61 protein-coding genes (1 of these 61 cut by a window edge) are annotated in these 54379 nt (G+C 71.6%); 34 read left to right on the plus strand and 27 right to left on the minus strand.

Going from position 1 to position 54379, the window contains the following annotated elements; translation table 11 throughout:
• The first annotated feature begins 687 nt into the window (after positions 1–687).
• The 5 genes from bioD to AB0M83_RS26230 all read left to right on the plus strand — a co-directional run bounded on the left by bioD (position 688) and on the right by AB0M83_RS26230 (position 4464).
• The gene (gene bioD, locus AB0M83_RS26210; protein ID WP_364521018.1) at positions 688–1413 is read left to right on the plus strand and encodes a dethiobiotin synthase; all 726 of its coding nucleotides are present in this window, start codon (positions 688–690) and stop codon (positions 1411–1413) included.
• Between the two features lie 72 nt (positions 1414–1485).
• Positions 1486–2499 (plus strand): biotin synthase BioB, encoded by a 1014-nt coding sequence (gene bioB, locus AB0M83_RS26215; RefSeq protein ID WP_364521019.1) that lies wholly within the window; start codon positions 1486–1488, stop codon positions 2497–2499.
• Positions 2486–2689: a hypothetical protein gene (locus AB0M83_RS26220; protein ID WP_364521020.1), complete on the plus strand. Its 204-nt coding sequence runs from the start codon at positions 2486–2488 to the stop codon at positions 2687–2689. The genes bioB and AB0M83_RS26220 overlap by 14 nt, the downstream gene beginning before the upstream one ends.
• Positions 2690–2776: 87 nt before the next feature.
• Positions 2777–3373, plus strand: a complete 597-nt coding sequence (locus tag AB0M83_RS26225) for a DUF2567 domain-containing protein (protein ID WP_364521021.1) — start codon at positions 2777–2779, stop codon at positions 3371–3373.
• 44 nt (positions 3374–3417) lie between these two features.
• Positions 3418–4464, plus strand: a complete 1047-nt coding sequence (locus AB0M83_RS26230) for a M48 family metallopeptidase (RefSeq protein WP_364521022.1) — start codon at positions 3418–3420, stop codon at positions 4462–4464.
• A 126-nt stretch (positions 4465–4590) separates the two neighbouring features.
• On the opposite strand, the gene AB0M83_RS26235 is transcribed toward AB0M83_RS26230, so the two are convergent.
• Both AB0M83_RS26235 and AB0M83_RS26240 read right to left on the minus strand, forming a co-directional pair.
• Positions 4591–5307 (minus strand): LON peptidase substrate-binding domain-containing protein, encoded by a 717-nt coding sequence (locus AB0M83_RS26235; RefSeq protein ID WP_364521023.1) that lies wholly within the window; start codon positions 5305–5307, stop codon positions 4591–4593.
• Positions 5308–5347: 40 nt separating this feature from the next.
• A complete protein-coding gene (locus AB0M83_RS26240; RefSeq protein WP_364521024.1) occupies positions 5348–5980 on the minus strand; it encodes an NUDIX domain-containing protein in 633 nt (210 codons plus the stop codon).
• A 111-nt stretch (positions 5981–6091) separates the two neighbouring features.
• Between AB0M83_RS26240 and nadA the strand changes: the two genes are divergently transcribed.
• The 4 genes from nadA to AB0M83_RS26260 all read left to right on the plus strand — a co-directional run bounded on the left by nadA (position 6092) and on the right by AB0M83_RS26260 (position 10883).
• Positions 6092–7105 carry a quinolinate synthase NadA gene (gene nadA, locus AB0M83_RS26245; protein ID WP_364521025.1) on the plus strand — a complete coding sequence of 338 codons (1014 nt, stop codon included), beginning with the start codon at positions 6092–6094 and terminating at the stop codon, positions 7103–7105.
• On the plus strand, positions 7102–8745 hold the full coding sequence (locus tag AB0M83_RS26250; RefSeq protein ID WP_364521026.1) for an L-aspartate oxidase: 1644 nt from the start codon (positions 7102–7104) through the stop codon (positions 8743–8745). The genes nadA and AB0M83_RS26250 overlap by 4 nt, the downstream gene beginning before the upstream one ends.
• Positions 8742–9635, plus strand: coding sequence for a carboxylating nicotinate-nucleotide diphosphorylase (nadC, locus tag AB0M83_RS26255; RefSeq protein WP_364521027.1), 894 nt, complete (start codon positions 8742–8744; stop codon positions 9633–9635). The genes AB0M83_RS26250 and nadC overlap by 4 nt, the downstream gene beginning before the upstream one ends.
• Before the next feature lie 117 nt (positions 9636–9752).
• The gene (locus AB0M83_RS26260) at positions 9753–10883 is read left to right on the plus strand and encodes a S8 family serine peptidase (RefSeq protein WP_364521028.1); all 1131 of its coding nucleotides are present in this window, start codon (positions 9753–9755) and stop codon (positions 10881–10883) included.
• A gap of 358 nt (positions 10884–11241) precedes the next feature.
• Here AB0M83_RS26260 and AB0M83_RS26265 read toward each other — a convergent pair whose 3' ends face one another.
• From AB0M83_RS26265 to AB0M83_RS26290, 6 genes are all read right to left on the minus strand, one after another.
• On the minus strand, positions 11242–11607 hold the full coding sequence (locus tag AB0M83_RS26265; RefSeq protein ID WP_364521029.1) for a hypothetical protein: 366 nt from the start codon (positions 11605–11607) through the stop codon (positions 11242–11244).
• Positions 11604–12944: an alpha/beta hydrolase gene (locus AB0M83_RS26270; RefSeq protein ID WP_364521030.1), complete on the minus strand. Its 1341-nt coding sequence runs from the start codon at positions 12942–12944 to the stop codon at positions 11604–11606. Before AB0M83_RS26270 ends, AB0M83_RS26265 begins: the two co-directional genes overlap by 4 nt.
• 43 nt (positions 12945–12987) lie before the next feature.
• The gene (locus tag AB0M83_RS26275; RefSeq protein ID WP_364521031.1) at positions 12988–14298 is read right to left on the minus strand and encodes a WXG100 family type VII secretion target; all 1311 of its coding nucleotides are present in this window, start codon (positions 14296–14298) and stop codon (positions 12988–12990) included.
• Positions 14295–14681, minus strand: coding sequence for a hypothetical protein (locus AB0M83_RS26280; protein ID WP_155541945.1), 387 nt, complete (start codon positions 14679–14681; stop codon positions 14295–14297). Before AB0M83_RS26280 ends, AB0M83_RS26275 begins: the two co-directional genes overlap by 4 nt.
• A 201-nt stretch (positions 14682–14882) precedes the next feature.
• Positions 14883–15185, minus strand: a complete 303-nt coding sequence (locus tag AB0M83_RS26285; protein ID WP_020644701.1) for a hypothetical protein — start codon at positions 15183–15185, stop codon at positions 14883–14885.
• A gap of 17 nt (positions 15186–15202) precedes the next feature.
• The gene (locus AB0M83_RS26290; RefSeq protein ID WP_086856673.1) at positions 15203–15547 is read right to left on the minus strand and encodes a WXG100 family type VII secretion target; all 345 of its coding nucleotides are present in this window, start codon (positions 15545–15547) and stop codon (positions 15203–15205) included.
• Between the two features lie 254 nt (positions 15548–15801).
• On the opposite strand from AB0M83_RS26290, the gene AB0M83_RS26295 reads away from it, so the two are divergent.
• Positions 15802–17265, plus strand: coding sequence for an AMP-binding protein (locus AB0M83_RS26295; RefSeq protein ID WP_364521032.1), 1464 nt, complete (start codon positions 15802–15804; stop codon positions 17263–17265).
• Here the strand turns inward: AB0M83_RS26295 and AB0M83_RS26300 are convergent.
• The 3 genes from AB0M83_RS26300 to AB0M83_RS26310 form a co-directional block, all read right to left on the minus strand.
• A complete protein-coding gene (locus AB0M83_RS26300; RefSeq protein ID WP_364521033.1) occupies positions 17262–17744 on the minus strand; it encodes an aminoglycoside adenylyltransferase in 483 nt (160 codons plus the stop codon). The two genes, AB0M83_RS26295 and AB0M83_RS26300, sit on opposite strands and share 4 nt — an antisense overlap.
• A complete protein-coding gene (locus AB0M83_RS26305) occupies positions 17744–18187 on the minus strand; it encodes a YdeI/OmpD-associated family protein (protein WP_364521034.1) in 444 nt (147 codons plus the stop codon). Before AB0M83_RS26305 ends, AB0M83_RS26300 begins: the two co-directional genes overlap by 1 nt.
• Before the next feature lie 66 nt (positions 18188–18253).
• The gene (locus AB0M83_RS26310; RefSeq protein WP_364521035.1) at positions 18254–18952 is read right to left on the minus strand and encodes a trypsin-like serine protease; all 699 of its coding nucleotides are present in this window, start codon (positions 18950–18952) and stop codon (positions 18254–18256) included.
• A 178-nt stretch (positions 18953–19130) separates the two neighbouring features.
• On the opposite strand from AB0M83_RS26310, the gene AB0M83_RS26315 reads away from it, so the two are divergent.
• On the plus strand, positions 19131–19622 hold the full coding sequence (locus AB0M83_RS26315) for a hypothetical protein (protein WP_364521036.1): 492 nt from the start codon (positions 19131–19133) through the stop codon (positions 19620–19622).
• On the opposite strand, the gene eccCa is transcribed toward AB0M83_RS26315, so the two are convergent.
• Positions 19623–23552, minus strand: coding sequence for a type VII secretion protein EccCa (eccCa, locus tag AB0M83_RS26320; RefSeq protein WP_364521037.1), 3930 nt, complete (start codon positions 23550–23552; stop codon positions 19623–19625).
• A gap of 143 nt (positions 23553–23695) precedes the next feature.
• On the opposite strand from eccCa, the gene AB0M83_RS26325 reads away from it, so the two are divergent.
• From AB0M83_RS26325 to eccD, 6 genes are read left to right on the plus strand one after another with little or no spacing between them, the layout of a single operon-like run.
• Entirely contained in the window at positions 23696–24469 is a 774-nt protein-coding gene (locus tag AB0M83_RS26325) for a WXG100 family type VII secretion target (protein ID WP_364521038.1), read from the plus strand.
• 37 nt (positions 24470–24506) lie between these two features.
• Positions 24507–25571 carry a hypothetical protein gene (locus AB0M83_RS26330; RefSeq protein WP_364521039.1) on the plus strand — a complete coding sequence of 355 codons (1065 nt, stop codon included), beginning with the start codon at positions 24507–24509 and terminating at the stop codon, positions 25569–25571.
• A 3-nt stretch (positions 25572–25574) separates the two neighbouring features.
• Entirely contained in the window at positions 25575–26936 is a 1362-nt protein-coding gene (locus AB0M83_RS26335; RefSeq protein ID WP_364521040.1) for a WXG100 family type VII secretion target, read from the plus strand.
• Entirely contained in the window at positions 26936–27406 is a 471-nt protein-coding gene (locus AB0M83_RS26340) for a hypothetical protein (RefSeq protein ID WP_364521041.1), read from the plus strand. The genes AB0M83_RS26335 and AB0M83_RS26340 overlap by 1 nt, the downstream gene beginning before the upstream one ends.
• Positions 27403–27723: a YbaB/EbfC family nucleoid-associated protein gene (locus tag AB0M83_RS26345; protein ID WP_257924777.1), complete on the plus strand. Its 321-nt coding sequence runs from the start codon at positions 27403–27405 to the stop codon at positions 27721–27723. Before AB0M83_RS26340 ends, AB0M83_RS26345 begins: the two co-directional genes overlap by 4 nt.
• Complete coding sequence (eccD, locus tag AB0M83_RS26350) at positions 27723–29093, plus strand: type VII secretion integral membrane protein EccD (protein ID WP_364521042.1); 1371 nt, start codon at positions 27723–27725, stop codon at positions 29091–29093. The genes AB0M83_RS26345 and eccD overlap by 1 nt, the downstream gene beginning before the upstream one ends.
• 13 nt (positions 29094–29106) lie before the next feature.
• Here the strand turns inward: eccD and AB0M83_RS26355 are convergent, their stop codons facing one another.
• Positions 29107–29826 (minus strand): hypothetical protein, encoded by a 720-nt coding sequence (locus tag AB0M83_RS26355; protein WP_364521043.1) that lies wholly within the window; start codon positions 29824–29826, stop codon positions 29107–29109.
• Between the two features lie 110 nt (positions 29827–29936).
• On the minus strand, positions 29937–30983 hold the full coding sequence (locus tag AB0M83_RS26360; RefSeq protein ID WP_364521044.1) for a type VII secretion protein EccE: 1047 nt from the start codon (positions 30981–30983) through the stop codon (positions 29937–29939).
• Positions 30984–31125: 142 nt separating this feature from the next.
• Between AB0M83_RS26360 and eccB the strand changes: the two genes are divergently transcribed.
• The 3 genes from eccB to AB0M83_RS26375 are packed head-to-tail and all read left to right on the plus strand — an operon-like array spanning position 31126 to position 33910.
• Positions 31126–32547 (plus strand): type VII secretion protein EccB, encoded by a 1422-nt coding sequence (gene eccB / locus AB0M83_RS26365; RefSeq protein WP_364521045.1) that lies wholly within the window; start codon positions 31126–31128, stop codon positions 32545–32547.
• Between the two features lie 11 nt (positions 32548–32558).
• Positions 32559–33254 carry a response regulator transcription factor gene (locus AB0M83_RS26370; RefSeq protein ID WP_364521046.1) on the plus strand — a complete coding sequence of 232 codons (696 nt, stop codon included), beginning with the start codon at positions 32559–32561 and terminating at the stop codon, positions 33252–33254.
• The gene (locus AB0M83_RS26375; protein ID WP_364521047.1) at positions 33251–33910 is read left to right on the plus strand and encodes a response regulator transcription factor; all 660 of its coding nucleotides are present in this window, start codon (positions 33251–33253) and stop codon (positions 33908–33910) included. Before AB0M83_RS26370 ends, AB0M83_RS26375 begins: the two co-directional genes overlap by 4 nt.
• Positions 33911–34018: 108 nt before the next feature.
• Here AB0M83_RS26375 and AB0M83_RS26380 read toward each other — a convergent pair whose 3' ends face one another.
• Positions 34019–34813 (minus strand): carbon-nitrogen hydrolase family protein, encoded by a 795-nt coding sequence (locus AB0M83_RS26380; protein WP_364521048.1) that lies wholly within the window; start codon positions 34811–34813, stop codon positions 34019–34021.
• 84 nt (positions 34814–34897) lie between these two features.
• On the opposite strand from AB0M83_RS26380, the gene hisD reads away from it, so the two are divergent.
• The 5 genes from hisD to AB0M83_RS26405 are packed head-to-tail and all read left to right on the plus strand — an operon-like array spanning position 34898 to position 38561.
• Positions 34898–36223 (plus strand): histidinol dehydrogenase, encoded by a 1326-nt coding sequence (gene hisD / locus AB0M83_RS26385; RefSeq protein WP_364521049.1) that lies wholly within the window; start codon positions 34898–34900, stop codon positions 36221–36223.
• A complete protein-coding gene (locus AB0M83_RS26390) occupies positions 36220–37320 on the plus strand; it encodes a histidinol-phosphate transaminase (RefSeq protein WP_364521050.1) in 1101 nt (366 codons plus the stop codon). The genes hisD and AB0M83_RS26390 overlap by 4 nt, the downstream gene beginning before the upstream one ends.
• Positions 37317–37916 carry an imidazoleglycerol-phosphate dehydratase HisB gene (gene hisB / locus AB0M83_RS26395; protein ID WP_364521051.1) on the plus strand — a complete coding sequence of 200 codons (600 nt, stop codon included), beginning with the start codon at positions 37317–37319 and terminating at the stop codon, positions 37914–37916. Before AB0M83_RS26390 ends, hisB begins: the two co-directional genes overlap by 4 nt.
• Entirely contained in the window at positions 37913–38071 is a 159-nt protein-coding gene (locus AB0M83_RS26400; protein ID WP_360481359.1) for a hypothetical protein, read from the plus strand. Before hisB ends, AB0M83_RS26400 begins: the two co-directional genes overlap by 4 nt.
• A gap of 58 nt (positions 38072–38129) precedes the next feature.
• On the plus strand, positions 38130–38561 hold the full coding sequence (locus AB0M83_RS26405; protein WP_364521052.1) for a nitroreductase/quinone reductase family protein: 432 nt from the start codon (positions 38130–38132) through the stop codon (positions 38559–38561).
• 127 nt (positions 38562–38688) lie between these two features.
• Here the strand turns inward: AB0M83_RS26405 and AB0M83_RS26410 are convergent, their stop codons facing one another.
• Entirely contained in the window at positions 38689–40884 is a 2196-nt protein-coding gene (locus AB0M83_RS26410; RefSeq protein WP_364521053.1) for an MMPL family transporter, read from the minus strand.
• 205 nt (positions 40885–41089) lie between these two features.
• Here AB0M83_RS26410 and AB0M83_RS26415 point away from each other — a divergent pair, with 205 nt between their 5' ends.
• Positions 41090–41683 (plus strand): TetR family transcriptional regulator, encoded by a 594-nt coding sequence (locus AB0M83_RS26415; RefSeq protein ID WP_364521054.1) that lies wholly within the window; start codon positions 41090–41092, stop codon positions 41681–41683.
• Positions 41684–41965: 282 nt separating this feature from the next.
• On the opposite strand, the gene AB0M83_RS26420 is transcribed toward AB0M83_RS26415, so the two are convergent.
• Positions 41966–42499, minus strand: a complete 534-nt coding sequence (locus AB0M83_RS26420; protein ID WP_364521055.1) for an RNA 2'-phosphotransferase — start codon at positions 42497–42499, stop codon at positions 41966–41968.
• 32 nt (positions 42500–42531) lie between these two features.
• Positions 42532–42993, minus strand: coding sequence for a redox-sensitive transcriptional activator SoxR (soxR, locus tag AB0M83_RS26425; protein WP_364521056.1), 462 nt, complete (start codon positions 42991–42993; stop codon positions 42532–42534).
• A gap of 52 nt (positions 42994–43045) precedes the next feature.
• Between soxR and AB0M83_RS26430 the strand changes: the two genes are divergently transcribed.
• Both AB0M83_RS26430 and AB0M83_RS26435 read left to right on the plus strand, forming a co-directional pair.
• Complete coding sequence (locus tag AB0M83_RS26430; protein WP_364521057.1) at positions 43046–43735, plus strand: thiamine pyrophosphate-dependent enzyme; 690 nt, start codon at positions 43046–43048, stop codon at positions 43733–43735.
• Positions 43732–44625, plus strand: a complete 894-nt coding sequence (locus tag AB0M83_RS26435) for a transketolase (RefSeq protein WP_364521058.1) — start codon at positions 43732–43734, stop codon at positions 44623–44625. Before AB0M83_RS26430 ends, AB0M83_RS26435 begins: the two co-directional genes overlap by 4 nt.
• Here the strand turns inward: AB0M83_RS26435 and AB0M83_RS26440 are convergent.
• Positions 44603–45733, minus strand: coding sequence for a hypothetical protein (locus AB0M83_RS26440; protein ID WP_364521059.1), 1131 nt, complete (start codon positions 45731–45733; stop codon positions 44603–44605). The two genes, AB0M83_RS26435 and AB0M83_RS26440, sit on opposite strands and share 23 nt — an antisense overlap.
• Positions 45730–45930 (minus strand): hypothetical protein, encoded by a 201-nt coding sequence (locus tag AB0M83_RS26445; protein ID WP_364521060.1) that lies wholly within the window; start codon positions 45928–45930, stop codon positions 45730–45732. The genes AB0M83_RS26440 and AB0M83_RS26445 overlap by 4 nt, the downstream gene beginning before the upstream one ends.
• A 109-nt stretch (positions 45931–46039) precedes the next feature.
• On the opposite strand from AB0M83_RS26445, the gene AB0M83_RS26450 reads away from it, so the two are divergent.
• Positions 46040–46609: an NUDIX hydrolase gene (locus AB0M83_RS26450; RefSeq protein WP_364521061.1), complete on the plus strand. Its 570-nt coding sequence runs from the start codon at positions 46040–46042 to the stop codon at positions 46607–46609.
• Here AB0M83_RS26450 and AB0M83_RS26455 read toward each other — a convergent pair.
• From AB0M83_RS26455 to AB0M83_RS26465, 3 genes are read right to left on the minus strand one after another with little or no spacing between them, the layout of a single operon-like run.
• A complete protein-coding gene (locus AB0M83_RS26455; protein WP_364521062.1) occupies positions 46595–47125 on the minus strand; it encodes an NIPSNAP family protein in 531 nt (176 codons plus the stop codon). The two genes, AB0M83_RS26450 and AB0M83_RS26455, sit on opposite strands and share 15 nt — an antisense overlap.
• A 37-nt stretch (positions 47126–47162) precedes the next feature.
• A complete protein-coding gene (locus AB0M83_RS26460; RefSeq protein ID WP_364521063.1) occupies positions 47163–48338 on the minus strand; it encodes an acyl-CoA dehydrogenase family protein in 1176 nt (391 codons plus the stop codon).
• 48 nt (positions 48339–48386) lie between these two features.
• The gene (locus AB0M83_RS26465; protein ID WP_364521064.1) at positions 48387–48563 is read right to left on the minus strand and encodes a hypothetical protein; all 177 of its coding nucleotides are present in this window, start codon (positions 48561–48563) and stop codon (positions 48387–48389) included.
• Positions 48564–48770: 207 nt separating this feature from the next.
• On the opposite strand from AB0M83_RS26465, the gene hisH reads away from it, so the two are divergent.
• From hisH to AB0M83_RS26485, 4 genes are all read left to right on the plus strand, one after another.
• On the plus strand, positions 48771–49391 hold the full coding sequence (gene hisH, locus AB0M83_RS26470; RefSeq protein WP_364521098.1) for an imidazole glycerol phosphate synthase subunit HisH: 621 nt from the start codon (positions 48771–48773) through the stop codon (positions 49389–49391).
• A gap of 36 nt (positions 49392–49427) precedes the next feature.
• Positions 49428–50165, plus strand: a complete 738-nt coding sequence (gene priA / locus AB0M83_RS26475) for a bifunctional 1-(5-phosphoribosyl)-5-((5-phosphoribosylamino)methylideneamino)imidazole-4-carboxamide isomerase/phosphoribosylanthranilate isomerase PriA (protein WP_364521065.1) — start codon at positions 49428–49430, stop codon at positions 50163–50165.
• Between the two features lie 132 nt (positions 50166–50297).
• The gene (locus tag AB0M83_RS26480; RefSeq protein WP_364521066.1) at positions 50298–50657 is read left to right on the plus strand and encodes a DUF1330 domain-containing protein; all 360 of its coding nucleotides are present in this window, start codon (positions 50298–50300) and stop codon (positions 50655–50657) included.
• Between the two features lie 31 nt (positions 50658–50688).
• Positions 50689–51165: a GNAT family N-acetyltransferase gene (locus AB0M83_RS26485; protein ID WP_364521067.1), complete on the plus strand. Its 477-nt coding sequence runs from the start codon at positions 50689–50691 to the stop codon at positions 51163–51165.
• On the opposite strand, the gene AB0M83_RS26490 is transcribed toward AB0M83_RS26485, so the two are convergent.
• The 3 genes from AB0M83_RS26490 to AB0M83_RS26500 are packed head-to-tail and all read right to left on the minus strand — an operon-like array spanning position 51149 to position 52993.
• The gene (locus AB0M83_RS26490; protein ID WP_364521068.1) at positions 51149–51535 is read right to left on the minus strand and encodes a PPOX class F420-dependent oxidoreductase; all 387 of its coding nucleotides are present in this window, start codon (positions 51533–51535) and stop codon (positions 51149–51151) included. The genes AB0M83_RS26485 and AB0M83_RS26490 overlap by 17 nt on opposite strands.
• 13 nt (positions 51536–51548) lie before the next feature.
• Positions 51549–52283, minus strand: a complete 735-nt coding sequence (locus AB0M83_RS26495; RefSeq protein ID WP_364521069.1) for an ABC transporter permease — start codon at positions 52281–52283, stop codon at positions 51549–51551.
• Positions 52280–52993 (minus strand): ABC transporter ATP-binding protein, encoded by a 714-nt coding sequence (locus AB0M83_RS26500; RefSeq protein WP_364521070.1) that lies wholly within the window; start codon positions 52991–52993, stop codon positions 52280–52282. Before AB0M83_RS26500 ends, AB0M83_RS26495 begins: the two co-directional genes overlap by 4 nt.
• A gap of 158 nt (positions 52994–53151) precedes the next feature.
• Between AB0M83_RS26500 and AB0M83_RS26505 the strand changes: the two genes are divergently transcribed.
• On the plus strand, positions 53152–54099 hold the full coding sequence (locus AB0M83_RS26505) for a hypothetical protein (RefSeq protein ID WP_364521071.1): 948 nt from the start codon (positions 53152–53154) through the stop codon (positions 54097–54099).
• On the opposite strand, the gene AB0M83_RS26510 is transcribed toward AB0M83_RS26505, so the two are convergent.
• Positions 54089–54379 carry the 3' portion of a hypothetical protein gene (locus AB0M83_RS26510; protein WP_364521072.1) on the minus strand. Its footprint extends 690 nt past the window's final position, so 291 of the gene's 981 nt are visible here — the last part of the coding sequence; its start codon lies beyond the right edge, outside the window — the gene reads right to left on this strand; its stop codon occupies positions 54089–54091. The genes AB0M83_RS26505 and AB0M83_RS26510 overlap by 11 nt on opposite strands.

The following is a 54379-nucleotide window of genomic DNA, read 5'->3' on the forward strand; positions in this document are numbered from 1 at the left end:
GCCGGGTCCACCGGGGCCCGGCCCGCGCGGCCCGCTGTAGGCCCGGCTCCGCCGCCCGCCGCCGAGCCGGCTGCCTGGGTGCGCGAGCCGACTCTCCAGGTACGCGAGCCGACCGCCTGGGTACGCGAACCGACCTTCCAGGTGCGCGAGCCGACTGCTTGGGTACGCGAGCCGTCCCGCTGGGTACGCGAACCGACCCTTCAGGCGCGCGAGCCGACCGCTTGGGTACGCGAGCCGACCCCCTGGGTGCACGAACCGACCCCCTGGGTGCACGAACCGACCATCCAGGTACGCGAGCCGACCGTCTGAGTGCGCGAGCCGACCCTCCACGGCCCGGCCTGACTCGAATTGGTCCGGTGCGGGGCAAGTGCCCCGGCGTCGCGGGCGGATTGCGTTGCGTGAGTCCGGTTCCGTCGGCGAGTTGCGACCGGCGCCGTCGGGCCGGTGCGGCCGCGTTGCGGTGCGCCTCCGGTCGAGCCGGGTCCCGTGGCCGACTCACCCGTGGCCGGGCCCACCGGCCCCGGGCCCGCCCCCGGTCGGAGATTCGTCGCCCGGGGCCACACCTGGGCCGGGCCCCACCGCCCACGACCCGGAACCGTCGCCGACCAGGGCATCCTCCTCCGTCGCCCCGGCTCATCCGGTGCCCGCGGTGCGCACTCCCTCCCGCAGTCACTAAGTTGATGGTCCGTGACCATGCTGGTGATGACGGGGACCGGGACCGGGGTCGGCAAGACGATCACCACGGCGGCCATCGCCGCCTTGGCGGTGGCCGGTGGGCAGCGGGTGGCCGTCCTGAAGCCCGCGCAGACCGGTGTCGGCCCCGATGAGGCCGGTGACCTGCAGGACGTCGTGCGGCTCGCCGGGGACCGCGTCACCACCCGGGAGCTGCGGCGCTACCCCGACCCCCTGTCGCCGGAGGCCGCCGCGCGGCGCAGTGGCCTTCCCCCGCTCGATCCCGGGGAGATCGCGCGGGCCGCGTCCGACCTCGACACCGACCACGACCTCACCCTGATCGAAGGCGCCGGCGGCCTGCTCGTGCGCTTCGACAAAGCCGGCTCCAGCCTCGCCGACGTCGCCTGGTCGCTCGGCTCGCTCGTGATCATCGTCGCCGAGGCCGGCCTCGGCACGCTCAACGCCACCGCGCTCACCGCCGAGGTCGCCACCAAGCGCGGCCTGACCGTCGCCGGCGTCATCATCGGCTCGTGGCCGGCCGAACCGGACCTCGCGGCGCTGTCCAACCTCGAAGACCTGCCGGTCGCGGCCGGGGCGCCGCTGCTCGGCGTGCTGCCGGCCGGGCTCGGCGAGGCTTCGCCCGAGGAGTTCCTGTCCGCCGCGCGGGCCGGGCTCTCGCCGTGGTTCGGCGGCGAATTCGACCCCGAGCTCTTCGCCGGCTGCGCTTCCGCCGGGAAGTGACCTGCGTCGCTGTCGTCCCGCCGTGCCTTCGTGCACGATGAGGGACGCTTCCACCACGACCAAGGAGACGCCGTGACCGCAGTCCCGGACACCGATGTCCTCGCCTACGCGCGCGAGCACGTCCTCGAAAACGGCGTCGGCCTGGGCGAAGCCGAAGTCCTGGAGGTGCTGCGGCTGCCGGACGACCGGCTGCCCGACCTGCTCGCGCTGGCGCACGACGTGCGGATGCGCTGGTGCGGCCCCGAGGTCGAGGTCGAGGGCATCATCAGCCTCAAGACCGGCGGCTGCCCCGAAGACTGCCACTTCTGCTCGCAGTCCGGCCGCTTCCCGACGCCGGTGCGCTCGGCGTGGCTGGACATCCCGAACCTGGTCAAGGCCGCCCGGCAGACCGCCGAGACCGGCGCGACGGAGTTCTGCATCGTCGCCGCCGTCCGAGGCCCGGACAAGCGGCTGCTCTCGCAGGTCCGCGAGGGCGTGAAGGCCATCCGCGCGGACGGCAACGACATCCAGATCGCCTGCTCGCTCGGCATGCTCACGCAGGAGCAGGTCGACGAGCTCGTCGAGATGGGCGTGCACCGCTACAACCACAACCTCGAGACGGCGCGCTCGCACTTCCCTTCGGTGGTCACGACGCACACCTGGGAAGAGCGCTGGGACACGCTGCGGATGGTCGCCGACGCGGGCATGGAGGTCTGCTGCGGCGGCATCATCGGCATGGGGGAGACGGTCGAGCAGCGCGCGGAGTTCGCGGTGCAGCTGGCCGAGCTGAGCCCGCACGAGGTGCCGATGAACTTCCTCATCCCGCAGCCGGGCACGCCGTACGAGCACTACGAAATCGTCGAGGGCAAGGACGCCCTGCGGACGGTCGCGGCGTTCCGGCTCGCGATGCCGCGCACGATGCTGCGCTTCGCCGGCGGCCGTGAGCTGACGCTGGGCGACCTCGGCGCGGAGCAGGGCATGCTCGGCGGCGTCAACGCGATCATCGTCGGCAACTACCTGACCAACCTGGGCCGCCCGGCTTCGGCGGACCTGGAGATGCTCGACGAGCTCAAGATGCCCATCAAGGCGCTCAGTGACAGCCTCTGACGCTGCTTTTTGCGTCCACTGTGGACAAGAGTCGGACGGCGGTGCCGACCACCCGGCGTGCCACAACCCCCGGACGGCACTGGAGCCGCCGCGCTACTGCACGTTCTGCGCGCGGCGGCTGGTGGTCCAGGTGAGCCCGCTGGGCTGGACGGCCCGTTGCAGCCGCCACGGCGAGACGGCGAGCGGCTGACGTCGGCCGGCCGACACGGCCGGCGGCTCACCGCGCTCACGCACCGACCGGTTACGCTCGGTCGCACAGTCGCAGGAGGGAGTCCGGGTGAGTGAGTCGTCGGGGCCCGCGCACCGGCCGTCGGCCGTCGCCGGCCCGTGGTCGGTGCCCGTGCTGTTCCGGGAGCGGCGGCCGCGGGTCGTCGTCAAGGCCGACCTGCTGCCCGCCGTGAGCGTGCTCGGCACCCTCAGCCTGCTGAGCTTCCCGCTCGCCTTCGCGTGGTCGCGCCTCGCGCCGCCGGAGCGCGTGCGCATCATCGGCTCCGACGGCACCCAGGGCGCCCTCGAGCTGGAGAGCTGGCACCGCTTCGACGACCTCGCCGTCTTCGGGCTGATGACGCTCGGGCTGGGGATCGTCGTCGGCATTGTCGTCTGGTTGCTGCGTGAGCGCCGCGGACCGGTCGTGTTCCTCGCCGCCGTGCTCGGCGTCGCCCTCGCGAGCGCCCTGGCCATGCTGCTGGGCGTCGGCTGGGCGAACAGCCACTACGCCATCTCCAGCCCGCCCGCGCTCGGCTCGGTGATCGAACTGGCGCCCCGCCTGGAGTCGTGGTGGGTGCTGCTCACCGGCCCGCTCGGCGTGACGCTGGTGTACAGCCTGCTCGCCACCTGGAACGGCCGCGACGACCTCGGCCGCCGTCTGGGCTGAAGCGGTCTCCCCCTAAGCTGGTCGCTTCGATCACAGGGGGTTCAGTGACTGAAGACATCGAGGTCTCGCGGCACCACGCCGTCCGTTTCCCGGGCATCAGCCCGCGCGCCTACGAGCACCCGGTCGACCGCGGCGCGCTCGCCACGCTGCGAGCCGTGCCCGGGTTCGCCCAGGTCGTCAAGACCGTTTCGGGGTTCTACAACGAGCGCGGCGAGCGGCTGATGGCGCTGGCGTCGTCGATCCGCGTCGGGCCCAAGCAGTACCCGGAGCTCGACCGGCTGCGCCACGAGTGCGCCGAGACGCTCGACCTGCCGGCGGTGCCGAACCTGTTCGTCTACCAGGACCCGCGCATCCAGGCGGAGGCGGTCGGCATGGACGAGCCGTTCATCCGCGTCACCACCGGGCTCGTCGAGCTGATGAGCCACGAGTCCCTGCGGTTCGTGCTCGGGCACGAAATGGGGCACGTGCTGTCCGGGCACGTGGTCTACCGCACGATCATGGTGCGCCTCATCGGCCTGCAGCTGGCGATGTCGTGGACGCCGGTCAGCGCGCTCGGCCTCCGGGCGATCATCGCGGCGCTGCGCGAGTGGTTCCGCAAGGCCGAGCTGTCGTGCGACCGCGCCGGGCTGCTGTGCGGCCAGGACCCGACGGCCGCGCTGCGCGCCCAGATCCAGATCGCGGGCGGCATCGACCCGGCCCGGATCGACATCCCGTCGTTCCTGCAGCAGGCGGCCGAGTACGAGTCGGTCGAGGACATCCGCGACAGCTTCCTCAAGCTCAAGTTCGTCGAGACGGAGTCGCACCCGTTCGCGGTGGTCCGCGCGGCGCAGCTGCAGAGGTGGGCGGCGTCGGAGCAGTACCGGGCGATCCTGGCGGGCGACTACCCGCGCCGCGACGACGACACGCCGACGTCCGACTGGAAGGACGACCTCAAGTCGGCGGCGAAGTCGTACAAGGACTCGTGGAGCTCGTCGGCCGACCCGCTGACGAAGGTGTTCAGCGACGTCGGCGAAGCGGTTTCCAGCACGGCGGGCAAGGTGTGGAACAAGTTCGGCAACGGCAACGGCGCTGGGAACGGCGCCGGGGAGTGACTGTCCCCAGGGGCCCCGGTTGTGGACAACTGCGGCGGATTTCCGCTTCGCGGCCGGTTTCGTCGGGGTGGATCGATAGACTGGACCGGGGTCAGCCCCCAGGGAAGGGCGGGGCCCTGCGTGCCGTCAGTTCAGGCTGGCCGGCTTGCCGAGGTCGGTCAGTTCGCCCGGAGGCAGCGGTACCGCGCCCAGCGTGTCCAGGAAGCCCGCCTCCCGCGTCAGCAGGCGGCACGCGATGCGGAGCCGGCGCAGGGGGTGGCGTTCCTCCAGCAGCCGCTGGCGGTCTTCCAGGGGCAGCAGGCAGTCCGCGGCGAGCTGGTAGGCCAGCTCGGCCAGTTCGGTGTCCGCGTCCGGGGTGTTCCAGTCGTCGCTGCGCCACGCCGTTTCGCAGTACCGGCGGTGGGCCGTGCGGGCGACCACCGCCAGGCGCTCGGCCATGTCGCCGGCCGGGGTCACCGGGTCGTCGTCGACCCACTCCACCGACGCGATCAGGTACGGCGCCGACACGCAGTCGAGGTCGGTGAGCCGGAAGCGGCGCTGGGCCTGCGTCACGACGTCGAACCGGCCGTCCGGCAGGCGCTTCGCCTCGCGCAGCACCGTGCTGCAGCCGATCTCGTACAGCTGGTCCAGACCACGTACCTCACGGGTCAGGGACGACCGCAGGGCCACCACGCCGAACTCGCGCCCCGGCACGGTGCCGCTGACGAGGTCCGCGGTCAGCTGGCGGTACCGCGGTTCGAAGATGTGCAGCGGCAGCTTGGTTCCGGGGAGCAGAACCGTCTGCAGCGGGAACAACGGCAGCAAGGTCGTCGTCGCGTCGCTTTCCGATTCCGGCTCGGTCACGGGTCAACCGTAAGGGCAGCGCCCCCGGCCCGCAGGATGGTCACCGGTTCGGCGGCTTGAACACCGCGAACGGATCGGTGATCTGCATGCCCTTGCCAGCGAAGGAGAACAACGCCGCCGGCCGCCCGCCCGCGCGGCCCGGCGCGGCCGTGTGGCCGGTGGGAACCAGCAGGCCGCGGCGGGAGAGCACTCGCTGCAGGTTCGTCGCCGAGACGCGGTAGCCCAGCGCCGCCGAGTACAGCCCGCGCAGCGCGGAGATGGTGAACTCCTCGGGCGCGAGCGCGAACCCGAGGTTGGTGTAGGAGAGCTTCGAGCGCAGCCGGTCGCGGGCGCGCAGCACGATCGCCTCGTGGTCGAACGCCGTGCGCGGCAGCTTCGCGACGTCGTGCCACTCGGTGTCCTCGGGCACCTCGGGGTCGGCGTCGGACGGGACCAGCGCCAGGAACGCCGTCGCCACCACGCGCGGCCCGGGCACCCGGTGCGGGTCGCTGAACACCGCGAGCTGCTCGACGTGCTCGATCCGGCGGACGTCGACCTTCTCCTTGAGCTGGCGCCGGACCGACGTCTCGACGTCCTCGTCGGGCCGCAGGCGCCCGCCCGGAAGCGACCAGCGGCCGAGGTGCGGGTCGAGCGCCCGGCGCCAGAGGAGGACCCGCAGTGTGTCCGAGCGCACTTGAAGGACCGCGCCCAAAACCTCGTGGGCCAGGGGGGCCTGGGTGTTAAGATGACTTCGCACGGTTTTCGATTATAAGGCGAAAACCGGAGACAGGTCCAGGAGGGCCAGATGACCAGCACGTTGGTTCCGGAAGGCCTCACCCCGTTCGGCGGGGTCGAGGCGAACGCGGCCTGGGCGGAGGAGGTGCGGCGCCTGGCGAAGCAGCGCGACGCCGTTCTGCTCGCGCACAACTACCAGGTCCCGGAGATCCAGGACATCGCCGACCACACCGGCGACTCCCTCGCGCTCAGCCGCATCGCGGCGAGCAGCGACGCCTCCACCATCGTCTTCTGCGGCGTGCACTTCATGGCCGAGACCGCGAAGATCCTCGCGCCGGAGAAGACCGTCCTGATCCCGGACGCGCGGGCCGGCTGCTCGCTGGCCGACTCCATCACCGGCGCCGAGCTGCGCGCCTGGAAGGCCGAGCACCCGGGCGCGGTGGTCGTTTCCTACGTAAACACCACGGCCGAGGTGAAGGCCGAAACGGACATCTGCTGCACGTCCTCGAACGCGGTCGACGTCGTCGCGTCCATCCCGGCTGACCAGGAGGTTCTCTTCCTGCCGGACCAGTTCCTCGGCGCGCACGTCAAGCGCGTGACCGGCCGGGACAACATCCACGTCTGGGCCGGGGAGTGCCACGTCCACGCCGGGATCAACGGCGCCGAGCTGGCCGAGCGCGCGGCCGAAGACCCGGACGCCGACCTCTTCATCCACCCCGAGTGCGGGTGCGCGACGTCGGCGCTCTACCTGGCCGGCGAGGGCGCCGTGGCGCCGGAGCGGGTCAAGATCCTCTCGACCGGCGACATGGTCCACGAGGCTCGCGACACCAAGGCCAAGAGCGTCCTGGTGGCCACCGAGATCGGCATGATCCACCAGCTCCGCAAGGCCGCGCCGGACATCGACTTCCGCGCGGTGAACGACCGGGCGTCCTGCCGGTACATGAAGATGATCACGCCCGCCGCCCTGCTGCGGTGCCTGCGTGACGGTCTCGACGAGGTCCACGTCGACCTCGAAACGGCGTCGAAAGCGCGTGCCTCGGTGCAGCGGATGATCGAGATCGGGCAGCCTGGCGGCGGGGAATGACCACGCCGGTTAATGACCCACGGGCGAAAACCCCGGTTTGGGAAGCTCGCGCGGACCTGGTCGTGATCGGCAGCGGCGTCGCGGGGCTGACCGCGGCGCTCCGTGCCCAGAGTCTCGGGCTGCACGTCCTGGTGATCACCAAGGCGGCGGTCGAAGACGGCAACACGCGCTGGGCCCAGGGTGGCGTCGCCGTGGTCCTGGACGACGAGCACGACCTCGACGACTCGGTCGCCAAGCACGCGGAGGACACCTTCACCGCGGGCGCCGGGCTGGTCGACGAGGCCGCCGCCCGCTCGATCCTCGACGGCGGCCCGGCCGCGATCGCCCGGCTGCGGGCGGACGGCGCCACGTTCGACTCTTCGGGTGACGGCCTGCTGGCCCGGACCCGCGAGGGCGGGCACAGCGCGTTCCGCGTCATCCACGCGGGCGGTGACGCCACCGGCGCCGAGGTCGAACGCGCCCTGGTCGCGCAGGCCGGGCAGGCGCGGGTGCCGGTGCTGGAGCACCACATCGCCGTCGACGCGCTGCGCACGCCGGGCGGGCGGGTCGCGGGTGTCACCGTGCTCGACCGGAACGGCGTTCCCGGCGTCGTCCGGGCACCGGCCGTGCTGCTGGCCAGCGGCGGGATCGGGCAGCTCTACCAGGCGACGTCGAACCCGGAGATCGCCACCGGCGACGGGCTCGCGCTCGCGCTGCGGGCCGGGGCGACCGTGGCGGACATCGAGTTCGTCCAGTTCCACCCGACCGTGCTGTACACCCCGGGCGCGCGGGGACGCTGCCCGCTGGTCACCGAGGCCGTTCGCGGCGAAGGCGCGACGCTGGTCGACGGCGCCGGGCGGGCGGTCATGGCGGGCGTGCACCCGCTCGGCGACCTGGCGCCCCGTGACGTCGTCGCGGCGGCGATCACGCGCCGGATGGCTTCCGCGCCCGGCGGGGTCGACGACCACGTCTTCCTGGACGCGACGTCGATCGCGGGGTTCGCCCAGCGGTTCCCGACGGTCTTCGCGGCGTGCGCGGCGCTGGGTCTCGACCCGGCTTCGGACCCGATCCCGGTGACGCCCGCGGCGCACTTCTCGTGCGGCGGAGTGGCGACCACTGTGGACGGACGTTCGTCGGTGCCGGGGCTGTACGCCGCCGGCGAGGTGGCGCGGACCGGGCTGCACGGGGCGAACCGGTTGGCGTCCAACAGCTTGCTCGAAGGGCTGGTCGTCGGGCAGCGCGTCGCGGAGGCCGTTTCGGCGGACCTCGCGGCCGGGCTGCTGGCCGATCCTTCGCGCGGCCGGCTGCCGTCGTGGACCGCCGCGCCGGCTGCCGGTCGGGACGCGCTGCAGCGCGTGATGAGCCGGTACGCGGCGATCGGCCGGGACGCCGACGGCCTGGCAGCGGCGGTTTCCGTGCTCGACCTGTCGACTCAGGACAGTCCGTTGTGGACGCACGCGGCGGTGGAGGACGCGGCGTTGACCGTGGTGGCGCAGGCATTGCTCGCCGCGGCCGTCCGGCGCACCGAGTCGCGTGGCTGTCACGTGCGGACCGACTTCCCCGCGCCGTCCGAAACCTGGCGGCGCAGCCAGCTCATCCGGCTCAGCCCGTCCGGCCAGCCGGTGCTGGCCGACCCGATTCCCCTGGAGGGCGTGGCATGACTTTCCCGATCTCCGAACCAGTCCGGCGGCTCATCGCGGCTTCGGGTCTCGACGTCGAGGACGTGACGCGGGTGGTTTCCACCGCGCTGGGCGAGGACCTGCGCTACGGGCCGGACGCGACGACCGCCTCGACGGTTCCGGCCGACGCGACCGCGGTCGCCGAGCTGACCCCGCGCGTGGACGGCGTCGTCGCCGGGCTGCCGGTCGCGCTGGCCGTGTTCGACATGGTCCTGGGCGACGGCTACGAGGTGCTGGCCGGGCGTGAGGACGGCGAGCGGCTGGTCGCGGGGGAGCCCGCGCTGGTGCTGCGCGGTCCCGTGCGCGGGCTGCTCACGGCCGAGCGCACGGCGCTGAACCTGCTGTGCCACCTCTCCGGCGTCGCCACCGCGACCGCCGCGTGGGTGTCCGAAGTGGACGGTACCGGCTGCGCGATCCGGGACTCCCGCAAGACGTTGCCGGGGCTGCGGCTGCTGCAGAAGTACGCCGTCCGGTGCGGCGGCGGCGTGAACCACCGGCTCGGGCTGGGCGACGCTGTGCTGATCAAGGACAACCACGTCGTCGCCGCGGGTTCGGTGACCGCGGCGCTGGCCGCGGCGCGGGCGCACGCGCCGGAACTGGCCTGCGAGGTGGAGGTCGACACCCTGGCCCAGCTGGAGGAAGCGCTGGCGGCCGCGGCGGACGAGGTGCTGCTGGACAACTTCACGCCGGACGAGTGCCGGCAAGCGGTGGCGCGCCGCGACGAAGTCTCCCCGAAGACGCGGCTGGAATCCTCTGGTGGGCTCACCCTCGACCGTGGTAGGGCCTACGCCGAGTCCGGTGTGGACTATCTTTCGGTGGGCGGGCTGACCCACTCTTCACCCGCGTTGGATCTGGGCATGGACCTTCGCTGAAGGGGCTTTCCCGGGTAAACTGGCGGTGGCGGAAGTTGTTTTCCGCCACCGTCTTTTCGTTCGGGGGTTCGGGTGCGGTTACCGGCGTTGCTCGCGGTCGCGGGTCTCGTGGCAGGCGTGGCCGTGTCCGGCGCGCCGGCGGCGTTCGCCCAAGGTCAGTGCGCGAACCCGTCCGGCACCTACACCGGCGAGGTCCCGTGGGGCCAGCGCCTGGTCGACCCGGCGCGGCTCTGGCCGCTGACCCGGGGCGAGGGCCAGCTGGTGGCCGTGCTCGGCACCGGCGTCGACGAGCAGAACACGCAGTTCGCGCCCGGGCAGCTCGAAGGCGGGGCCGGCACCGAACGGTCGGACTGCGACGGCCGCGGCACGATCGCGGCCGGGATCGTCGGCGCGCAACCGGACGCGTCGACGACGTTCGCCGGCGTCGCGCCCGGCGCTCACCTGCTGCCGATCCGGTACACCGAAGGCTCGGGCTCGTCGGCGTCCGACGGCGGTGGCGACCCGGGCGCGCTGGCCGAGGCGATCGACACGGCGGTCGACCGGCACGCGAGCGTGGTCCTGATCGCGGTGCCCGCGGCGTTCGACAGCCCGGCGTTGTCCGGCACGGTCGCGCGAGCGCGTTCCCAAGGCGTGGTGGTGGTTTCGGCGGCGTCGGCGACCCAGCAGGGCGCGCGGTCGTACCCGACGGCGACGCCCGGAGTGCTGTCCGTCGGGTCGGTGAACCCCGCGGGCGAGCCGGTGCAGACCGAGGCGGGGGACTACGTCGGCGTCGCCGCGCCGGGAGCGGAGCTGGTCAGCACGTCGGCGGGGGCGGGCGGCGCGGTGGCGCACCGCTGGCCGGTGACCGACCCGGGACTGGCGGCGGCGTACGTCGCCGGCGTCGCGGCGCTGGTCCGGGCGTACCACCCGGACCTGACCGGCGACCAGGTCGTCACGCGGCTCGAGCTCACGGCGCACCGCGCGGGTTCGGGCGGCCACGACCCGCGGCTGGGCTGGGGAGTGCTGGACGCGTACGCGGCGGTGTCCTCGACGTTGCCGGCCGACGTCCCGCCGCCGGGCGCGGTTCCCGTCTCGGGTTCGGCTCCGGCGGTGATCCCGGCGGCGGCTCCGACGCCGGCGCCGTCCGACATCGCGGCGGGCACGATCGCCCTGGCCGGCGTGGCTCTCGCGGCGGCCGCCGGAGTGGCGGTGGCGGCGGTCCGCCGGGCCCGGCGCCGCGGCTGGCGCCCCTCCCGCTTCACCCCCTGACCCGTGTCGACTCCCCGATCACGCGAGTCGACCCTGCAATCACGAGTGATGCCCGCCCAATCACGCGAGATGCCCCTCTGATCACGCGAGTTACGCGCTCAATCACGCGAGTTACGCGCTCAATCACGCGAGAACCGGTTCTGAGCACGCGAGTTCGGTGTACCGGAACGGCGAACTCGCGTACCTGGACGGTCGGCTCGCGTACCTGGAGGGTCGGTTCGGCGGGACTCGCGTGCTGGAAACCGGGACTCGCGTGATTGGAGGCGGAACTCGCGTGATCAGGGAGCGATCTCGCGTGACTGGAGGGGCATCTCGTGTGATTGGAGGGGCATCACTCGTGATTGGGGGTCGACTCGGGTCAGGCGGGGACTGGGCGGGTCGAGCCGATTATTGCCACCGCGTGGCTGGCCCGGGCCACGTGGACTGTGAAGTCCGCGCCGTCGCGGCTGAAGCGGGCGATCAGCTCGCGCGGGGTGCTGCGGTCGTGGGCCTGCCAGCCCTGGCCGGCCAAAGTCGGCAGGACCACCTCGGTCAGGCTGCGCTCCGGGTCGCCCGGGTGCTCCAGGCGGACGCCGTACTGCCAGCACAGGAGGTGGCCGGGCCGGGTGGGGTCGCAGTCCAGCTCGCCGTTCACCGTCTGGTCCGCCGAGTCGCCGAACGCCGCCGCGACGTCGTCGATCACCTCGGTCAGCTCACCCGCCAGGCGGTCCAATTCGAGGCTCATCGCAGCACACCCCCGTCGTTCAGGAACTCGACGCCGTTCTCGAGGATGCCATGCGGGTCGAAGGTGCCGTTGGCCGTGGTCGGCCCGGAAGTGAGCACGCGGTACATGTTCGTCCACGACTCCGAACCCGGCTTCAGCACGTCACTGTGCGAGGAGAGACCCCACAACTGCGAGCCGTCCGCGTCGCGCCCGGTCTCCAGCTCCGTGACGCCCGGGAACGTGTCCGGGTCCGCGCCGTGCCCGATGCCGGTCCACTCCAGGCCCCACGCGTTGCCCTGGGCGATCTCGATCGGGTCGAGCGGCGCCGTCATCGAGAACCGCTGCACCCCCGCCTGGCTCGCCGGCAGGTCCGCCGGCGACCAGACGCCGTGGCCCATGCCCGCCGACTCGACGTGCAGGACGCGGTCGACGTCGAGGCCCTGCGTCTCGGCCAGCCCGACCGTCGCGCCGCCGTAGCTGTGCCCGATCGCCGTCAGCGTGACGTCGGAGCCCGCGTGGCTCGCGATCTCGCCGCGCAGGTCGTCGGTGAAGTTCTTGAGATCGGGCGCCATCGTCCGCGCGTAGCTCGCGTCCGGGCCCTGGACCACCGGGTTCTGCGGGAACACGCCGTCGGCCCAGACGACCATCGCCGTGCGCCCGGTCGGGTCCGCGGCCACCAGGCTGCGCCCGAGGCCGGCGTAGGCGTCGAAGTTGGACATCTGCGTGTTGACGCCGGGCACGAACAGCCCGACGTTGCGCGTCCCCGGCTCGATGTGCCCGACCAGCTCGGCGATCCGGCCGTTGCCTGACGGGTCGAACTTCAGGATCTGCCGGTCGTTCGCGAGGATGTCTTCGTACAGCTTGATCCGCGACCGCGACCGCGCGATCTCGTCGGCGTCGGTCAGGGCGGCGAGCCGGGTGCGCTCGGCCGTCAAAGCGTCGGCGACCTTCACGCGGTTCTCCTCGATCGCCCGCGCCCACGCGCCGGTGTCGGCCGAACCGCCGATCCCGGCGGGGTTCCCGGCCGACGGCAGGGGATCCTCCGGCAGGAGCGCCCGGTACATCGCGGCGACCTGCGCGTCGGCCCGCCGGTACCCCGCGGCCGAGGACGTCAGTCCACTTTGGAGCTTACGGAGAAGCGTCACGTCGGAGCCGAGCTTCCCGCCCAGCTCCGTCATCGTCTTTTCGAACGTCTTGGCCGCCGCGGCGGACGCGCTGACGTGGCCGAACGCGGCGGCCGGGACCTTCTCGCCCGCCACCGCCGACTGCGCCGAGGAAAGAGTGTCCGCCCGCGTGCCGAACTCGCTCGCCACGGTGTCGAGGCGGGCCGGGGCGACGCGATAGCCGGCAGCCGTCACGGCCCGCCTCCGTTCTCAGTGAGTCAAAGTGTTTCTGAGTGATTCAGTACGCTTCCGGCTCTTCGCCGATCACCGGGGGCGCGACCGGAGCCGACTGGCCCCAGACGTTCTCCGTCTCCACCAGCCACGCCGGGATCCGGCGCCCGGACCCCATGTCGCCGCCCCCGCCCATGCCCATCGGCATCATGGGCATCATCGGCATCGCGCCCTTGGCCGCCGCCGCGCCCGCGGCTCCGGCCGCGCCGCCGGCGAGCCCGGACAGGGCGTTGCCCGCGCCGCCGTCGCCGGCCAGGCCGGAGTGCGCCGCCGGGGCGTCGCCACCGCCGCCGATCCCGGCCCCGCCGGGGATGCCGCCGGCGCCACCCAGCGAAGGCGCGTCACCCCCGCCGATCGGGATGCCGCCACCGGCACCGCCCTCGACACCGGCTCCGCCGCCGCCGAGCTTCGTGCCGGGCGCTTCTTCCTTGTTTTCCTTGGGGTCCTTGCCGGTCGCCCACGACGGCACCTTCGGCATGATCGAGCCGAACCGGCCGAACGCGGCGGCCGAAGCCGCGGCGAGCCCGGCGGTGAACATGTCGCCGAACAGCGGGTTCGACGTCGGCACGGTGCCCGGCTGCTGCTGCGGCGTGCCCGTCGAGGGCAGCGGGTGCCCGTCGGTCGGCGTGACGACGACGCCGGGATCGGTGACGCCGTTGCCGACGAGCCCGGGCGAACCCGCGCTCCCGGCGCCGCCACCACCGGCGGGTGGGGCGGTGGGCGTCTGCACGGCGTTCGGCGAGGCCGGGATCGACTCTTCCGCGACGGAGTACTCGCCGGCCAGTTCGGTCATCACGACGATCGCCTTGCCGTGCGCGGAGCCGGCCGCGTTGGCGGCGGACTGCTGGGCTTCGACGTTCGCGATGGCCTGCTGGCGCTGCTGCGCCGCGGCCTGGACGACGGCGGGGGAGGAGTCCGGCGGCAGCAGCGGCGGGTTCACCGCGAGCGCGACGTCGGCGGGGGAGACGTCCGGGACCGAAACCGGCGGCGGCATCTCCTTCTTCGCCTTCACCAGCGCGTCGGCGGCGTCGTCGAGCATCACGTTCATCGCTTCGGCGGTCTTCGCCACCTTGGAGATGCCGTTCGCGAGGTCGACGATCATGTGCTGGTACTGGTCGGCGGCGCCGCCGGTCCACTGGTCCTTGAACTCGGTGAGCTCCGAATTCAGGTTGTGGGCCTGCTCGTGCAGGTGCAGCGCGGCGGACTTCCACTTGTCGGCGGCGTGCCGCGCGCTGTTCGGGTCGCCCGCCTGAAGCATCGCGTACAGCTGCTGGTGGCTGTACGCGGCGAAGTTCGTGTGCGCGGTGTTCTTCGTCATCCCTTGCGGCTCCCGTCCGAGTCACCGAGGCCCAGCAGGCCCAGTACGGGGTCGAGCAGGTTCGTGACCGCGCCCGAGTGGTGGAGGTCCCCGGCGACCGCCTCGTCGGCGTTCTGGTAGCCGTCGGCGACCGTGGTGGTGACGTCCTGCGCGAACCCGATCGCGCTGCGGACCTGGTCGAGCAGGCCCTGCATCTCCGAGACGGCGGCTCGGTGGGCGTCGGCCAGCGACCCGGCCTCGCCGAACTCGCCGAACAACAGCGGCTCTTCGCCGAGGGTCAGCAGGAAGTCGTTCGGTTTGGCCATCGCGTGGATCTGGGTTTCCAGCTCCCGCACGAAGTCCTTCAGCGATTCCAGGTGGACGTAGTACGACTGGTCGTGCATCGGGTCCCGGCTCTCTCGTCGCACGTTGGCAATCCGGCCAAAAGCAGGCCGACCCCCGAGCAGTACGCAACCGTTGCTACGGGCCGATTCGGCCGTGACTGTGGTCGGATTGGCAACAAACGGCACAGTAGGAAGGGAAAGCCGGTCGGCCGGTGCGAGCGGGGGGTTTCCCGCACCGGCCGACCGACGTCTCGGCGCGGTTCAGCCCGCGAACAGGCCCTGGTTGCGGTTCTCCAGCGACTGCTGGAGGTCGTGGGCCTCGCCGACCTTGCCGCCGAACTGCGCGATGATGGCGACGATGTCGGCGGTGGCCTGGCGCAGCCGGGTCTCCGACTGGCGAGCGGCGTCACCGGCGGAGCTGCCGGAGGCGTACCAGGTCGCGGTGATGGGCTGGAGGTTCTGGTGCAGCTGCTCCAGCTGCGAGGTGAGCGCCTTGGCCTTGGCGGCCAGGGACGCCGAGCTGTGCTGCAGCGCGGCGAAGTTGATTTCGACGACGTCGGCCATCGGTACGTCCTCTCGGATCAGGGGTTGAGGCGGGGGATCACGCCCGAGCCCTCGAGGGAGTTGCCGACCCCCTGGAAGCTCTGGTGGACGTCGGCGTCGCCGCGGCCGTAGTTCTGGTGGCTGGTGTGGACGAGCTGCGACATGGTGTCGAGCTCCTTCACGGCCACGGTCATCTTCTCCTGGAGCCGGCGCTGCAGGTCCCAGAACGCGACGGCCTGGTCACCCTTGTAGTTGCGGAGCGCCTCGGTCAGCTCGGACTCCAAGCTGGCCATCGTGGACTTGGCGTTCGTCGCGGTTTCCTCGAAACCCTGGACGGCGCGCGTCATGGCAGCGGAATCTGCCTGGAATCCCGGACTGGACATGGACGGGCCACCTCCTTCCTGAAGCGAATACCCCTGGCGCGGTGGTCCGCGCGGTGTGAAAGTCACGCTAGAAAAGAGCCTGGTCCGGTCAAACGGCACAACTGCCGGTCGTACTGACGGCACTTATACCCACAGGGGTCGCCGTGGCCGCCCGTCTGCGGTGGCAGACGGGGAAAAGCGCTGGTCAGTACCATTCTGCCGAAATTCTGAGATCCGCCCGGTAGACCCGGACACCCGGGCGAAAGGCGGTCGAGATGGTCCACCCGCAGGCACTGCTGGACGAGCTGGGGCGCGCCCCGGAAGTTCCCGCGTTCGAACACGGCTCGCGCGTCACGTCGCGCCGCGAGCTGCGGGAGCTGACCGGCCGGTTCACCGCGGGCCTGCGGGCGGCCGGGCTGGGGCCGGGTGACGGCGTCGGCATCGCCACCGCCGTCACGCCGGAGGGGTTCGCCGCGATCGTCGCCGCGCAGGTGCTCGGCTGCCGGGTCGTCGGGGTGCGGCCGGGCCTGCCGGTGCCGCAGCTGCGGCACGTTGTGAGCGACATCGACGCCCTGGTCGTCGACGCCGCGTCCGAGACGCCGGAGCTGCTCGGCACGGTCGCCGGCCTGCCGATCCTGCGGGTCGGGCCCGAGTTGCTCGCGGCGTACGAAGAGCCGGTGCCGCAAGGACGTCCGGACGACATCGCGACGGTCGTGTACACCAGCGGCAGCACCGGCGTGCCGAAGGGCGTCGCCTACGACTACCGTGCCTTGACCGAAGGCCGGGTGTGGCGGGCGCCGGTGCCCGGCTCGGCCCACGAGCGGTTCGGCGCCGGGTTCGAGCGGTTCCTGCTGTTCGGCACGCTCACCAGCGCGGTGATGCTCGAGCAGCTGGGCGTGTGCCTGCTCGCCGGCGGGACCGCGGTCGTCCCGGAGGAGCTGCCGGACTTCCCCTGGGTGCTGCCGCGGCTGCGGATCACCGCGGCGCTGATGACCGTGCCGCGGCTGCACCAGGTCCTGGACGTGCTGCGCACCGAGGACGTCGACCTGAGCGGCCTGCGGACGCTGGTCGTGGCCGGCTCGCCCGTGCCACCGCACAAGCTGGCCGAGGCGGCCGAGCTGATCGGGCCCGCGATGCACCACGCATACGGGCAGACCGAGACCGGGATGCTGACGATCTGCGGCGCCGGCGAGGGCGCCGGGTCCGTCGGGAAGGCCTGCGACACCGTCGAAATCGAGGTCCGCGACGCCGCGGGCAAGCCGCTGCCGGCCGGCTCGGAGGGCGAGGTCTGGGTGCGGACGCCGTCGGCGCTGGCCGGGTACTGGCGCGACGAGGCCACCACCGCGGACGTGCTGCGCGACGGCTGGGTGCGCACGCAGGACCTCGGTTCGCTGGACGCCGCGGGGTACCTGCACCTGTCCGGCCGGGCACGGGACGTCGTGATCGTCAACGCGGTCATCCACTACACCGGCCCGATCGAGCGGGCGATCGCGGCGCACCCGGACGTGGACCAGGCGTACGTGGTTCCGGTGCCCGACGAACAGACCGGCGAGGCGGCGCACGCGTTCGTGGTCCCGGTCCCGGGGCGCGAGCCGAACCTCGACGCGGTGCGCAAGGCCGTGGCGGCCGAGCTGGGGGAGGCGGCGGTGCCCGCGCGGTTCAGCTTCGTGGGTGCGGTTCCGATCGCTCCGTCGGGGAAGCCGGACAAGGCGGCGTTGCGGGCGTCCGTCGTGGACTAGAAGTGGGTGCGGACCCCGAAGGCCTCGCGGAGGGCGCGCATGTCCGCGAGGTCGTGGTCCGCGGGCGCGTACCCCTGGTGGAAGAAGACCTGCTGGGCCACGGAAACACAGGGCACTTCGACGCCGTCGACGCGGCCGGTGACGAAACAGCTTGCCGGGTAGGGGAAAGTCGCGCCCTCGTCGTCGGCCTGCTGGGTGGCCGAGCCGTCGCCGGCGAAGACGAGCGGGTGCAGGTCGAGTTCGCCCGCGCCGTCGGAAAGCACGAACCGGACCGGGCGGAGGTCGAGGGTTTCGCGGTAGCCGAGGCGGCTCAGCGCCGCGAGCACGGCGGGTTCCTCCTCGAGGCGGTGCAGCAGGTCCAGGTCGCGGTGGTCGCGAGTCTGGCGGCCCAGCAGGGCGTCGATGCCCCAGCCTCCGGCGAGCCACACCTGGGCCGGGCGGACCGCGTCGAGCACGCGCAGGACCGTGCCCGCGTCCATCACTTCCCGGCGCGCAGGTCGGTGATCACCTTGGCGACGCGCCGCTGCCGGGTCTCCTCGGTCTTCGCCTGGCCGATCGGGAGCACGAACCGCTGCTTCCCGCTGTAGGACAGGGCTTCGAACCGCTCCCGGGCGACCTCGTCGGCCGCGAGCGCCTCCGCCAGGTCCGGCGGGATCTCCAGTTCGCGCGGTGCCGTGTCGAGGGCGACCTCGACGTCGACCTCGTCGCCCGCGGCGACGCCGGCCTTCTCCCGGTTCTCCGCGCTCAGCGGCAGCAGGTACTGCCCGCCGCGGCTCGCGATCGTCGAGCGGTAGGTGTGCCCGCCGAGCGTCACGGTGACCGCGGGCTTCTTGCCGGCGCCGAGTGCTTCGACGACGGCGTCCGGGACCGGCAGCCCGGTCGCGGTCTTGCCGCCGAGCAGGACGGTGGTGCGGAACTCCATGGCGCGAGTATGCCCGGGAACCGCCGTGCGGGCCTCCCGGGCGGAGAGGCCCGCACGGCGGTCGCCTCAGACGCCGGCGGTCTGCTGGATCCAGGCGCGGCTCGACGCGACGCTCGCGTAGTTCTGCGTGCCCTGCGGGTTCGAACCGGAGTTGCTCCCCGTGGAGCACACCCCGACCTGGACGCCGTTGGAGAGCTGCGGCCCGCCCGAATCGCCGTGCCACGCCGCGCCGTTGACCCCCACGCTGGCGATCGCCCGGCCGCCGAACGCGTCCGTGCTGGTGCCGGTGACGCGGACGTTGGCGGTCTTGAGGGTGCTCGACGGCGGGCTGGTGCCCTGCGTGCGGCCCCAGCCGTAGATCTGGTTGGTCGACCCGGTCGGCGGGTTCCCGGTACCGAGCTTCATGTACGTCGTGTTCACCGCCGTCGTCAGGTGCAGCAGCGCGATGTCGCCGTTGGGCGAGGCCTTCTGCTGGTCGACGGTGGCGTTCGTGCCCTGCTGGAGCGTCACGTTGCCGACCTTGACGTGCATGCCGGGCGAGTTCAGGCAGTGCTGCGCGGTGAGCACCCACTGCGGGGCGATGATCGTCCCCGAGCACTCGAACCCGCCGTAGGTGGTGACGTTGTTCCAGTAGATCTGGGCGCCCCACGGCGCGGAGGAGACGGTGCTCCCGCCGATGATGTCCTGCTGGGCGTCCGCAACCCCCGCTGAGACCAGGCTCAGCGCCGCGGCGGCCGCTCCGACCGCGGCCACAGCCCTCGACATTCGCATGAAAATGCCCTTCGGCCAGGTGATCCGGATGATCAGTCCCGAACGGGATGACTCGCCCAACGTAAGTTGCGTGGGAGGTTTTTCGGAACCTACCGAAGTCGGTAACTTGCCGACGGTGACTGGTGTCCCCGCCCGTGCGCGCGGCTAATAGAGTTCCGCGCGAGGGGGACACATGACTGCGCCGGAACACGATCCCGAGCTTTTCGACGAGCTGATGCGCGAAGAACGCCGCCGCGCCCGGCCAACGGCCGGGCGCCGCTTGGCGGCGGGGCTCGTCGCCTTGGCCGTGCTCATACTGGTCGGCGTGCTCGTCCACCGGGCTACCACCAAGACGGCGGAGCAGCTGCCCGAGGGCACGGCGCACGGCCTCGACGTCACCGCGGGTCAGTGCTTCTGGTCCCCTACGGGCACGGGCGAGGTCGACGTGCTGCTGCGGTCCTGCGCCGACCCGCACACCGCGGAGGCGTTCGCCGTGCTGTCGCTCACCGAGGAGTCCGGCGTCGACCAGCCCTACCAGCGGACGCTGGACCGCTGCACCGCCGCCGCCCACCCGATCCCGGGTGCGCGCGTCCAGGTCATGACGCCGAACAGCGGGACCGGCGGCAAGCAGCGGGCGGTCTGCTACTACCGCTTCGCCACCGAAATGACCGCGCCCGCAAGGTGATCAGCTCTCCGCCGGCTTGGTCCACGCCACCTGGACCAACCCCGTCCCGTGCCTGCGCGAGACCAGCGTTCCCCGGCCCGGCGGCTGCGGGGACGGCTTGACGTCCGCCAGCAGCGCGCCTTCGTCCTTCGTGCCCGACATGATCAGACCCGGCGAGCCCAGCTCGCGCAGCCGCTGCAGCACCGGCTCGAACAACGCCCGCCCCGCGCCGCCGGATCCCCGCACGATGATCACGTGCAAGCCGATGTCCCGGGCCTGCGGCAAGAACTCCAGCAGCGGCTGCAACGGGTTCCGCCCGACCGTTGCCACCAGCTCGTAGTCGTCCACCAGCACGAACAGCTCCGGGCCGCGCCACCACGAGCGGTTGCGCAGCTGCTCCGGGGTCACCGACGGGCCCGGCAGCCGGTTGCGCATCGCCGTCGCGCACTCGGTGATCAGCTCCGTCAGCTTGCCCTCCGCGCCCGCGTACCCCAGCAGGTGCGGCTCGGACACCGCGCCGAGCAGGCCGCGGCGGTAGTCCGCGACGATGATCGCCGCCTCGTCCGGCGTGTACGCCGACGTGATGCCCTGGGCCAAAGCACGCAGCAGCGAAGACTTGCCCGACTCGACGTCGCCGAAGGCCACGAAGTGCGGGTCCGCCGCGAAGTCCAGGTACACCGGCCGCAACGTCGACTCCGCGATGCCCAGCGTGACCTGCTTGCCGGGAGCCGCGGGCAACCCGTCCAGGGGCACCTCGGGCGGCAGCAGCCGGACCTGCGGCGCGCGCGGTCCCTTCCAGGCCTCCGAAATCCGGCGCACGAGGTCGACGCCGCCCGCGCCGACCGTCTCCGGGCGCTGGTCGCCGTCGATGCGGGGAAGCGCCGCGAGGAAGTGCAGCTTCTCCGCCGTGATGCCGCGCCCCGGCCGGTCGGCGGGGACGTTCACCGCGACCTTGCGGTCGATCGAAGAGTCCATCGGGTCGCCCAGGCGCAGCTCGAAGCGCGTGCCGATCGCGTCGCGCAGCTGGGCGCGGACGCCGATCCACTGGTTGAGCGAGACGATCACGTGGATGCCGAACCCGAGCCCGCGCGCGGCCAGCCCGGTGATCTGCTCCTCCAGCTGCTCGTACTCCTGCCGGATCGTGGTCCAGTTGTCCACGAACAGGAACACGTCGCCGAATTCGCGCCCGTCGGTGCTCTCGGTGAACTCCGCGCGGCGCTGGCGGAACGTCGTGATCGACTCGATCCCGTTGGCGGAGAAGAACTCCTCGCGCTGTTCGAGCAGCGTCGTCAGCTCCGCGACGACCCGGCGGCAGCGTTGCGCGTCGCGGCGGGTGGCGTAGCCGGACGTGTGCGGCAGCCCGGCGATCGGGGCCAGCGCGCCCCCGCCCATGTCGAGCACGAACAGCTGCACCTCGGCCGGGGTGTGCGTCAGCGCGAGCATGCCCGCGATGTCCTTCATCAGCGTCGACTTGCCGCTCTGCGGGGCGCCGACGATCAGCGCGTGCCCGCCCGCGCCGGAGAAGTCGGCCCACAGCATGTCGCGACGCTGTTCGAACGGCTTGTCCACCAGCGCCACCGGGATGGTCAGCTTGCCGTTGCCGCCCCAGCCGAGCGGGCACAGGCCGCGCGCGGCGTCCTCGCCCAGCGGCGGCAGCAGCTGCTCCAGCGTCGGCGGCTCGTTCAGCGGCGGCAGCCAGATCTGGTGCGCGGCCGGCCCGCGGCCCTCCAGGCGCGAGAGCATCGCGTGGATGATCGTCTCGCCGGTGCCGTCCGGCGCGGCCGGGGCTTCCGAGATCTCGGTCGTCACCGGAATCTCGACCGGGGCCAGGGAAAACGGCAGGACGCCGAGCTCCTGCCCGTCCTCGCGCACCACCGTGCTGCGCGGCGGCAGCTCCCCGGAGACGTAGGCGGCCTTGAGCCGGATCAGCGTTTCGGTGTCGGACTTCAGGTACGCCGACCCCGGCACCGGCGGCAGGTGGTAGGCGTCGGCGACCCCGAGCACGGTCCGGCTTTCCGACGCCGAGAACGTCCGCAGGCCGATCCGGTACGACAGGTGCGAGTCGAGCCCGCGCAGCCGGCCTTCCTCGAGCCGCTGCGAGGCCAGCAGCAGGTGGATGCCCAGCGAGCGCCCGAGCCGGCCGATCGCGACGAACAGGTCGATGAACTCCGGCCGCGCGGACAGCAGCTCGCTGAACTCGTCGATGATCACCAGCAGCGACGGCAACGGGTCGAGCGCGACGCCGTCCGCACGCGCCTTCTCGTAGTCGCGCACCGACGCGTAGTTCCCGGCCGCGTGCAGCAGTTCCTGGCGCCGCAGCAGCTCGCCGTTGAGCGCGTCGGCCATGCGGTCGACCAGCGCGAGGTCGTCGGAGAGGTTCGTGATGACGGCGCAGGTGTGCGGCAGACCGGTCATCCCGGCGAAGGTCGCGCCGCCCTTGAAGTCGATCAGCGCGAGGTTCAGCGTCTCCGACGAGTGCATCACCGCCAGCGCCGTCACCAGCGTCCGCAGCAGCTCGCTCTTGCCGGACCCGGTCGCGCCGATGACCAGGCCGTGCGGGCCCATCCCGCCCTCGGCCGACTCCTTGAGGTCCAGCTCGACCGGCCGGCCCTCCGGGTTGACGCCCAGCGGGATCCGCAGCCGGTCGCGCGCCGCGCGCGGCGCCCACGTCACGGTGGTGTCGGTGTCGCGGGGGTCGCCGATGCCGAGCAGGCCGGCCAGGCCGAACGTCGACGACATCGGCTTGTCGCCGACGACGGCGGCCGGGGTGTGCAACGGCGTCAGCATGCGGGCCAGCGCCTCCGCGGCGCCGCGGTCCAGGATGTCCGGGCGGCCGAGGAACCCGAGCCGCTGCTCGGTGGCGTCGCCGACGACCATGCCCAGCGAGTCGGGCGTGGTGTGCAGGCTCAGCAGCCGCTCGGTCGAGTACGTCCGCGGGTGTTCCTGCCCGATTTCGATCACGGTGACGCCGAGCCGGCCGTCTTCGCCGATCAGCCGGGGCTCGCCGTGGGCGTTGCCGCCGTCGACGAGGACCACCAGGTGCGGCAGGTCGAGCTCGGCCGCCGCGCGCCGGCTGAACGCCGGGCGTTCGCCGAGGTCCGCGCCGAGCAGCTCGGCCAGGCCGGCCGCCGAGTCGGCGGCCAGGCGCCGGGAGCCGACGGCGTCGGTCGCGCCGGCCGCGGTCGCGTGCGGCAGCCACTTCGCCCATTCCCAGTCGTGCTGCCGGTCCGGCGGCACGCACAGCGCGACCCGCAGGTCCGCCGGGGAGTGGAAGGTGACGAGCTGGCACAGCAGCGACCGCACCAGGCCGAGCACGTCCGGGCGCCGCCCGGCCACGGTGACCGCGGCGAACGACCGCAGCGACAACGCCACCGGCAGGCCGTCGACCGTCGAGTAGGTGCGGATGAAGTACTTGAGGCTGGTGGAGGACACCGGGTCCAGGTCCTCCAGGGGCACGGTCTGCGGCGCCTTCAGCGGCGTCGCCAGCCGCTGCGGCCCGGTGCCCGCGCGCACCTGCGCGAACTGGCCGTCGGTGCGCCGCCGGTCCCACAGCTTCCCGGTCTCGACGTAGGCCCAGAGGTCGGCGGGGTCGGGCTGGACGGCGATCATCGCGGCGCGCTGGCCGTCGGCGATGTCCCGGACCTGGGCGCGCAGGCCGGAGAGGTAGCGCTGGTAATCACGGCGCTCGTCGTTGATCTGCGCCTTCTTCGCCATGCCCCCGCGACCCAGGGACATCACGACCATGCCGCCCATGGCGCAGATGAAGAGCGCACCGAAGATGTAGGTCATCACGCCGCCGTCGCGTCCGATGTAGACGAACGACATCGCGCCCATGCCGAGCATCATCGGCAGGAACATCATCAGCTGCACCATCCCGCCGGACGAGCTCTTCGGGAGCATCGGCGGCGACTGCAGCACGATCTCGGTCGGGCGCTCGGGCGAGAGGCTCATGTAGTAAGGCTCCAGCAGATCGGGGTGGCTCTCACCGGTATTTTGGCCACTTGCCGACACGGCGCGGTGGGTACTTTTGCCGTCCGCCCGCTTCCGGGGCCGAACTTACGCTCTGCCGAGCAGCCACCCGCGGAAGGAGAGCCATGGCCGGCGAGTACCGGGCTGAGCCCGAGGCGATGCGCTCGTCCGTCGGCAACGTCGGAGGAATCATCGCCCACGGCATCAACGCCGTGGCCGACCTCGAGCGGCTCGTCGTGCAGCCGATGTCGTTCGCGGGCTTCGGCAGCGCGGTCGCTGCCGCGAACGCCGCCCTGCACTCCAGCCAGGTCACCGCCGTCCGCACGCTCCTGCAGCTGCTGCAGCAGGTCAACGGGCTGGTCAAGGCCAGTGCCGACGCCTACCAGGCGGCGGACCGGGCCGCGGCCGCCGGCTACGGCGGCGGGCACGACGGGTCCACCGCGCCCACGTCGTCCATCTGGGGGAGCTCGCACGCCTCGGAGCTCGCCACCCTGGCGATCAACGACAGCGCGGGCGCCCACGGCGAGCCGTCGTCGGTCGGGAACGTGCTGCGCTACCTGGGGGACGCGCGGCTCGGCCGGCTCGGGGAGCACCCGATCACGGACACGCGCTTCCACGGCGTCGCCGACTTCAACGACTGGCTGGCCGGCGACGCCGACAACCAGGCGCGCATCGGGCTCATCGAGGTCTACGCGGGCACCGCGCGCACCTTCTCCGACGTGCCCGGCGGCGTGCACAGCGGGGACGTCGTGGTCGTCGAGCCGCTGCTGTTCTCCGACCGCCAGCCGGTCATCGGCGTCGCCGGCGACGGCGGCCGCCTCTACAACCACGGGCTCCTCGACGCCCGCATCGGCGGTCTGGCGAAGGTCAGCGTCTACCGGCCCGCCTCCGTCGTCTGATCGTCCTGTCTGGCACTACAGAACCTTGTGAGGTCCGATGCTGACTTTCCCGAACTCCAGCGCGATGGACGCGACCTCGTCCTCGGGCGGGCCGATCACCATCCTGCCGCAGATCGTCACCGGCCAGCCCGAGCAGATCGCGCAGCACGTGGCCGACCTGATCAAGAAGGCCGAGCAGTTCCTGAGCATGTACACCGAGCTCAGCAAGGCCGCCGACCAGCTCGGCAAGATCTGGTCGGGCGCGGCGAGCGAGTCGGCGCTGAAGAAGATCGGCGACTCCCTCAAGCAGCTCGAGACGATCATCGACGTCGTGCAGAAGGGCGCTCAGCTGCTCGGCGTGTCCGGCACGCTGATCAAGACGGCGCAGCAGGCCTACCGCTCGGTGGTGGCCGCGGTGAACCCGACGGTCGCCTCGCTGATGTCGAACCCGTGGACCTACGGCGCGGCGGTCGCTTTGTCGACCGCGACGAGCGCGTCGCTGCGGGCGTTCATCACCTCGATCGGCGCGCTGCTGAAGGCGCTCGGCGCGGGTGACCTCGCCCAGCAGGTCACCCAGCTCGCGCAGGTGATCGGCGCGATCGAGAAGCTCTTCCACCACGACTCCGGCAGCTCGGGCGCGACGACGCCGTCGATCGGGACCACCCCGGTGACGGCGCCCCAGGCCCCGCCGCCGGTGGCAAGCCCGGCCGGGCAGCAGGCGGTGGCGGGCGGGAGCGGCGGGGGGATCCCGCAGCAGCCTTCGTTCACCGACTACACCCCGCCCGCGCTCGCCACCGGCGGCGGTTCCAGTGCCACCGGCGGGGTCCCGGTGACCGGCAACGGCACGCCGCTGAACCCGTCGAACAGCTGGATCGCCGTGGACCCGGCGCAGCACGGCGCCACCGTGCCGACGCAGCCGGCCCCGGTCGCCCAGCCCGCCCCGGTCGCCGGCGGTTCAGGTGCGACCGGCGGCGCGAACGAGGTCACCATCCACACCGACCTCACCACGGGTGAGTCCACTGTGGAGGCTCCGGGCGGCCGGGACTTCGACCTCGACATCGACCTGGACTTCGACGGCAAGCACTTCAGCCAGCACGTCGGTTACGACGCGGCGGGGAACTAGCCGATGTGGGGCTCGGGGGTCGTCGACGCGTCGGGGGTGGTCAGCTCCGTGCTGTCCGGCTACCGGCAGGTTCTGGTCGAGTGTCAGAGACGGGTCACCGGTGACCCCGGTGCGCTCAGCGCCGCGTCGCAGCGCGTCGCCACCCAGGCCTCGACGGTCTCGGGCAAGGCCCGCGAAATCGACGAGTCCGCGAAGACCCTGCACGCGGACTGGGACGGCGACGCCTACACGGCGTTCGCGACCGCCGCCGGGAAACTGGGCGAGGAGCTGACGGACGCCGCCACGAAGCTCGACGACCAGGCGAAGCGGCTCTCGACGGCCGCTCAGCTCGTGCAGTCGGCGAAGGCCGCGGTCGACTCGGTGCTCGCGCAGTTCGACCAGTACGCCCAGCAGCTGACCGCGCAGGCGCGCGCGGTGAACTCCGGCTCGGTCGGCGCGTTCATCCAGGCCGCCCGGCAGCTCGGCGAACAGAGCGTCCAGGCCGCCCGCCAAGTCGTCGACGAGTTCTCCGAAGCGCTCGCCGAGCTGTTCCCGCCCGCCGGCACCCAGCGGCTGGAACACAAGCTGGGCAAGAAGACCGCCGGCCCGCTGGGTTGGCTCAACGGCAGCCCGCTCGACGGGCGCAAGCGGCCGCGGGACGCGCCGTCGTGGTTCAAGAACTCGGGCTGGAAGAAGCTCACCTGGGACGGCCTGGAGGGCACCCGCGCGCCGAAGAAGGCGGACACGCCGTTCGGGCAGCCGAAGCCCGAGGGGCTCAAGGACAAGCTCGGCAACAACACCGAGATCACCTACTACAAGTTCAAGCACGAGCAGGACGGGCTGACCCCGGAGTACGACGGGAAGATCACGTCGAAGGGCTGGGACGTCGGCGCGTCCGGGCACACCGAGCTGGCCGCGGTGAAGGAAGAGCTCGAAACCAAGGGTCACTGGGGCGTCGCCGACGCGCACGCCAAGGGCACGGTGTTCGCCGGCGGCGAGGCGAGCGCGTCCGGCACGATCGGCGCGCACGGCGTGGGCGCGCACGCGAACGTCTTCGCCGGCGGCAAGATCGAGGGCGAGGTCGCCGCGGACGTCGCCGGCATCGGTGTCGGCGCGAACGGCACGCTGCAGTACGGCATCGGCGCGCAGCTCGACGCCCAGGCCGTCTACGACGCCGGGCACCTCAAGGTCAACTTCAAGGCGGGCGCCGCGCTCGGCCTCGGCGCCGGGGTCGGCGCGAAGATCGACATCGACCTGCCGAAGCTCGGCCACACCATCACCGAGTACGGCGGCGCGGCCGCGGACTACGTCGGGACCGCGGCGCACGATGCCGCGGATGCCGTCGGATCCGCTTGGGACGACGCCGTTTCCTATGTGGGGCTGTGATGACCCTTCCCCTGGACTTCGTCATCCCGGACGGCTGGACGGCCGTCGACCCGGGTGACTCGGGCGCGGTGTTCGTCGCCGTGCACGACGCTTCGCCGGGCGAGTTCGTCCCGAACATCACGGTCAGCGTCCAGCAGCGGCCGGACGAAGCGTCGATCGACGCCATCGCCACCGAAGCCGTCGAACGCCTTTCGCTGACGCTGGCCGGGCTCGAAGTGCTGAGCCGCCGCGACGTCGGCGCCCCGGCCGCGCCCGGCGTCATGCAGCTGCTGCGCCTGCGCACCGGCGAAGGCGAAGAGCTGATCCAGACCCAGGTGCACCTGACGGTTCCCGGCGCGGTGCCGGCGGACCGGCTGGTGCTCGAGCTCGCCTGCACGGCCGCGCCCGCGACCGCGCGGCGGCTTTCACCCGGTTTCCAGCGGTTCGTGGGCAGTGTCCGCGTCCGCCAGCACGAAGGGATGCAACAGTGACCGATCCGTACGCGGTGCCGGACATGGACGAACTGCTCGCGCAGGTGCGCAAGCAGACCGAAGAGGTCCAGCGGATCCAGCGCACGGTCGAGGCGATGGAGGTCAAGGCGCACTCGCGGCAGAACGAGGTCACCGTCACCCTCCGCGGCGACGGGCGCTTCACCTCGATCGACATCGACCCCCGCGCGATCCGCGAGTACGACGCCCGCAACCTCTCGGAGATCGTCCTCGAGGCGGTGAACGCGGGGCTCTCGAAGCTCGCCGAGGCGTCGAACGCCAAGTTCGCCCCGGTCATCGCGGCCGCCAAGAACGTCTGATGACGGCTTCATTGACCGGGACGACGCGCCGGGTCACGGTGGTCACGCCGCGGGCCCGCGTCGACGTCGCCCTGCCGCAGCAGTCGACGTTCGCCGAGCTGGTGCCGCAGCTCGTGCGGCTGGCCGGAGCGTCCGGGCAGGCGTCGGCCGAGCATCCGGGCTGGGTGCTCTCCCGGCTCGGCGGCGCGCCCCTGGCCTTGGGCCTGAGCGTGGCGGCCGCCCAGATCCGGGACGGCGAAGTGCTCCACCTGACCCCGCGGGAACGCCCGCGGGGTCCGTTGCTGTTCGACGACGTCGTCGATTCGATCGCCAGCGTCGCCGATTCCTCCGGTGGGTGGGGGCCGTCGGTCGCGCGGCGGTCCGGGCTGGTGGCCGCGGTGGTGCTGCTGCTGGCCGGCGGGCTGTTGGTGCAGGCGGCGGCGTCCGGCAGTGTTTTGGCGCCGATCGGGACCGGGCTGCTGGCCCTGGTGCTGCTCCTGGGCGGCGGTGCGCTGAGCCGCGCGTACGGCGACGCCGAGGCCGGCGCGGCCGGAGCGGCGGCGGGTGTCGGCGTCGCGCTGCTGGCCGGGATGTCCATCCTGGCGCCGCACCCGCTGTTCTCGCTGTCGGCGGGACCGCTGGCGGCGGGACTGGCCGCGGTGACGGTGTACGGCGTGCTGGCGGCGGTCTCGGTGGCCGACCGCCTGCCGTGGTTCGTGGCGATCACGAGCGCGGCGGGCTTCGGCGCGGTGACGACGGGCGTGGTGCTGCTGGCCGGTGTCTCTTCCCTGTCGGCGGCGTCGGTGGTGGCGGTGTTGTGCACGGCGCTGGCGGCGGTGGCCCCGATGCTGTCGCTGCGCCTGGCCCGGCTGCCGCTGCCCCGGGTACCGGACGACATGGAGGCGTTCCGCGCGGACGAGCAGCCGTCGCTGGGCACGGAGATGATCGGCCGGACGTCCCGGGCGCAGGCCGTGCTGACCGGGTTGCTGGTGGGCCTGGGCTTGGTGGTGCTGGCCGCTTCGGTCGTGCTTTCCACGGGTGGGCCTTGGGAAGCGGGCCTGGCGGGACTGCTCGGTGTGGCGTGGATCCTGCGATCCCGGTCGTACGCGGGCCGCGTCCAGCGCCTGGTCCTGATCGGCTTCGGCGTGCTTTCCCTGGTGTGCGCCGGGGTGTGGCTGGTGGCGTCGGGCAACCGGACGGTGGTGTTCGCGGCGGGCTGCGCGGTCGTGTTGGCGGCGGTGGTGTGCCTGGTGTACGCGACGCGGGTCGCGCGCGGGCTGCGTTCGCCTTACTGGTCGAGGCTTTTGGACGTCTCGGAGTTCCTGGTGCTGCTTTCGCTGGTGCCTTTCGTCGGCATGATCGCGGGGGTGTACGAAGCCGTCCGCGGCTGAGGGCCGGTCAGGTTCAGAAACGTGGCAGGCGGCGCCTGAGCCATACGGCTACGAGCTGGTCCGTGGGAAGGATGTCGGCTTCGCCGAGAGGACGATCGTCGCCGTGCCGGACGCGCCGATCGCGGTCGGCGACTTGCACGACTTTTCCGGTGCGCAGGTTGACGAGCTGCCAACTCGTTCCGTAGGTGTACGGCTCGACGAAGGGCGAGATCGCGCGATAGACGAAGTCCAGGAATTCCTGCACCGTGGTCGTGTCGTCGACGAGCAGTTCCGCCACCTCGTCGGTGCCCTGGACGATTTCGTCGATCTTGACGTGGATGACGTTGTTCCGGATCGCGTTGGTGATGCTGTCGATGATCTCTTCTTGGGCGGGTTTGTCCGCACCCAATTTCGTGAGTTCGCTTTCGAGCGACTCCGAAGTCGATCGGATGATCGATTCGGCCGTCTTGATTTCCGATCGCGCGCGTCTGGTCAGCGCCGTGGTGAACTCCGCCACTGTCGTCTCGGGCCCGTAGTCACCAGGCGCATACAGGACTTCGGGCTTGCACCAAAGCAAAATGAAGAACCCGATCGCGGTCACGAGCGGGAATCCGGTGGCGAACACGGCGAGCAGACCTTGGATCCAGCCCGACGCCTTGAGCAGGACGACGGTGACGATCGTCTCGGAGAGACCGAGGAACAACGAAATCACCCAGAGCGGGCTTCGAACACCGGGGCCGCTTTGTCTTGCCATTTCGACCTCGATTCGCCGGCTCCGGGACCCACATCGAGGTCGTCGTCCCCCGGCAGGTTGTTACAGCTCGCCGGACAGGCCCCGCGCCCAGCGAAGCCATTCACGGGCTTTCAGCTGTCCAAGGCGAGCGGGAGGGTCTGCCGGACCGCGGCACCGTGCCGCCCGTGCAGCGGAACTGCCCCACCCGGCGCCGGCACCGGCGCACCCGGCCGGCCTCCCACCCGCACCGTCACTTCGGCCTTCTCCCGCCCACCCGCGGTCCGCGTCAGCGTGTACGACGTCGCCGTGAAAGCCGCTCCCGGCACCGCGAAATCCACCGTCCGGGCCGACCGCGGGCGGAAGCACATCTGGGCCGCGTCGCCCCACGTCCACGACTTCCAGCGGTCCGGCGGGGTGGACGCGGGCCCCTGGACGCCCAACGCGACCCGAAGCTCCTTCGCCAGCTCACCAGCTTCCAGCACCGTGCTCTGGTACCCGGCTTCGGCCAGCGCGCCCATCAGGCTCAGCGCCGCCGACGCCGTGCTCCGCAACGCTCCGAGGTCGCCGCCGCCCCGGGCCAGTGCCGCGATCGGCGCGAGGTCCGGCCGGTAGCGGACCGCCAGCCAGCGGACCCGCAGCACCTGGTCGCCTCGGGGGATCGCCCACGTCAGCAGCTGCGCCGACGCGAGGGGGACGTCGGTCCGCCGGTAGGCCGAGCGCAACGCCTCCACCAGCGGTCCCGGGGCCGACGGACCCTGCGTCAGCCGCACCAGCGCGCTCCACCCGCCGTCGACCTCGGCGACGCCGAAGCGGTTGCCCGCGCGGTCGACGTGCTGGCGCACCTTCACCGTCCCGGCCACGCTCAGCAGCGGGTCGGGGCTGTCGCGGCGCGTGTCGTGCCGCCGCAGCCGGAACGCCGTCCAGGTCAGGGCCCAGCCCGCCAGGTGCCGCCCGGCGAAGCGCACGGACGTCAGCAGCACCACGAGCCCGGCCGCCACGCTGACCCCGATCCGCACCGGCTGCGAGACGGTGTCGACCATCCACGCGAGCAGGACGGCGATCCCCGCCACTTCCCACAGCGCGGCCTGCAGCGGCCGGATCGGCAGCAGCCAGGGCAGCGGCGTGGACGCGGGCCGCGGCGGTGCCGGGCGCACGGCGCCGGCGGTATCGACGGACACGGGCTCCCCTTTCCCCGGGTCTGCGACGCTACTGCTTACCCGGATAGCGCGTGGGCGTAAAAATTACCCTCGCCGCCCCCGCGGGCGCGCCCCTAGCATCGGGCACTCGGGAGGAAGACGCACACAGCCGGGGGCACAGCGCGTGTGGACGCAGCGGGACCAGATCCAGGCGTACCAGTTCCTCCGCCGCAGGCTCGTTTCCGCCCTCGTCGCGGCCGACGCCAACCACCCCGTCTCGCCCAGCCGCCGGCTCGTGCTCGGCACCGTGCTGGGACTCGTGGCGGCGCTGCTCGTCACCGCCGTCTTCGGGATCATCGGCCTGCTCAGCCCGTCCGGCGGTAAGGACTGGCTGGCCGGCGGCAAGGTGATCGTCGAGGAGGGCACCGGCGCCCGGTTCGTGCTCGGTGCCGACGGCGTCCTGCACCCGGTCCTCAACTACGCCTCCGCGCGGCTGCTGGCCGGCGGCGCCGGCGACGCGACCGTGTCCGTCTCCTCGGAAAACCTCGGCAAGGCCGGCCGCGGCACCCCGATCGGCATCCCGGGCGCGCCCGACTCGGTGCCCGCCGCCGGCGCGCTCGTCACGACGCCGTGGACGACCTGCAGCCGCACGACGCAGGACGCGCCCGCGTCGGCCGAGCCGCGCACCGCCGTCCTGCTCGCCGCGCCCGCGTCCGGCGTCGAGCTGCCGCGCGACCAGGGCGTGATCGTGCGGCTGCCCGGGGGCGACCGGTTCCTGCTCACCGGCGGCCGCCGCTACAAGCTCTCCGACGAGGCCGCGACCGCGCTGCAGTTCGACAGCTACCCGACGATCGCGGTGTCCGCGCGGTGGATCGACACCGTCCCGGCCGGGCGGGACCTGACCGCGCTGCCGGTCGACGGCGCCGGTGACCGCGGCCCCACGGTGGGCGGCCGCGACACCCGGGTCGGCGAGGTCCTCGCCGTCGTGGACGCGATGGCCGCGCCCGGCTCCGCGACGTCGTACTACCTCGTGCGCCGGGACGGCCTCGAGCCGGTCGGGCAGACCGAGGCGAGCCTCCTGGTCACCACCGAGGCCAACGCCGCCGCGTACGAGGGGACGCCGAAGCCGGTTGACGTCCGCGCGGCCGACGTCGCCGCCGCGCCGAAGGTCGCCGCGCCCCGCGCCGGCGGTGCCGACCCCGCGGCGTTCCCCGACCGCATCCCGGGCAAGGCGCCGATCACCGGCAACTCGGTCGTGTTGTGCATCCAGGGCAGCCGGTTGCTCGTTTCGGCCGAATTTCCGCTTTCCCCTGGCGCCAAAGCAATCCAGGTCACCACGAGAACCGAAGCACGGGTGGCGGACGAGGTGTGGGTACCTCCGTCGGGGGGAGCCGTCGTCGTCGAATCCGGCTCGGCCACCACGTACCTGGTGACCGATACGGGCCGGAAGTACCCGGTGGTGAACGCGCAGGCATTGGCCTCGCTCGGCTACGGAAGCGTGGCGAAATCACCGGTCACAGGTAGTTTGCTGGCATTGGTGCCGATGGGCCCCGCGCTGGACCCGGCCACGGCCGGACGGCCGGCCCCGTCGGGTGGAACGGGGTGAAAGTCGTGCACATGACAGAAGAGCGCTCGGCCGAGGACGATCTGGACCGGGGACGCGTCCGGGTCGCGGTCATCGAAGACCACCCGCTGTACCGCGTTTCGGTGGAGCGGGTGCTGGCCGAAGCCGAATTCATCGAACTCGGGGCGGTGGTCGACTCGGTGGCGCGGTTCCACGTCCACCGGCAGCCACCGGGCAGCGTGGTGCTGCTGGACCTCGGCCTCCCGGGCGTCGCCGGGGCGGCTGCGGTCCTGGAGGTCTGCGAACTCGGGCACCACGTGCTCGTGGTCTCCGCGCAGGCGGAGCCCGAAGTCGTGCTGGGGGCGATCGCCGCGGGGGCGCGCGGCTTCCTCTCCAAGGACGTCGACGCGGACGAGCTGCTGATCGCGATCAAGACGGTGGCCGGCGGCGGGGCGTACGTCTCCGCGGTGGTCGCCGGGATGATCATGAAGGACAACGCGGACCGGCCGGCGGTCTCGGCCGACGTCGAGCTGTCGCCGCGCGAGGAACAGGTGCTGCGGCTGGTGGCGGCGGGGGAGCGCGACGTCGACATCGCGCTGATCCTCGGCATCGGCGTCCGGACCGTGCGGGGCTACCTGGACCGCATCCGCGACAAGACCGGCGAACGCCGCCGGCCGGGCCTGGTCAAGGAAGCCATCCGGCGAGGCTTGATAGGCGGCTCCGGTCCGCGGCGCGGCGGCCGCAAATGAGCGACGACGAGCAGGCGGCGGCCAAGCCGCCCCGGCGGATCCACGTCGGGGTCATCGAGGACCACCCGCTCTACCGGTACGCGCTCACCCGCGTGCTCACCGAGGCGCCGGACATCGAGCTCGGCGCGGTCGCCGACTCGGTGGCCCGGTTCGCGGTCCAGGACCAGCCGGCGGGCAGCGTCGTGGTCCTCGACCTGAAGCTCCGGGGCGTCCAGGACGCGGCCGCGGTCCTGGAAGTGGGGCAGATGGGACACAAGGTGCTGGTGGTGTCCGCGCACGCGGAACAGCCGGAGGTGCTCGGGGCGATGCAGGCGGGCGCGAAGGGTTTCCTGTCGAAGGACGTCGACGGCGACGAGCTCCTGCGCGCGATCCGCACGATCGCCGACGACAACGCGTACGTCTCGCCGACGCTGGCCGGGATGATCATCCAGGACAGCGAAGAGCGGCACGCGGGCCCGAAGATCGTGCTGTCGGAGCGCGAAAAGCAGGTGCTCCGGCTGGTGGCGGCCGGGGAGCGCGACGTCGACGTGGCGGAGATCCTCAACATCAGCGTCCGGACGGTCCGGTCGTACCTCGACCGGATCCGCGACAAGACGGGCGAGCGCCGCCGCGCGGGCTTCGTCCGCGTCGCGATCCGCGAAGGCCTGCTCCGCTAAAGCGCCACTTTCTCCAGGAAAGATGCGTCCGAGGGGGCCCCGGACGCATCTTTCCTGGGGAAAGCTCGACTTTGAAACGCAAAGCCGCACTTTCCCGTGAAAGTGCGGCTAGAGGCGGCGGTTGGCCAGGGCTCCGGTCGCCGTGCGGGCCTGGGCCGGCAGCGCCGGGTCGACGTCCACCAGGAGCGTCTCGGGTCCCGCGCCCGCGGCGGCGTGCACGCGGCCGAAACCGTCCGCGGCCAGGGAGTACCCGATGCCCGTCGGCGCCTTCGGGTTCACCGTGAGGCCCGTCGCCGCCGGGTCGGCCTGGCCGCAGGCCAGCACCCAGCAGCCCGAGTCCAGCGCCCGCGCGCGCACCAGCACCTCCCACTGCTCGCGCTTGCCCTCGCCGGCGCCCCAGGACGCCGGCAGCAGCACGACGTCGGCGCCGTCGTCGGCCAGCGCCCGGAACAGCTCCGGGAACCGCACGTCGTAGCACGTCGCGACGCCGTAGACGACGCCCTCGAACTCGAAGGTCACCGGGACCGTGCCCGGCGCGACCGTGTCGGACTCGGCGAAGCCGAACGCGTCGTAGAGGTGGATCTTGTCGTAGCCGCGGTGCTGCCCGCCGCCGGTGACCAGCAGGGTGTTGCGCACCCGGCCCTCGTCCGCCGGGGTGAACATCCCGGCGACGACCACCACGTCGTGCTCGGCGGCCACCGAAGCGACCGCCGTCGCCCACGGCCCGTCCAGGTCCTCGGCCACCGGCTCCAGCGGGCGCCCGAAGCGGGCCATCGCCGCTTCGGGGAACACGACGATCCGCGCGCCGTCCGCCACCGCGGCCTCCACCCCGGAGCGAATCAGCTTCAGGTTCGCCTCCGGGTCGTCACCCGAGTTGACCTGGCACAACGCGATTCGCGTCACCGTTGCCTCCTGCATGCTGGGATCCGCCGTCACCGGGGAGTATCGCCGACGAGTGTCCCAGTGTGACCTCGTACCCTGGAGGGCATGTTGAACCGCACCGACCTGCGCGGGCAGGTCCCGACCGCCGCCGAACTGCGCGCCACGCTGCCGCGTGCCGAATACGACGTGGACGCGGCGCTGCATCACGTGCGCCCGGTGGTCGAGGCGGTCCGTGACCGCGGTGTCGAAGCCGTCCTCGAGTACACCGAGAAGTTCGACAAGGTCCGTCCGGACGCCGTGCGCGTGCCGCGGGCGAAGCTGTCCGAAGCGCTCGCGCAGCTCGACCCGCAGGTGCGCGCCGCGCTGGAGGAGTCGATCACCCGCGCCCGCAAGGTGCACGCCGAGCAGCGCCGCACCGACGTCACGACGACCGTCGTCGACGGCGGCACGGTCACCGAGAAGTGGGTGCCGGTCGAGCGCGTCGGCCTCTACGCCCCGGGCGGGCTGGCCGTGTACCCCTCGACCGTGGTGATGAACGTCGTCCCGGCGCAGATCGCCGGCGTCGGTTCGCTGGTCGTCTGCTCGCCGCCGCAGGCCGCGTTCGGCGGCCTGCCGCACCCGACCATCCTGGCCGCGGCCGAGCTCCTCGGCGTCGACGAGGTGTGGGCGGCCGGCGGCGCGCAGGCCGTCGCGCTGCTGGCGTACGGCGGCACGGACACCGACGGCGCCGAGCTCGCCCCGGTCGACGTCGTCACCGGGCCGGGCAACATCTACCTGACCGCGGCGAAGCGGATGCTGCGCGGCCTGATCGGGATCGACTCCGAAGCCGGCCCGACCGAGATCGCGATCCTCGCCGACGAGACGGCCGACCCGGTGCACGTCGCCGCCGACCTGGTCAGCCAGGCCGAGCACGACCCCCTGGCCGCCAGTGTCCTGGTGACGACGTCGGTCGAGCTGGCCGACGCCGTCGACAAGGAACTGGTGCACCGCGTCGCCGCGACGAAGCACGCCGAGCGCGTCGCCGAAGCGCTGGGCGGCAAGCAGTCCGGCGTCATCCTGGTGTCCACAGTGGACGACGGCCTGCGCGTCGTCGACGCCTACGCCGCCGAGCACCTGGAGATCCAGACGGCGGACGCGCGCGAAGTCGCCGCCCGGGTCCGCAACGCGGGCGCGATCTTCGTCGGCGCGTACGCCCCGGTGTCGCTCGGCGACTACTGCGCCGGGTCCAACCACGTGCTGCCCACCGGCGGGTTCGCCCGCCACTCCTCGGGCCTGTCCGTGCAGAGCTTCCTCAAGGGCATCCACGTCGTGGACTACTCCGAGGAGGCGCTGCGCGAGGTCGCCGGGCGCGTCGTCGCGCTGGCCAACGCCGAGGACCTGCCCGCGCACGGCGAGGCCGTCGCCGCGCGCTTCGGAGGTTCGGTCCGATGACGATCGGCGAAGAGGTCACCCTGGACGCGCTGCCGCTGCGCGACGACCTGCGCGGCAAGACCCCGTACGGCGCGCCGCAGCTGGACGTCCCCGTCCGGCTCAACACCAACGAAAACCCGTACCCGCCGCCGCCCGAGCTGGTCGCGGACGTGGCCGAAGCGGTCCGTCTTGAGGCTGCCGAGCTGCACCGCTACCCGGACCGCGACGCCGTGGCGCTGCGGCAGGACCTGGCCGACTACCTGAGCGTGTCGACGCGGGTGGTGCTGTCGGAGGCGAACGTCTGGGCCGCCAACGGGTCCAACGAGGTGCTGCAGCAGATCCTGCAGGCGTTCGGCGGTCCCGGGCGCAGCGCGCTCGGGTTCGAGCCGTCGTACTCGATGCACCCGATCATCTCCTCCGGCACGCGCACCGAGTGGATCCCGGCGCCGCGCCGCGCCGACTTCACGCTCGACACGGCCGCGGCGGCGTCGGTCATCGCGGAACGGCGTCCGGACATCGTGTTCGTCACCAGCCCGAACAACCCGACCGGCGGGTCCATCCCCCTTTCCGAGCTGCGCGCGATCCTGGACGCGGCCACCGGGATCGTGGTGGTCGACGAGGCGTACGCGGAGTTTTCGCCGCAGCCGAGCGCGGTCGGGCTGCTGGCCGACTACCCGGCGCGGCTGATCGTGTCGCGCACGATGAGCAAGGCGTTCGCCTTCGCGGGCGGGCGGCTGGGCTACCTGGCGGCTGCCCCGGCGGTCGTCGACGCGCTGCAGCTGGTGCGGCTGCCGTACCACCTTTCGCGGCTGACCCAGGCGGCCGCGCGGGCGGCGCTGCGCCACGCGGACGCCACGTTGGCCAGTGTGCACAAGCTGGCGGCGGAACGCGACCGCGTCGTGGAAGCGTTGGCGGGCTTGGGTTACGACCCGGTGCCGAGCGATTCGAACTTCGTCCTCTTCGGACGGTTCAGCGACCCGCACGCGGCCTGGCAGTCCTATTTGGACAAGGGCGTGCTGATCCGCGATCCCGGCATCGCGGGGCACCTGCGCGTGAGCATCGGCACCCCGGAAGAGAACGACGCGTTCCTCGAGGCGAGTAAGGAAGTTTCCCGATGACCCGGATCGGCAAGGTCGAGCGGACCACCAAGGAGTCCTCGATCTTCGTGCAGCTGGACCTCGACGGCACGGGCGAGGTCGAGATCTCGACCGGCGTGCCGTTCTACGACCACATGCTGACGGCGTTCGGCGTCCACGGCTCCCTGGACCTCAAGGTCGAGGCGACCGGCGACACCCACATCGACGCGCACCACACGGTGGAGGACACGGCGATCGTGCTGGGCCAGGCGATCCGCCAGGCCCTGGGCGACAAGAGCGGCATCCGCCGCTTCGGCGACGCGTGGATCCCGATGGACGAGACGCTGGCCCACGCGGCGATCGACGTGTCGGGGCGCCCGTACTGCGTGCACGTGGGCGAGCCGGAGCAGTTCACCACGTTCACGATCGGCAACAACTACCCGTTCGTCCTGACGCGGCACGTGTTCGACTCGCTGTCGTTCCACGCGCAGATCGCGCTGCACGTCCGGGTGATCCACGGCCGCGACCCGCACCACATCGCGGAGGCGGAGTACAAGGCGGTGGCCCGTGCCCTGCGCGCGGCGACCGAGCCGGATCCCCGCGCGGGCGGCATCCCCTCCACGAAGGGCGTTCTGTGAGCAAGGAAGTAGTCGGAGTCCTGTTGCTCGCCCTGGGCGGTTTCCTGGTGGGCGGCGTGTACTCGACCTGGAAGACGGCCAAGTTCATGGCGGGAGTACTGGGCGTGGCGGCCCTGCTCGCCATCGGCGGCGCGATCTTCTGGTTCGCGAGCTGACCGATTCCTTTCGCGGGCGCGGGCGGTCTGCATGGTCATCCCACCAAGGAGGAGAGCCATGTCCACCGTGCCGGCCGACGAAGAGTTCCGGACCTACAACGAGGGCGTCATCGGCGAGTTCCGTGCCCGGCACGGCGTGGTCAGCCGGCCACCGTTCCCGATCTTGCTGCTGACCACGACCGGAGCCCGCACGGGACGGCGGACGACGGTGCCGCTCGGCTTCGCGGTCGACGACGAGGGCCGCGTCTTCGTGGTCGGTTCCAAGGCGGGCGCTCCCCGGCACCCGGCCTGGTTCCACAACCTCCGGGCCAACCCGGCGGTGACGGTCGAGCTGGGTGACGGGTCCTATCCGGCCCGGGCCGTCGTGACGACCGGTGAGGAACGCGACCGCCTCTACCGCCTGGTTTCCGACGGCACCTCCGCCTACGAGCAGAACACCGACCGGGTGTTCCCGGTGATCGTCCTCGAAGGGGTACCTGCTCCGGCCTGACCGCCCCGAAGGCGGCCCCCACCCTCCCCGGGGGGCGTCCCTGGTCCAGTCTACCGGCAGCGGCCGACAAAACCGGTGGCCGAAGCCTGGTTGTCCACAACCCCGCGGGGTTGTGGACAACCAGGACTCAGCGGCTCGCGCCGACCAGTTCGCGCTCGTCGTCGTCCGGTGCCGCGTCGAGGTGCTTCGTGAGCTTTTCGCCCTCGACGTCGACGTCCGGCAGGATCCGGTCGAGCCACTTCGGCAGCCACCACGCGCCGCGGCCGAGCAGGGACATCACCGCCGGCACCAGCGTCATGCGGACCACGAACGCGTCCACCAGCACGCCGAACGCCAGCGCGAAGCCGATCGACTGGATCAGCGTCGACTCGGCCAGGACGAACCCGGCGAACACGCTGATCATGATCAGCGCCGCCGCGACGACCACCCGCGCGCCGTGGCGGAAGCCGGTGACCATCGCCTCCTGCGGCTCCGCGCCGTGGACGTGCTCCTCGCGCATCCGCGTCACCAGGAACACCTGGTAGTCCATCGCCAGCCCGAACAGCACACCGATCAGCAGGATCGGCAGCATGCTCATGATCGGCCCGGTCGACTCGACGCCGAGCAGATCGGTCAGCCAGCCCCACTGGAACACCGCGACCACCGCGCCGAACGTCGCCGCGACCGAGCCGAGGAAGCCGATCGTCGCCTTCAGCGGCACCACCACCGAGCGGAACACCAGCATCAGCAGCACGAACGCCAGCCCGACGATCAGCGCGAGGTAGGGCAGCATCGCGTCGGACAGCTTCTCCGAGACGTCGATGTTCGCCGCGGTCTGCCCGGTGACGGCCAGCTTCGCGCCGGTCGCGTTCTCCAGCACGCCGGATTCGGCGCGGATCGCGGCCACCAGGTCTTCGGTTTGAGTGCTGCTCGGCCCGCTCTTCGGGATCACCGTGAGCAACGCCGTGTCCCCGGTCTGGTTGACCTTCGGCGGGGTGACGGCGGCGACGTCGGGCAGCTTCTGGATGTCGGCCGCGGCCTGGCCGAGCGCGGCCTGCCGGTCGGTGCTCGCGCCGGTGTCGACGACGACCAGCAGCGGCCCGTTGGAACCCTCGCCGAAGCTGCGGCTGGCGATCTCGTACGCCTTGTGCTGCGTGGACTCCGGCGCGGCGGTGGCGTCGTTGGGCAGGCCGAGCTGCATGCCGAGGGCGGGCAGCGCGACCACGGCCATCCCGGCCAGCGCGACGAGCAGCACCGGCCACCGGTGGCGGGCGACGAACCGCGCCCAGCGCTCGCCGTGCGTCGTCTCGACCGGCTTGCGGCGCAGGCGGATCCGTTCGCCGGCGACCCGGTGGCCGGCGAAGCCGAGGATCGCGGGCAGCAGCGTCAGGGCGATGACGACGGCGACCGCGACGGTCACCGCGGCGGCCACGCCCATCTGGCCGAGGAACGGGATGCCGATGACGGTCAGGCCGGCCAGGGCGATGATCACCGTGAGCCCGGCGAAGACGACGGCCGAGCCGGCGGTGCCGGTGGCGCGACCGGCGGCCTCTTCGGGATCGCGACCGAGCTTCAGTTCGTGCCGGTAGCGCGAGACGATGAACAGCGCGTAGTCGATGCCGACGGCCAGCCCGATCATCAGCGCCAGGATCGGAGTGTTCGAGTTCAGCTCCAGGAAGCCGGAGGCGAGGAAGATGCCGCCCATTCCGGTGCCGACGCCGATCAGCGCGGTCAGCAGCGGGATCCCGGCGGCGATCAGCGAGCCGAAGGTGATGATCAGCACGACGGCCGCGACCGCGACCCCCAGTCCCTCGGTCGCGCCGGTTTCGGGGATGCCCTGCACGGCGTCGCCGCCGAACTCGACGGTGAACCCGGCGTCACGGGTGGCGTCGGCCGCGTCGAGCAGCGCCTGGCGGTCACCGTCGGTGAGCTCGTACGCCTTCGCGCCGTAGCTGACCTGGGCGAGGGCGACGCGCTTGTCGGGCGAGATCGACTGCGCCTGGAACGGGTCCACGACGGTGGCGACCTTCGGCGCCGTCTTCAGCCGGCCGACCAGGGACTCGACGGCGGCCTTGCCCTTCGCGTCGGCGATGGTGGTCCCCGCCGGCGTCTCGATGACGACGCGCGCGGTGGCGCCCCCGGCGTGGGCCTGCGGGAACTTCGCGGTCAGCTGGTCGATCGCCCGCTGCGACTCGGTGCCGGGGATCGTCACCGAGTTCGACAGCTGGCCGGACAGCGTGAGGGCGCCCAGCCCGAGCGCCACGAGGACGGCCGCCCAGACGGCGGCGACCAGCGCCCGCCGTCGGAAGGACAACCGGCCGAGCCGGTACAGGAAGGTCGCCACGCGTCAGCTCCGTTTCCCCCGAACGGGGTCGGTTCACTCGATCTGGTTCTGACCCAAGCTAGCCGATCGGCAAGGAGACCTCCAAGCCGATCGGCAAGTATGTGACTTGCCGAACAGCAAAGTTTATCCCAGCCGATCGGCTAGTGGACGGTTTGCCGATCGACAGGGAGTGACGTACGCTCCGACGGCTCGCTGAGGAGGAAGAATGACCGCCGGCCCGGACGGGGACACCCGGACCCGACTGCTGCAGACCGCGTTGCGGCTGTTCACCGAACACGGCGTCGAAGGCACGTCGCTGCAGATGATCGCGGACGCGCTCGGCGTGACGAAGGCGGCGGTCTACTACCACTTCAAGACGAAGGCGGAGATCACCGAGGCGGTCGCCGAGCCCGGGGTGCGCGACCTGGACGAGCTGGTGCTGCGCGCGGCCGCGCAGAGGCGCCGCGGCGCGCAGGTCGATCTGCTGCTGGAGGGGTTCGTCGACCTGGTGATCCGGCACCGCGCGCTGGTGGCGCTGTTCTCGAGCGACCCGGGCCTGGTGCGGGCGATCGAGAAGTCGGCGCACGGCGGCATGGAGGGCTTCGGTCAGGCGCTGCTGGGCATTTTGTCGGGCCCGGACCCGACCCCGGCGGCGCGGGTCAACGCGATGGTGACGCTGACGGGTATTGCGATGGCCGGCGGTTCCCCGGACCTGGCCCGCCTGAGCGACGACGAGCTGCGCACGGAACTGCTGGATGTGGGCCGCCGCCTCCTGGGCCGCCCCCGCCGCCGCCTCACCACCCCCGTGTCGACCGCCTGATCACGCGAGATGCCCGCTCAATCACGCGAGATGCCTCCCCAGTCACGCGAGATGCCCGCTCAATCACGCGAGTTCCGTCTCTGATCACGCGAGACACGCGCTCGATCACGCGAGAACCGGGTTTCGAGCGCGCGTGTCGTCCGTCTGGGTGCGCGAACCGACTATCCAGGTACGCGAGCCGACCGTCTGGGTACGCGAGCCGACCGTCCCTGTACGTAGCCGACCGTCCAGGTGCGCGAGCCGACCGTCCGGGTACGGGAGCCGCGGCCGCCGGGGCACGCCTCAGCCGATGCGGTGGAGGTACTCCGGGGGCACCGAGGCCGTCAGCCACACGCCGTTCGCGCTCACCTGGAACGCGTGGCCGGCCGCAGCCATCCTCGCGGCATCGACTCGGAGGACCACCGGCTTGCCGCGGCGGGCGCCGACCGTCCGGGCCGTGTCGAGCGTCGGCGAGAGGTGGACCGCGTGGCGCTTCATCGGGCGCAGCCCCTCGCGGAAGATCGCGTCGAGGAACTTCGCCACCGTGCCGTGGTAGAGCACGTCCGGCGGCGCCGCGTCCGCGAGGCCGAGGTCGACCGAAACGCTGTGGCCCTGGCTCGCGCGGATGCGCATGCCGGTCTCGTCAAAGGCGAACCGGCGCTTGTTGTTCGTCTCGACGACTTCGTCGAGCTGTTCGCGGGTGATCTTCAACGCCCGCAGCAGGGTGCCGACGTCGACCCAGCCGTCGGGGGAGAGGGTGAGGCCGGCGGCGGCGGGATCGTGACGCAGGTGCAGCGCCAGCCGCTTCGAAATGCGGATTGTTTCCTTCTCGTTCATTGCTTCCCCAGGGTCCCGCGGCGGGCAAGCGATTAAATGCCGCCTTCGACCGCCGGACGCAGTTTGCTCGCTCCCGGCCCGAAGCGCGCCAGCTCGTCGTCGTTGTTGTAGAGCGCGCAGCTGCGCAGCGACAGGCAGCCGCAGCCGACGCAGCCGGTGAGCCGGTCGCGAAGCCGTTGCAGGGCGTCGATCCGCGCGTCGAGCTCGTGTTGCCAGTCGCGTGACAACCGCGCCCAGTCGGCCTTCGTCGGCGCGTGGTCGGCCGGCAGCGAGGTCAGCGCCGCGCTGATGTCCTCCAGGGAGAGGCCGACCCGTTGTGCCGCGCGGATGAACGCGATCCGCCGCAGCACCGAGCGCGGGTAGCGGCGCTGGTTGCCCGCCGACCGCTCCGAGCTGATCAGCCCTTTCTCCTCGTAGAACCGCAGTGCCGTGTGCGGCACTCCGCTGCGGTCCGCCACCTGTCCGATGCTGAGATGTTCAGCGAGCCTCGTCACCAGCTCAGGCTATCCTTGACTTCGAGTTTAGTCGAGGTTGCATCGTCGGAGGATGACCACTGCGACCGAACCGGGCTACGCCGAGCTCCCGCGACTGATCTCGCTGATGACCGGCGACGACAAGCACCACGCCGCCGCGGAGTCCACTGTGGACGTGCTGTGGGTGCTCTACGACCGCGTGCTCGACGTTACGCCGTCGAACTTCCGTTCGCCGGACCGCGACCGCTTCTTGCTGTCCAAAGGACACGGTCCGATGGCGTACTACGCCGTGCTGACGGTGAAGGGCTTTCTCGACGAGGCGGAGTTGCCGACGTGGTCCAACGCGCTGTCGCGCCTCGGGCACCACCCCGACCGCCGGCGCGTCCCCGGCGTCGAGATTTCGAGCGGCTCCCTCGGTCACGGCCTGCCGATCGCGCTCGGCACGGCGCTGGGCCTGCGCGCCCGCGGGCTGACGTCGAAAGTCGTGACGCTCATCGGCGACGCCGAGCTGGACGAGGGGTCGAACCACGAGGCGATCGTCGTCGCGGCGCGGTCCGGCCTGGAAAACCTGACGACGGTGGTGATCGACAACCGGTCGTCGACGCGCGGCTGGCCGGGAGGCATCGCGCGCCGCTTCGAGGTGGAGGGGTGGGAGACGCGCACGGTGTCCGGCCGCGACCATCCGGCGCTGTACTCGGCGTTCACTGCCCCGCATCCCGGCCGGCCGCTGGCCGTGGTCGCCGTCGTCGAACCGAAGGGTTGAGTGTCGTGAGGGAGACGTTCTTGCGTGTCACGGAGGAGATCCTGGACGCGGACCCGGACGTGGCGGTGGTGCTGGCCGACATTTCGGCGGCCCAGCTGGCCGGCGCGGCCCGGCGGCACCCGGACCGGGTGATCAACGTGGGGATCCGCGAGCAGCTGCTGGTCAGCGCGGGCGCGGGCCTGGCCCTGGCGGGGCTGCGGCCGATCGTGCACACGTTCCCGTCGTTCCTGGTGGAGCGCGCGTTCGAGCAGATCAAGCTGGACTTTTCGCACCAAGAGGTGGGCGGGGTCCTGGTGTCGTACGGGGCTTCGTACGACATGTCGGCCGAGGGGCGGACGCACCAGTCACCGGGTGACGTGGCTTTGATCGATTCGCTGCCGGGGTGGACGGTGCACGTTCCCGGTCACGCTTCCGAGGCCCGGCGGTTGCTGTTGGAGTCGATTCCCGGGGATGGGCGGGTTTACCTGCGGCTTTCCGCTCAGGCTAATGCTTCGCCTCATCTCGGGGTCGGGTTCACCCGGCTGCGGTTTGGTTCGTCGGGGGTTGTGGTGGCGGTGGGGCCGGTGCTGGATCGGGTGCTGCGGGCGTGTGCGGGACTTGATGTGACGGTTTTGTACGCGTCGACTATCCGGCCTTTCGATGCGGCCGGGTTGCGGTCGGCTGTGCTTTCGGCTTCGCCTTCCGTGGTTCTCGTGGAGCCTTACTTGGCCGGGACTTCGGCTTACTGGGTTTCGGAAGCGTTGTCGGATTTGCCGCATCGGGTGAAGTCGTTGGGGGTGCGGCGGGATGTGGAGGTCCGGACTTACGGCGGGATCGCGGACCATGATCTGGCTCATGGCCTGGATGCTGGGTCTTTGAGGCTGTCGATCAAGGATTTCCTGGGGAAGTAGGCGGAACGCCATCGGTATCCGGGTCGCCGAAATCCGGCTTTCGGTACGGGAAGGAAATCTTCGCGCCGCCGAGTAGCGCCATGAGCCCTACATTGGCCGCGCGCTCCTCGTCACTGCTGTCGGGGTGCTTCACATGGAGTTCCTCGTACAGCCGGAACCGGTTGAGATCAACGATCGTTCGCACCGTTTCCATGTATTCACCCGCCCCGGCTACCGCGGCCCGGTAGGCGATCCAGGTGAATCCGTACGGCACCAGTGAGGTGAGCAACCACCAGCGATCAGTCAGCATCGCCGCCACCGTTTCCAAGGTGGCGACCAGTGCGACGACGCACAGCCGGATCGAGGTGTCCATCTGCTGCCGGGCGTCGTGCAAGTGGTCTACGTGCTTGTCCGGCGCGACGAGGGTGATGTACGGCGCTGTACGGATGGCGTCGAGACCGTATTGTCTGCCGATTCGATCCTCGGCCGACCGGAGGGCATTTCCCAGCCGGGTGGGCATCATGCGGCGGGCAGTCGGGTACCGCTGCATCTGATGCGGGACGTGGGCCAGCGCGGCGTGGAAACCGCTCGCCGTGTGTGCCTTCGGGCTGGGGAGCAGCTTGAGGATCGCGTTCCTGAAGTCGGCGTCGTTCAAGGCGAACGGATTCGTCGCCTTTTCCGGCTTGGTGGCCAGGTCGTTCAAATACTTGTCGACGATGACCCAGGTGAGCACTTCTTGACGACGGAGGTCTAACTGGGTCTGGCGCCGGTTCAGCCGTGATTTCTTCTTGCGATAATGGGTGATGCGCAGGCGGAGCAGGATCGTGGCGAGCCGTGAACTACCCCAGTAGCCTTCGAGCACCCGGGTCATGCCCAGCTGCAGCGGATGGAGGAAGAGTGCGCTGATGGCGGTCGCCAGCAGGATCCAGGCGTAGCCGCCGAGGCTGATGCCGCTGAGATTGGTGCCCAGGCGCCTCAGGTTCGGCGTTCCCGCCCAGGCGCCACTACCGATGAGGACGACCGTCCAGCCAGTCAGGAACAGCGCGGGGAGCATGCTGACGAGACTGAAGTAACGGCCGATCCGCGCTCCAGTACCCAGGGCGGCATCGGTGATCGACGGCGAGGTCATGGCAGCAGACGGTCCTCGTCGTCGATGTAGTCATCGCACAATTCGCAGAAGTACCCGTAGTCCTCTTCCACGAGGTAGAACTCGGGGTGGTACGGGCAGCGACCGTTGCCATGGTCTTCGCCGTACCCGGGCAAACCGCCATGGGGCTTGTCGGTGCCGAGCATCACCAAACCGAGGGCCAGCCGCAGTCTGCGCATGGGCCTCACCCCGCCCTCCAGGATTCGACCATGTTAGGCCAGCATTCAGGCCTAGTCGACAAGTCGGGGCGAGGTGGTGATGGGGGTTTCGCCCTGGGTGGTGCCCGCTGTGGGGATCGTTGTGGTGGCCGTGGCCGGGGTGTTCGGGCCGCAGTGGGCGTGGCTTGCCGCCGGTGTTCTGGTGGCCGCCGGGGTGGGTGGGCTCGCTTGGGGTGTCCTGAGGGAACCGCGGACCGATAGCGTGACCTCCATGGGGTCCACTATTCGGCCGATCGCGCTCGGCCTGATCCGGCGGCGCGAGCAAATCCTTGTCTTCGAAGGGCGCGATGACGTCAAGGGTGAGACCTACTACCGGCCGCTCGGGGGTGGGGTCGAGTTCGGTGAGCGCAGCGAGGACGCCCTCGTGCGCGAGTTCCGTGAAGAGCTCGATGCCGAGATCGTTGTCAAAGAGCGGCTCGGGGTCCTCGAGAACGTTTACGCCTACCGTGGCAACCCCGGGCACGAGATCGCCTTCCTCTACGAAGCCGAGTTCGTCGACGCCTCTCTGTACGCCAAAGAAGAGATGAAGATCCTCGACGATCCCGCCACCGCCCGCTGGGTCGACCTCCAGGACTTCCGGAACGGCAGCAAGATCCTGTACCCCGTCGGGCTTATCGAACTGCTCTCATCGGAGCAGTGAACGGGACGTCGGCACCAGCTCCTCGGCGGAATCCGAAGGGGAACGACTGAACCACACGGACACCGGCCCGTCCGTGTGGACCGGCAGCTGGGGGAAGTTGTTCGGCGACGGCTCCGTCTCGAACACCGCGAAGGCCGACGGCGACGCCTCGAAGGAGAGGTACACCCCCGAGCCCGGCGGAGGAGAAGCCAGCCCGCGACGGACCGGACGCAGCAGGTGCACGTCGTCCGAATCCACCATCGTCGCGTTCGCTGCGTCGCGATGCGCCTTCCAGACCGGGCCGGAGTAGAACCCGGAAAGGGCGTCCGCGCGGGTGGCGAGAGACCGGAAACCCCGCAGCCACACGAACTGGTCCGGCGATGAAGGCACCCGGAACAACCCGAACAGGTGCGCCCCCAAAGCCTCCTGCGGCTCGACGAACTCGCGCTCAAATAGCGAAATCAGCTCGTCGCGCCGGCCAGGGTGCAGGGTGTAGCGCCGTAGCTCGAGCACCGTCTCGAACGAAGAAAAGTCCACGACCCGCACACTAGAGACCACCACCGACAAAAACGGATCAGCGGAACGCCGCCAGCCCCGTCACCGCCTGGCCCAGCGACAGCGCGTGCATCTCCTCCGTGCCCTCGTACGTCAGCACCGTCTCGAGGTTCGCCATGTGCCGCATCACCGGGTACTCCAGCGAAATCCCGTTCGCGCCCAGCATCGTTCGCGCCGAGCGCGCCGCGTCCAAGGCCGAGCGGACGTTCGCCATCTTGCCGAAGCTCACGTGGTTGTGGTGCAGCGTCCCGGCGTCCTTGAGGCGCCCGATCTGCAGCGCCACCAGTCCCGCGCGGTTGACCTCCACCAGCAGGTCGGCCAGCTTGCGCTGCGTGAGCTGGAACCCGGCCAGCGGCTTGCCGAACTGCGACCGCGACAGCGTGTACTCCAGCGCCGCCTCGTAACAAGCGCGGGCCGCTCCGACGACGCCGAACAAGATTCCGTAGCGGGCTTCGTTCAGGCACGACAGTGGCCCGCGCAAGCCGCGGACCTCGGGAAACGCCGCCGACGAAGGCAGCCGGACGCCGTCCAGGACCAGCTCCGCCGTCAGCGATGCCCGCAAGGACAGCTTGTGCTTGACCTCGTTGGCCGTGAACCCCGGCGTCGACGTCGGGACGACGAAGCCGCGGATCCCGTCGTCGGTCTGGGCCCAGACGACCGCGACGTCGGCGACCGTTCCGTTGGTGATCCACATCTTCGTGCCCGAGAGCACCCAGTCCGACCCGTCGCGCACCGCCCGCGTCCGCATCGCGCCCGGGTCGCTGCCCGCGTCCGGCTCGGTCAGCCCGAAGCAGCCCAGCGCGTCGCCGGTGGCCATCCGCGGCAGCCACTCCTGCCGCTGCTCCTCGCTGCCCCACTTGTGGATCGCGTACATCGCCAGCGAACCCTGCACCGACACGAAGCTCCGCAGCCCCGAGTCGACGGCTTCGAGCTCACGGCACGCGATGCCGTACGCGACCGCGCTCGTGCCGGCGCAGCCGTACCCCTCCAGGTGCATGCCCAGCAGCCCCAGCGACCCGAAACCCTTGGCCAGCTCGGCGGCCGGCAGCACGCCCGATTCGTACCAGTCCGCGACGTGGTCGAGCAGGTTGTCCTTCGCGTACGCGCGCACGGCGTCGCGGATCGCGCGCTCCTCCTCGGCGAGCCCGGCGTCGAGGTCGAGGAAGTCGTAAGGGTCAGGGGTGCGGCTGCTCATGAGGGCTCCCGGGGGACGCGTCGATGCGGCCCCCGCAGGAAACCACAGTCAGGCGTCTGTCCTCCGCGTGGCGTTCGTCACGCGGGCAGCAGACGCGGACGGCGAACACCGCGGGCGGATCTGCTGGCGGGGAATCAGCAGCTCGCTGAACTGCGGGAACGGCACGCTTTCGATGTCTTCACGCCAGGCATGCAGCATCTGGGACAGCAGATCGTCCTCGGACATCTCTTCGCCTCCCTGGCGTCCGGTCGTGCCGGGGTCAGCCCACACGATCGGGTCACCTAATACCCGCTGGCCGGGAGGCTCAAACGTCCTTCTCCAAGATTGTTCCGGCCGACGACTCCTCCGTCGCAGGATCGCCGGCGCCGTGACGGACGGCTATTCGGTCGAACTCCGCCGAGGGCGACGGCTACGCTGGGTGGCGTGTCTCGTGTGGTGATCCTCGACTACGGTTCCGGCAACCTCCGCTCCGCCGAACGCGCCGTGGCGCGCGCCGGTGCCGACGTCGAGGTCACCGCCGACCCGCATGCCGCGATCGAGGCCGACGGCCTGGTCGTGCCCGGCGTCGGCGCGTACTCGGCGTGCATGGCGGGGCTGCTGGAGGTCAAGGGGCACCGGATCATCGGCAAGCGCCTCGCCGGCGGCCGTCCCGTGCTCGGCATCTGCGTCGGCATGCAGATCCTCTTCTCCCGCGGCGTCGAGCACGGCGAGGAGACCGAGGGCACGGGGGAGTGGCCCGGCGTCGTCGACCGGTTGAACGCCGACGTCCTGCCGCACATGGGCTGGAACACCGTGCGCGCGCCCGCGGACACGCAGCTCTTCGCCGGCCTCGACCCGGACGAGCGGTTCTACTTCGTGCACTCCTACGCGGCGCGCAAGTGGGAGCTGGAGTCGGGCCTGGCCGGCCAGGAACCCAAGGTCACCTGGGCCAACCACGGCGAGGACTTCGTCGCGGCGGTCGAGAACGGGCCGCTGTGGGCCACCCAGTTCCACCCGGAGAAGTCCGGCGACGCCGGCGCGCAGCTGCTGAAGAACTGGCTCGCGACCCTCTGACCGGGTGACGCGGGTCTCCGCCCTAGAGTTACCGGCGTGACTTTCACGCTGCTTCCCGCCGTTGATGTGGCCGATGGCCAGGCCGTGCGACTCGTCCAGGGCGAGGCCGGCACCGAGACCTCCTATGGCAGCCCGCTCGAAGCGGCGCTCGCCTGGGAGCGCGACGGCGCCGAGTGGATCCACCTGGTCGACCTCGACGCCGCCTTCGGCAAGGGCAGCAACCGCGAGCTGCTCGCCGACGTCGTCGGCCGCCTCGACGTGCAGGTCGAGCTCTCCGGCGGCATCCGCGACGACGCGTCGCTGAAGGCCGCCCTGGCCACCGGCGCCCGCCGGGTCAACCTCGGCACCGCCGCGCTCGAGGATCCCGAGTGGACGGCGCGGGTGATCGGCGAGTACGGCGATCGCGTCGCGATCGGCCTCGACGTGCGGATCACCGAGGCCGGCCACCGCCTCTCGGCCCGCGGCTGGACGTCCGACGGCGGCGACCTCTGGGAGGTCCTCGAGCGTCTGGACCGCGACGGCGCGTCCCGCTACGTCGTGACGGACGTGAGCAAGGACGGCACCCTGCGCGGCCCGAACCTCGACCTGCTGCGCGACGTCGTGGCCCGCACCGACGCGCCGGTGATCGCCTCCGGCGGGGTGTCCAGTGTGGACGACCTCGTCGCGCTGGCCGGCCTGGCGTCGGACGGCGTCGAGGGCTCGATCGTCGGCAAGGCGCTCTACGCGGGGGCGTTCACGCTGCCCGAGGCCCTCGCCGCGGTCGCGAAGGTCTGATCGAGCACCGCACCCGGAGCGGCGGGTGCCGGCCGACGAGGCGACCCGCGCGGCGCCGGCATTACCTCCGGCGTAATCGACGAGGTGTGCGAGAGGCGTCAGGATTCCTTTCACGACAACGAAAGGACCGCCATGACCGCCTACGGACTCGCCCACCTGCGCCCGCCCGCCGTCCTGCCCGAGGACGTCTTCCGGTACCTGGAGCGGATCCAGGCGACGCTCGACCCCTTCGGCGGCAAGTTCGTCGTCCACGGCTCACCGGTGGAGGTCATGGAGGGCGAATGGCCCGGCGCGCTCGTGATCATCGAGTTCCCGAGCCTCGCCGCGGCACACGAGTGGTACGCCTCGCCCGCCTACCGGGAGATCCTGCGGTTGCGCGCCGACCACATCCCCGGTGACCTGGTGCTCGTCGAAGGCTGCGGCCCGGACCACGACTCGGCCGCCATGGCCGCGGCACTGCGCGCGGCGAGCCCGGACCCGATAAGGGGCTGACAGCGGACCCCGGGACCCGTAGGTTGCCGCAGTGGAGGAGATCGTCACCGAGCTCGAAATGACCGCCGCCGAACACCTCAACCCCGCGCCGGTCGTCGACGGCGTCGCGCTCGAACCCGTCGGGGCGGGGCCGGTGATCCACGATCTGCACGTCCGGATCGGCACGCCCTACCGGTGGCCGAGTGTGTCCAGGACGGACGAAGAGTGGGAAAGCTGGCTCGCCGCACCGCACCGGCAGTACCGGCTCGTCGAGTACCGCGGCGACGTCGCGGGCGCCGCCGACATCGAGCCGCAGGCCGGCGGTGACGTCGAGATCACCACCTTCGGCCTGCTGCCGGAGTTCGTCGGCAAGGGGCTCGGCGGCTACGCGCTCACCCTCGTCGTGGCCGACGCGTGGGCGCTGCCCGGCGCACGCCGCGTCTGGCTCCACACCTCGACCCTCGATCACCCGAACGCGCTGCCGAACTACCTGAGACGCGGGTTCCGCAGCTTCAGCCGTCGAGCTTGACCGCGATCCCGACCGTCCGGTCGGCCGGGCCGCGCAGTTTCGAAAAGAACATCGTGACGCGCCCGACGATGCCGTACTTGCGGCCGATCACCCGACGGACCCGCTCGGTCTCGGCGAGGTCCAGCAGCCGGGCCTGCCCGGAGACGACCGCGCCGTGCGTCTTCTGCCCGCGCAGGTCGCACGCCTGGACCTCGACGCGCCCGCTGTTGCGGATGCGCTTGACCTTCCCGGCCTTGCGTTCCGACCAGAACACCAGCTCGCCGGCGTCGCCCGCCAGCCAGATCGGGGTCGGCACCGCGCGCCCGTCACGGCGGAACGTGGTCAGCAGGACGTAGCGCTCGGCCGCGAGCCGGTCCGTTTCGGATGCCATACGACCACGGTAGTCACGGCGTCCGGCGCCGCAGCGTCGCCGCGCCGAGCACCAGCGCCAGCAGCGCGCAGCAGGCCACGACCAGCAGGTTCCGCAGGATCACCGCGTCCACCGCCGACGACGCCGTGACGCGGGACAGCGCCTCGACCGCGTACGACAACGGCATGATGTCGGAGAGCCAGCGCAACAGCCAGCCCATGTCGTCCCGCGGCACGAACAGCCCGCACAGCAGGATCTGCGGCAGCACGAACACCGGCATGAACTGGATGGCCTGGAACTCGGTGCGGGCGAACGCGCTGACGAACAGCCCGAGCGCCATGCCCAGCAGCGCGTCCAGGACGGCGATCACCAGCAGCAGTACGACCGACCCCGCGAGGTCGAGGCCGAGCCACCACAGCGAGACGCCCGCCGCGAGCGCCACCTGGACGACGGCGATCGAGCCGAACGCCAGCGCGTAGCCGAAGAGCAGGTCGAGCCGGCCGATGGGCAGCGTCATCAGGCGTTCGAGAGTGGCCGTGGTCCGCTCCCGCAGCGTCGTGATCGACGCGATGAGGAACATGATCAGGAACGGGAACACGCCGAGCAGCGCGGGCGCGACGTGGCTGAACACCAGCGCCGAGTTGAACACGTACCGAAGCAGGAGTATCAGCAGCGTCGGCACCAGGACCAGCATCACGACGGTGCGCGGGTCGTGCCGCAGCTGCGTGAGGATGCGCCGCGTGGTCGCGAGCATCAACGCGGGGTTCACGAGGCGGCCCGCACCAGGTGGAGGAAGGCCTGCTCGAGGTCGGCGGTGCCGGTGCGCTCGCGCAGGGCGAGCGGCGCGTCGTCGGCCAGGAGGGTGCCTTCGCGCATGAGCAGGAGGCGGTCGCAGCGCGCGGCTTCGTCCATGACGTGGCTGGACACCAGCAGCGTGGCGCCGCCGTCGGCGAGCCGGCGGAACAGCGCCCAGAGCTCGTCGCGCAGCAGCGGGTCGAGCCCGACGGTCGGTTCGTCGAGCACCAGCAGCTCCGGCTTCCCGAGCAGGGCGACGGCGAGGTTCGCGCGGTTGTGCTGCCCGCCCGACAGCGACCCGACGAGCTTGCCGGCGTGGTCTTCCAGACCTACGCCGGCGATCACTCTGTCCACATCGGACGCCGGCGCGCGCAGCACCGCGGCGAAGTACCGCAGGGCTTCCCGCACGGTGAGGTCGGCGTAGATCGCCGGGTTCTGGGTGGCGTACCCGATCCGGCGCCGCAGCGGCGGGCTGCCGGCGGGCAGGCCCAGGACGGTGACGGTGCCGCCCTCGACGATCTGCACGCCGACGATCGCCCGCATCAGCGTGGTCTTGCCGCAGCCGCTCGGGCCGAGCAGCCCGGTGACCGCGCCGCGCGGCACCGCGAAGCTCACGTCCCGCACCACCGGCCGGCCGCCGCGCCGGACCCGCAGGCCGGTGACCTCGAGGGCAGAATTAGTCATGCGTTTAATTCTGCGCCCGGTGAGTTCCCGGCGTCAAGAGGGCCGAAATACCTAGTCCGATCGCCGCGCGAACCCCACACGACCGGCGGAAGCGTTTCAACGCCCGCGTCTGAAACGCTTTGTGGCCTGGGATTTCCCCTGAGCTGGAGGGAATGTCGATGGCCGTCACACAGCAGGTACCGGTTCATCCGCAAGCACAGTTCTTCGGCGCGGGGCCGTATCCCACGCGCCGCGCTGCGATCGCCGTCGTCGCGGTCCTCGCCGGCTTCGCGCTGACCGCGCTGTGGTCCGCGCCGTTCGTCGACTCCGTCATCGGCGACAGCGTCGCGAACGGGTTACTCGGCTACGACGCGAAAGCCACACCGATCAGCGGTGTCCTCGCCGGGACGCTCTTCGCGTTCGTCTCCGGCCTCGCGGGGTCCTTCACCGCCTGCAACATCGCCGCGTTCGGCGCGGTCGCCCCGCTGGTCGGCGGCCAGGCCGGGGAGAAGCGGCGCTTCGCCACGACGCTCAAGCCGCTGGGCTGGATCGCCGCGGGCATGCTGGCCGTGTCCGTCGTCTACGGCGTCATCGTCGCCCTGGTCGGCACGCGGATGCCGCAGTTCTCCACCGCGCAGACCTCCGGCCTCAGCCCGCGCAGCATCCAGTCCATGGTCGCGTTCGGCGTCGTCGGCCTCGTTTTTCTGGTCATGGGCCTGATCGCGCTCGGCATCCTCCGGAACCCGTTCGCCGGGTTCGTCGCCCGGCACCCCGCGGCGCCGCTGGTCCTGATGGGCGCGCTCATCGGCGGGTTCCTCATCGGCCGGCCCTACCCGCTCTTCCGGATCATGTTCCGCAGCGCCGCCGAGCAGCACGATGTCTTCTACGGCGCGGCCGCGTTCGCCCTGCAGTCACTCGGCAACATCGTGCTCATGGGCGTGCTGTTCCTCATCCTGACGCACGCCACGGGCGGGCGCGTGCAGCGCTGGCTCGCCGCGAAACCCGCCCGGATCGCCACGGTGACCGGCGCGGCGCTGCTCGTCGGTGGCACGTTCACGCTGCTCTACTGGGACGTCCGCGTGCTCGGCCGGCTCGGGATCATCTGGTTCCCGATGGTCAGCTGGTAGCCCGCCCGAGCCACCGGTAGTCGGGTGCGGGGTCGAGCTGGAGGCCGTCCGCGACGGCGACCAGCTCGGCCTCCGGCCGCGGACCCGCGACCGTCAGCCAGCGCCCGGACGGCAGCCGGACCGCGACCATCGCCTGCTCGCCGTTCCTCGGGGCCACGAAGAACCCCTGGCCGCCGCGCACGGTGACGGCGGCGGCGCCGTTCACGCCGGGGGAGCCCGCGCTCGCCGTGACGCGGACCGCGGGAACCGACGGCCGCGCGGGATCGGCGGCGGTCAGCTC

The organism is Amycolatopsis sp. NPDC051106 (assembly GCF_040682775.1).
Taxonomy (GTDB): domain Bacteria; phylum Actinomycetota; class Actinomycetes; order Mycobacteriales; family Pseudonocardiaceae; genus Amycolatopsis.

Excerpts from the sequence above, each read along its gene's own strand:
- nadA (WP_364521025.1), top strand. The coding sequence starts at position 6,092 with ATGACCAGCACGTTGGTTCCGGAAGGCCTCACCCCGTTCGGCGGGGTC.
- AB0M83_RS26250 (WP_364521026.1), top strand. The coding sequence starts at position 7,102 with ATGACCACGCCGGTTAATGACCCACGGGCGAAAACCCCGGTTTGGGAA.
- nadC (WP_364521027.1), top strand. The coding sequence starts at position 8,742 with ATGACTTTCCCGATCTCCGAACCAGTCCGGCGGCTCATCGCGGCTTCG.
- AB0M83_RS26265 (WP_364521029.1), bottom strand. The coding sequence starts at position 11,607 with ATGAGCCTCGAATTGGACCGCCTGGCGGGTGAGCTGACCGAGGTGATC.
- AB0M83_RS26275 (WP_364521031.1), bottom strand. The coding sequence starts at position 14,298 with ATGACGAAGAACACCGCGCACACGAACTTCGCCGCGTACAGCCACCAG.
- AB0M83_RS26280 (WP_155541945.1), bottom strand. The coding sequence starts at position 14,681 with ATGCACGACCAGTCGTACTACGTCCACCTGGAATCGCTGAAGGACTTC.
- AB0M83_RS26285 (WP_020644701.1), bottom strand. The coding sequence starts at position 15,185 with ATGGCCGACGTCGTCGAAATCAACTTCGCCGCGCTGCAGCACAGCTCG.
- AB0M83_RS26290 (WP_086856673.1), bottom strand. The coding sequence starts at position 15,547 with ATGTCCAGTCCGGGATTCCAGGCAGATTCCGCTGCCATGACGCGCGCC.
- AB0M83_RS26295 (WP_364521032.1), top strand. The coding sequence starts at position 15,802 with ATGGTCCACCCGCAGGCACTGCTGGACGAGCTGGGGCGCGCCCCGGAA.
- AB0M83_RS26300 (WP_364521033.1), bottom strand. The coding sequence starts at position 17,744 with ATGGACGCGGGCACGGTCCTGCGCGTGCTCGACGCGGTCCGCCCGGCC.
- AB0M83_RS26305 (WP_364521034.1), bottom strand. The coding sequence starts at position 18,187 with ATGGAGTTCCGCACCACCGTCCTGCTCGGCGGCAAGACCGCGACCGGG.
- AB0M83_RS26310 (WP_364521035.1), bottom strand. The coding sequence starts at position 18,952 with ATGTCGAGGGCTGTGGCCGCGGTCGGAGCGGCCGCCGCGGCGCTGAGC.
- AB0M83_RS26315 (WP_364521036.1), top strand. The coding sequence starts at position 19,131 with ATGACTGCGCCGGAACACGATCCCGAGCTTTTCGACGAGCTGATGCGC.
- eccCa (WP_364521037.1), bottom strand. The coding sequence starts at position 23,552 with ATGAGCCTCTCGCCCGAGCGCCCGACCGAGATCGTGCTGCAGTCGCCG.
- AB0M83_RS26325 (WP_364521038.1), top strand. The coding sequence starts at position 23,696 with ATGGCCGGCGAGTACCGGGCTGAGCCCGAGGCGATGCGCTCGTCCGTC.
- AB0M83_RS26330 (WP_364521039.1), top strand. The coding sequence starts at position 24,507 with ATGCTGACTTTCCCGAACTCCAGCGCGATGGACGCGACCTCGTCCTCG.
- AB0M83_RS26335 (WP_364521040.1), top strand. The coding sequence starts at position 25,575 with ATGTGGGGCTCGGGGGTCGTCGACGCGTCGGGGGTGGTCAGCTCCGTG.
- AB0M83_RS26340 (WP_364521041.1), top strand. The coding sequence starts at position 26,936 with ATGACCCTTCCCCTGGACTTCGTCATCCCGGACGGCTGGACGGCCGTC.
- eccD (WP_364521042.1), top strand. The coding sequence starts at position 27,723 with ATGACGGCTTCATTGACCGGGACGACGCGCCGGGTCACGGTGGTCACG.
- AB0M83_RS26355 (WP_364521043.1), bottom strand. The coding sequence starts at position 29,826 with ATGGCAAGACAAAGCGGCCCCGGTGTTCGAAGCCCGCTCTGGGTGATT.
- AB0M83_RS26370 (WP_364521046.1), top strand. The coding sequence starts at position 32,559 with ATGACAGAAGAGCGCTCGGCCGAGGACGATCTGGACCGGGGACGCGTC.
- AB0M83_RS26375 (WP_364521047.1), top strand. The coding sequence starts at position 33,251 with ATGAGCGACGACGAGCAGGCGGCGGCCAAGCCGCCCCGGCGGATCCAC.
- hisD (WP_364521049.1), top strand. The coding sequence starts at position 34,898 with ATGTTGAACCGCACCGACCTGCGCGGGCAGGTCCCGACCGCCGCCGAA.
- AB0M83_RS26390 (WP_364521050.1), top strand. The coding sequence starts at position 36,220 with ATGACGATCGGCGAAGAGGTCACCCTGGACGCGCTGCCGCTGCGCGAC.
- hisB (WP_364521051.1), top strand. The coding sequence starts at position 37,317 with ATGACCCGGATCGGCAAGGTCGAGCGGACCACCAAGGAGTCCTCGATC.
- AB0M83_RS26405 (WP_364521052.1), top strand. The coding sequence starts at position 38,130 with ATGTCCACCGTGCCGGCCGACGAAGAGTTCCGGACCTACAACGAGGGC.
- AB0M83_RS26415 (WP_364521054.1), top strand. The coding sequence starts at position 41,090 with ATGACCGCCGGCCCGGACGGGGACACCCGGACCCGACTGCTGCAGACC.
- AB0M83_RS26420 (WP_364521055.1), bottom strand. The coding sequence starts at position 42,499 with ATGAACGAGAAGGAAACAATCCGCATTTCGAAGCGGCTGGCGCTGCAC.
- AB0M83_RS26430 (WP_364521057.1), top strand. The coding sequence starts at position 43,046 with ATGACCACTGCGACCGAACCGGGCTACGCCGAGCTCCCGCGACTGATC.
- AB0M83_RS26440 (WP_364521059.1), bottom strand. The coding sequence starts at position 45,733 with ATGACCTCGCCGTCGATCACCGATGCCGCCCTGGGTACTGGAGCGCGG.
- AB0M83_RS26445 (WP_364521060.1), bottom strand. The coding sequence starts at position 45,930 with ATGCGCAGACTGCGGCTGGCCCTCGGTTTGGTGATGCTCGGCACCGAC.
- AB0M83_RS26460 (WP_364521063.1), bottom strand. The coding sequence starts at position 48,338 with ATGAGCAGCCGCACCCCTGACCCTTACGACTTCCTCGACCTCGACGCC.
- AB0M83_RS26465 (WP_364521064.1), bottom strand. The coding sequence starts at position 48,563 with ATGTCCGAGGACGATCTGCTGTCCCAGATGCTGCATGCCTGGCGTGAA.
- AB0M83_RS26480 (WP_364521066.1), top strand. The coding sequence starts at position 50,298 with ATGACCGCCTACGGACTCGCCCACCTGCGCCCGCCCGCCGTCCTGCCC.
- AB0M83_RS26490 (WP_364521068.1), bottom strand. The coding sequence starts at position 51,535 with ATGGCATCCGAAACGGACCGGCTCGCGGCCGAGCGCTACGTCCTGCTG.
- AB0M83_RS26500 (WP_364521070.1), bottom strand. The coding sequence starts at position 52,993 with ATGACTAATTCTGCCCTCGAGGTCACCGGCCTGCGGGTCCGGCGCGGC.
- AB0M83_RS26505 (WP_364521071.1), top strand. The coding sequence starts at position 53,152 with ATGGCCGTCACACAGCAGGTACCGGTTCATCCGCAAGCACAGTTCTTC.